A 43,637-nucleotide genomic window follows, 5' to 3' on the forward strand; every position below is an offset into this window, starting at 1 on the left:
CTCACCCTCGCCAGAAGCCGCATCACCGATGTGGATGTGGCGGTGGAAGCCACCGAATTTGCCCGCCGCCAAATCCTCGTGCAATCCGGCACCCAAATGCTGACCGAAGCCAATAGTCTGCCCCGAATGGCATTGCAATTGTTGAAAGGCTTAAGTCGCTAATGTAGCCTGGGCCACCGGCCCGGACTACATTCGGTGGACGTTTTCTTTTTTTATCGGTAGGCTTTTCCGCGTATGGGATTTTTTGGTAAATTATTTGGGGGGAACGCTGAAGCGCCGGAATCAGAGTCAACCGGTGGCACGGTGGAACCGGAGATTACGCCGGAGCAATTGCATATGGCTTGCGCGGCGTTGTTGTTGGAGGTAGCGGAGGCGGATTATAAGGATGATCCGGCGGAGACGCAGGCGGTTTTGCGCGCGCTGGAAAGTGAGCTGGGGCTGAAGCGCGCGACGGTGACGGCGCTGCTCGATCAGGCGAAGGCGGAGACGGAGGGGGCCACGGATTTATTTCCGTACACGCATCTCATCAATCAACGCTGCACGCGCGAACAAAAGTGCGCGATGCTGACGGCGATGTGGCGCGTGGCGTTTGCCGATGGGGATTTGGATAAATACGAGGAGCACCTCATCCGCCGCACCACGGAATTGCTGCGGCTGGACCACTCAGATTTCATCCGCGCCAAACAAGCGGGGCGACCGAAGGAGAGGTAGAGCGGTTTCTCCGGAACCGCCGGGGCGCGCTCGGAGAGCGCGCCCTACCCACACCGTGCCAACTCGCACCAACGTTTAATTCCTTTCAGCCAATTTATTTCAGGCCGAATTTTTGTGCGACGAAGTCCACGCCGTCTTTATAATTTTCCGGTATGGGGCCGTGTTTGTAATGCACCACGCATTCCACGCCGGCGGCGCGCATTTTTTCCTGCAGCTTAAGGCCGAAGAGGGCGTGGTGCACCCATGAGTTGGGGCGGGTGCGTTCGGTGACGGGATCTTTGGCCCGCGTGTGGCTGAGAAAAACCGGCGCGTCATCAGCGCTCACGTGATAGTAGGGCGAGCATCGCCTCGCCAAGGCGATCACGTGCGGATGGGTGAGTTCGTCGAGCGACTGGATTGCGAAACAATCTTTGGTGCTCGGATATTCCTTGAGGTTGTTCACGCCGAACCATCCGAACACCACCGTGGCGTCGAGGTTGGTGGGCGCATCGCTGGTGGCGGCACAGGTGAGGCGGGTGGACTGCCGGGCAATGGGATCGTCGCTGGTGGGGTTTGCCAAATCATCGTGCGTAGCCAGCCACAACGCCATCAGCCCGCCCGCGGAATGGCCTCCGGCGGCGACGCGTTGGGGATCAATTTTCCATTCGCTTGCCTTGCTGCGCAGAAATTGAATTGCCCGCGCGCCATCGTGCAGCGGTTGCGGCAACGGCCCGGATTGGGCGAGCCGATAATTACACGAAGCCACCGAAATGCCGCGTGCGTGAAAGGCGCGGATCACATCGGAACGCAGCCCCCACTTGTCGCCCACGCTGAAGCCGCCGCCATGAAAAAAAACATAGAGCGGACGCGGCCCCTCGCCGGGCGCTTGGAAAAAATCCAGCCGATGCCGCGCATCCGTGCCGTAAGCAACATCTGCAAACGTGGCCGAAGGCTCGATGGGCCGCCCCTGCCATTGTTTGCCGAGTATCCCAAGTACGCCCAACTTCTCCGGCCGCCACGGTTTGGGAGTGGAACGGCAACCCGCCGCAAGCACTGCTAATGCAATCGTCGGCAACAACAAACTCCGTTTACGAAAATTCACAGGGCAATTAAGTGCGCCCGTTTGCGGATTGGCAAGCTCAACGGGCAGCGGCCAGGTTCCGCGCATACGCTTCAAACTTCACGCGAATCTCATCGCGCACGCGGCGAAAGGTGGCACGAATTTCTTCCTCGGCACCTTCGGCCTTCGCGGGGTCATCAAAGGGCCAATGATGTTTTGCGGATTGGCCAGGGAAATTGGGGCAAGCCGCATCGGCATTGCCGCACACGGTGATGACGGTGTGCACTTCTTTTTCTAAAAACTGATCCAAATGTTTGGAGGCATGGCCGCTGATGTCGATGCCGATCTCGGCCATCACCTCGATGGCCATCGGGTGAACAAAACCGGCGGGGTGCGATCCCGCGCTGGCCACGGTGGCGGCATCGCCCACGGCGGCGCGCAGGATACCTTCAGCGAGATGGCTGCGGCAGCTGTTGCCGGTGCAAAGGATGAGGATGAGTTTGGTTGAGGGTTGAGGGTTGAGCGTTGAGAGTGGCATTGGCGCGCGAACGATATTCACTCAACCCTCATTACTCAACCCTCAACCCGCGCACGGACGCACCGATGCCGTGTGGGTGTATGGGGGTGGGTGTAGGTGTGGACAGGACCGGTTGAGTTTTTCGGCATCGGGCGGTCCCGCGGCCTCCCTGCGAAAGCTGGCTGGAGCCGCCCAGGTCGTCCCGTGTCGTGCGGGCACAGCCGCTTTCGTGATTTAGGTTATACGCGCGGCGGGTTGCGGATGCACGATTGAGTTATTTTAAACTGCTGGAGGGTTATCCGCAGCTTGACTGGGGTACGGTGAATGGCGGGGGTTTGGGGGATAACCATTTAGGGCCCGGCCCACAAACGCCCCCTACCAAAGAAACGACGCTTGCTCGGCGACTTGCTCGCCGTTTTGCCAGAGGGTGACGCGCCAGGATTCGGGTTGGCCGAATTTTTTGTAACTCACCAAATCGATGAGAATGGGAGTCCACGTGTCGCCGCCTTCGGGCGTGGCGGTTTGCTCAAGGGTGAGCGGGGCGACGCCGGCTTTGGTGCTGCGCAGTTCGAGGCGAACGAGCATTTCCGCGTTGCCGCGCCAGTTGACATTGTAACGCACACCGTGCACGGCCTTGGGATCTTTGCGGAGTTCCAGTTGGTAAAGATCGCGCTCGATAAGGGTAACGCCGACGGTATGGCGGCCGTGCTCATCTAGATAATGCGGCAGCACTTTGATGAGGCCGGGCCCGCGGCTCAGGGAGCCGCACCCGAGCAAAGTGATGGCGATGAGGCCAACAAAAAAAACTGCAATTCCTCGCATGGCGAAACCGTAACGACGCAGGGCTAAAACTCAATGCCACGTTGTTGAGTGGACAGAAAACTTATACCCAACCACACCCGTTTGAGCAGGATAACCAACCGTGGAAGGCCCAGTGCGCCCCCCCTGTTTTTTTTGAAAATTCGGCGATTTTCCGTTGCGTGTTCGCCATTTCGTGGTATGCTTAATAAAGAAGCTGCGTTGGAAAACTACAACTCGGAAACCTTATGCCCATGAATCAAGATTACCCACTTTATAACCGCGCCGACCACACGGCACGCACCGAAGATTTGTTTTTAAACCGCCGCCAATGGCTCACACGCACAAGCGGCGGCTTTGGCGCACTAGCGCTCTCGTGTATGATGGCTGAGCAGGGATTTGCCCAAGATAGCGGCAAAGGTGCGCTGGCTCCCAAACAACCGCCGAACAAGGCCAAAGCCAAGCGCGTGTTGCACGTCTTTTTGCAGGGCGCGGCGCCGCATATGGATTTGTGGGATCCGCGACCGGAGCTGAACAAGAGCGGCGGCATGCAACGCGGCAACCGCAAGCTACTCGCCTCCCCCTTCAAGTTTCCGAAGTTCGGCAAGAGCGGCCTGCAGATGAGCGAAATCTGGCCCAACATCGGCCGACACGCCGATGACATCGCCATCATCCGCTCGCTCTACACCGATGCCCCCGCGCACGGCCCGGCCACTTATATGATGAACACCGGCGAGATGCAGGAAATCCGCCCCGCCGTCGGCAGTTGGGCGCTGTACGGACTCGGCACAGAAAACCAAAACCTACCCGGCTTCATCACCATGAGCCCCGGCAACGCGCCCGACGCGCGCAACTTCACCAACGCCTTTTTACCCGGCGCGTTTCAGGGCACTTTCGTGAATTCCAATAACACGAAAATCGAAGACATCATCAAAAATATTAAGAGCGACTTTGCCAGCCGAAATGATCAGCGCAAGCAACTGGACCTGCTGTTAAAACTCAATGAGATTCACAAACAAAAGCGACAGGCCGAAGGCGCGTTGGAAGCCCGCATCAACACCTTCGAGCTAGCCTACCGCATGCAAACCGATGCCCGCGAAGCCTTTGACATCGCCGGCGAAAAACCCGAGACCCTCGCCAAGTACGGCAACAACGGCCAAGGCCGGCAGCTACTCATCGCGCGGCGTTTGCTCGAGCGCGGTGTGCGCTTCGTTCAGGTAAACCAAGGCGGCTGGGATCTCCACAACGGCATCGCCAATCGCGCCGCACGCAATGCCCAACAGCTCGACCCCGCCGTGGGCGCGTTGATGGATGACCTCAAGGAACGCGGTCTATTTGAGGATACCTTGGTTTATATCTCCAGTGAATTCGGCCGCAGCCCCACCGAAGATGGTGGCGGCGGACGCAGCCACAACGCGCGCGGCATGAGCACCGTACTCGCCGGCGGCGGCATCAAAGGCGGCATCGGCTACGGCTCCACCGATGAACTAGGAGGATCGGCCGTGGAAAACAAAGTCCACGTCAAAGATTTGCACGCCACGATTCTCAATCAACTTGGGTTCGACCACGAAAAGCTTAACTTCCGTAACGGCGGCCGGGATTTCCGGCTCACCCAGCCCACCCGCACGCTGCCGCAAGGGGGCCAAGTTGTGGAAGGCGTGATCGCGTAGCCTATTTTGACCATGCCCGTGCCAATTGCGGGACAGGAAACTAAACGCAATTGAATGCAAATAAATGCGATTGAAGAAAATTTGTGCTATGAAAAATAACCTCACCCGCACACTCAACCCAACCCAACCGGCCGCCTTCATCCCACTGATCGCGGTCGTTTTGATTTGCCTCACCTCCGCCGCATCCGCCCAGCAAATTTCGCCGGCAGATCAGGAATATTTTGAAGCCAAAATCCGGCCCATCCTCGTAGACAACTGCTACAATTGCCACGGCGACGGTGCCACCAAAGGCGGGCTCGACCTTGGAAGCAAAGGCGGCTCACGCGCCGGAGGCAATACTGGTTCGGCCGTCGTGCCGGGGGATCCGGGGAAAAGCATCCTCATCAAGCGCATTAAAAACCTCGCCGACCCGATGCCCCCTTCCAACAAAGACCCCCTCACCGACGCGCAGATTTCCGAACTCGAAAGCTGGATCCGCCGCGGCGCGCCCGATCCACGCACCGGCAAATCCGCCGGCGTCATCAAGACGCAGTCCGACCGGGAAAAAGCAAAAGCCCACTGGGCATTTCATAAAGTAAAAACCCCCACGCCGCCCCTGCCCGAATATGTGTTTAACGGCAAACTTAAAGGCTGGATCCAAAACCCCATCGACGCCTACATCCTCAAATCCCTCGAAGAACAAAATATGGTCCCCTCGCTCCCGGCGGAAAAATGGGCACTCCTACGCCGCGTGTATTTTGACCTCATCGGCCTTCCCCCAAGCTACGAAGACATTCAGCGCTTCACCAGCGGACAGGAAACCTACGAACAAGTCATCGACCGCCTGCTCGCCAGCCCGCAATATGGCGAACGTTGGGGCCGCTATTGGCTGGACGTCGCCCGCTATGCCGACACCACTGGCTCGGACAATCGCCGCGGCAACGTATCCCGCTACATTTACGCCTACACCTATCGCGATTGGGTCATCAACTCAATGAACGAAGACAAGCCATACGACAAATTTCTCATTGAACAAATCGCTGCCGACCAGCAAAAAACCAATCACGGCGACCTCGCCGCTATGGGCTTCCTCACGCTGGGCCGTCGCGACCGCAACAACGAGGAAATCATCGATGATCGCATCGACGTGCTCACCCGCGGCACCCTCGGCCTCGCCGTCTACTGCGCCCGCTGCCATGATCACAAATTTGACCCAGTACCCACTGCCGATTACTACTCACTCTACGGCGTATTCAATAGCTCCCGTGAGCCCGACGACAAGACAAAGCTCAAGGATTACGTGCTGGCAACCGGATCCACCAGCGGTGGCGATGGCACCTACGCAGGTCGCTCCGACGTTGCCGAATATCAATCCAAGCTGAAAACGCTCACCGCCGACCACAAACAATACCGTCTGCAAAAAGAATACGAAAACAACAACAACTCCCGCCAATTCATCGCTTCATATATGTATTGGACTCATATGTATACCAAAAACGATATCCGCGTGCGCGACAAACGCCGAGAATTCGAGAGCACACTCGACAAACTCATGCAAAAAGCCACCGGCGATAAAAAGGCTAAGAGCAAAATCAAGCTCAAGTCGGAAGTCGGCGAAACCTGGCAAAATTATATGCGGCGAAAAAAGGAGGACGACCGCGTGTTTGGCCCGTGGGTCACCTACGGAAACGTATCCACCAACGCCGCCGGACGCTTCATTTCCGCCGAGCTCACCAAAGCCCAAGCCAAGTTACGCCCATTGCTCGCCAAGCCCGATCCGAAAAATAAACGCGCCAAACGCATCAACCCCATCGTGGCAAAATATTTCCCACTCAACAATCCCCCCGCCAATATGGGCGAAGTTATGAAGCGATATGACGCTATGTTTAAACTCGCCGATCAGCAATGGCGGTTTGCCATCCAGCAATTCACTGCCCAACGCGCCCAAAGCAAACCCGGTGAACAGATGGACCCTCCAAAAAGTATGGCCGATGCCCAAAAACGATTCGGCGTGGAATACGACAAACAATTTGGCAAAGATTACGCAATCCAGATGGAGGAAATCCGACGCGTGATTTTCGAGCGAGGGCATCCCTGCAAATCCACCTTCGACGAACTTAAACGCAACGACCGCGGACTCGAAAACGAAGAACGCGATCGCTTCCTATCCAAAATTGAAACACTCAAAATTGACCACCCCGGCTCGCCTCCTTTGGCTATGGTGCTCGTGGATGGCGCCCCACGCAACGAGCGCATTATGATCAAAGGCAACCGCGGACAACGCGGCAAGGAAGTGCCCCGCCAATTTCTGGAAATCCTCTCCGGCGACGATCGCAAACCCTTCCCCAAAAACACCAGTGGCCGCCTCGAACTCGCCAAAGCCATAGCCAGCAAGGAAAATCCACTCACCGCACGCGTGATGGCGAACCGCATTTGGATGCTCCACTTCGGCAAAGGCATCGTCAGCTCCATCAGCGAATTCGGCGTGCGCGCCATGGATCCCTCTCACCCCGAGCTGCTCGATTACCTCGCCTGGTATTTCACCACCCATAACTGGTCCATGAAAACGCTGCACAAGCACATCCTCATGTCCAACACCTACCAGCAAACCAGTGATGACAACCCGCGCTACAGCATCAAGGATCCCAACAACATTTATTACTACAAAATGGACCGCCGCCGGCTGGACTTCGAAGCCTTCCGCGACGGCATGCTTTCCATATCCGGCAAGGCCGACCTCGCCATGGGCGGCAAACCGCTGCGCCTCACCGGCGGCTCCCCCAACTATCGCCGCACCGTCTACGCCCTCATCGACCGCCGCAACCTCGACGAAGTTTTCAAGACCTTCGATTTTGCCAACCCGGACAAAACCGCTGGCCAGCGATTCACTTCCACCGTCGCCCAACAGGCACTCTTCATGATGAACAGCCCGATGGTGGCGGACCTCGCGCATCAACTCGTTAACCGCAAGGAATTCACCTCCATCCAGGATGACCGCGCCCGCATCACTGCGCTCTACAACATGATCTATCAGCGCGCACCCGAACCCATCGAACTCAAACTCGGCGTGCGTTATTTGCAGCAACAAACCGGGGGCGTCACCACCGGGGCAATGAAAAGTACCCCCACTTGGTATAACGGCTACGGTCAAGCCGATCGCTACAATGAGAAAAACAAACTCTACTCCATCAAATTCTTCCAGTTCCCCTTCACCGACGGCAAAGTTTGGAAAGGCAACAGCCCGCAGTTCGGCCCACTCGAGCTCACCGCCACCGGCGGGCATCCCGGTTCACACCCCAATGTAGCCGTCATCCGCCGCTGGGTGGCCCCGACCGACACCATTGTGGATGTCCGAGCCAGGCTTGAACATAAACTCGACGACACCGCCGAAGCCGCCCGCAAAGATAAAATGAACGAAGTCTTGCGCAAGTTTTATGATGACAAAGTGTGGGATGGCATCACCGGCGTCATCGTTCATAGCCGAGTGGCCAACGGCGGTGCCCGCCTCGGCAAAGAATTGTGGCGCAGCGACGTGCGGCGCACCGCACGCGGCACAGATCTCTCCAACCTCACAGTGAAACGCGGCGACACGATCGACTTCATCGTATACAGCGGCAAGGTCATTGACCCCAAAGCGCTCGCCAGCACCAAACGCAATTATGGCTTGGAGAATCCCCAACAGGATCAGTTCACTTGGAACCCCACCGTGAGCATCAAAAAAGAAATCGCCGACGCCATAAACAATAAAGCCGGCTCACTCCAAATCACTTCCTGGCAAGCCTCCAGCGAATTTCTCGGATCCACCTATAAACCCAAGCCCCTCAACGCCTGGGAAAAATACGTCCAAGTCCTCCTCCTCTCCAACGAGATCGCCTTCGTGGATTAAGTTGGATAGCGACGCGCTGTGCGCGTCCACAGGCGGACGAAGCTACGAATTCACCCCGCCACCGGCGGCAGGGCTTTCTGTTTTTGTGCGCGGATTTCTTTTTGTTCCTCCAACACGCAAAGCAATTCTGCTTCCGGCAAATTAGGTTGGGCGGTCAATCGCGTCAGCTCGGCCAAACGCCGGTCGAGATACCGCGCACGCAGGCGGCTTACCAAATCCGCCAATTGGGTTGCGGGATTTGGGATGGGATCATCTGCGGCTAAGGCGCCGGTGAGCAGGCGCGCGTTGGCTTCGTCCAGCTCAGGCACCAATGCGCCGGCGTTCATTCCCAGCGCAGGCGCACGTTCAAGGATGTGCCGCACGCCCACGTGCTCCACCCATTCGGGGTTCAACTGCGCCGCCACCCATTCGCCATATACCGCACCTTCCGCTTCGTGAAAAGCCAGGCGCAACAGCCATTCCTCCTTTCGCGAGGGAGGTTCAGTGGAAATCACCGCCGGGGAAACTTCCTCCTCCCGAGGACGATTCACGCGCTCCTTCGGCAACCGCGCAAACTCCGCGTGCACCGCCTCGGCGGACGCGCCCACGGCCAACGCGGTTTGTTGCACCACGCGATCAAGCAGCACGGCGTCGTGCGTTTTTCGCACCGCCTCGCCCATCGCTCGGATGACCGCCTGCCGGCCACGATCGCTGCCGGTGTCATTTTCGGTGACCAGATATTGCAGGTAAAAATCAAAAAATCCCGGTGCCGCTTCCATTAATGCGCGGAACGCGTCCGCGCCCTTTTCGCGGATGAAACTATCCGGATCATGCGGCGCAGGGACAGTCATCACCCGAATCGCCAGCTCGCTATCGAGCAAGCCGTCGAGCGACCGCACGGCGGCGGTTTGGCCGGCGGTGTCGGAATCAAAACACAAAATCACTTCATTGGCATAACGCTTAAGCACGCGCGCGTGGTCCGCGGTGAGCGCGGTGCCTTGCGGCGCCACCACATTTTCAATGCCAGCCATATGGCACGCGATGGTGTCGAGCTGGCCTTCGCAGATGAGTACGCTCTCGGCGGCAATAATCGGGCGGCGCGCTTTGTCCAAACCATAAATCACTTTGCTTTTGTGAAAAATCGGGGTTTCGGGCGAGTTCACATATTTTGCGCCCTTCACATCCGCCTCCAATACGCGCCCGCTGAAACCAATCACACGGCTTTGTTCATCGCGAATAGGAAACATCAGCCGCGCACGGAAGCGACCGTATTGCCGGCCGTCCTTGCTCGCCACCAAACCGGCCTGCTCCATCACGCGCGGCTCGTGCTGTTGCGCTTTGGCCCAGTTCACCGTGTCCTCCCAATCGCCCGGCGCGAAGCCGAGCCGAAAGGCTTCCACCGCTTCGGCGCTCACGCCGCGCGCCTGTAAATAATCGCGTGCCGGTTGTCCGGCGGCGTCATTGAGCAACACATTGTGCCAGCGTTTGGCGAGTTGTTCGTGCACTTTTAAGAGCGCATCTTTTTCGCGCCGCTTCTCACCCGCCCGCGGGTCATCCTCCAGTTCCAGCGGAATGCCCGCCCGCTCGGCCAGCCGTTTTACTGCATCCACAAACCCAATGTGCTCATATTCCTGAATGAACTTAAACACGTCACCGCCCGCATGACAGCCGAAGCAATGATAAATTTGCCGCTGCGGATTGACGTTGAAGCTGGGACTGTTTTCTTTGTGAAAGGGGCAGAGCGCCACGTGATTGCCGCCCGCGCGCTTGAGGGGAAAATAGCCACCGATAATTTCGACGATATCGCTGGCGGCGCGCACCTGTTCGAGGGTGTTATCAGGAATCAACCGGGCCATAGCGCCAATCAGGGCATTAGGGATTGGCTGCCAGCCACTCACGAATCACCGGCGCCTGTGCGTGGGTCGGCTTCAGCACCAGCACGCGGCGATAATGTGTCCGGGCGAGATCGGCGCGCTGAAGTGTTTGCGAATACAGATTGGCCAGCTCGAGGTGCCCTGGCGTGTACGTTGGATACATCTTGAGCAGGTTTTCATATTCGCCCGCGGAATCCAAAGGATACTTCGCCCGATCCAATGCCCGGGCAAATCCGTAGCGGGCGTTCATCGAAAGCGGGTTCAGCGAGAGCGCAATTTCATAAACCGGCAACGCGGCCTTCACATCGCCGCTGCTCATAATTGCCAATGCAAGATTTTGATGCGCCTGTTGATAGCTCGGATCCAGCTTCAACGCCTCACGATAAGCGGCCCGGGCATCCTCCAACTGGTTCTGCCGATGAGCCTGATAAGCTTGATTAAATTTTTCGCGCGCCTGTTCGCGATCCCCTCCCGAGGGCCGTTTGGGTTTTTGATAAGTATACCGATCAATACCCGGCACATTGGGCAACTTCACCTCTGCCACGGTAGGGTTCGAGGCAACAGGTGGCGTGGGCGGCTGCGGCTTGGGAGGATCCACTTTGGCCACTTGCACCGGCTTGGGTGGCTTAGGCGGTTGAGGTGGATCTGGAATTACCGGCTGAGGTTTGGGGACGGGCGGTGCCACGACGGAAACGTTGGTCGCAGTCACAGTGACCGGCGGCGGAGCCACGCGGCGGGGCGGCACAGCATTGGTCGTCACCACATGGCCGAATTTACCACCATGTGGAAATACCGCCTGCACTACGAACGTCGCGTCATTCGTGTTCACCTGCACCGGAGGTTCATAGCCCGCCACGGTGTTGGTGGGCGAATTAGCCGCCACGGCCACAGGATTCAATTCGCGATCCAAGTCCGCCACAATGCGCTGCACCGCCTGCGGGCCTTTGGGATTCATCTCCAAATATTTTCGATATGCCGCCAGCGCCTGTACGCGTGGCTGCGAAACATTGGGCAGCGCGTGCCGATGCATCACAATGGCGAGATTCAACTGCGCGGCGGAATAGTTCGGCTGTTTTTGCAACGCGGCGCGGAAGCTGTCCAAGGCTTTCATCGGCTGCTCACGCGCGAGCTGCACCACGCCCAAACGATTCAGTGTGCGGGCAGAATCCGGCTGGAGCGCCAAGGCGCGGCCGAGTTCCAATTCCGCTTCATCCAGCCGCCCGTCTCGCCGGCACGCCTCGGCCAGCCAATAGTGGGCAGCGGGATTGGATTCCAGTTGCGCGTAGGTGCTGAGATGCTGCCGCGCGTAGGTTGGTTGGCCGGCATCCATGTACAAACGCCCCATGTTAAAATATAAGACATGCGATCCCTCGCGCTTGCCGAGCATCCGATCCTGCCCCATGAGCTTGATGGCGTGCTGATACGCTTTGCCCGCGTCGACGTGCTTGCCGCCGCGGTGCAGCGCGAGGCCGAGATGATTCCACGTCCGCCAATCCTCCGGCAAAAGTCGCGTGGCTTTTTCAAAAGCCGCGGCCGCTTGTTGCGGCCGGTTGCCGTCGAGGTGTTCGCGGCCTTCGAGCATCGCGCGCGCGCCGGGAGGCGTACAGCCGACACCGAACCATAAGCTGGCCAGCAGCAGCATGATCCCAGCCCATTTTTGTCTCGTTCCCATAGAAATTTTCGTTAGCCTTGCGGCTGAGCATGTTCGCAAATACACAGGATTTGGCAAAGGTGCGTTATTCACGGGCTGGTCGCATCTTGTTCACTTTAATGTTAGGGATCGGCATAACGCTTTCCGCGCACTCTGCAGAGACCAAAAAATCCCGTGTCATCCGCGTGCGCGACGCGGAGTCCACTCGTTTTCTCACCCCAAATCCCACCCGCGTACGGGCAATGCTGGATCGCGCCCTGCTAAAGTTAACTGCCCAACCCAACGCGCGCGCGGCTTGGCGCACGTTGGTGATCCCCGCCGATATCATCGGCCTCAAGGTGGATGCCCAACACGGACCGATGGCCGGCACGCGTCCGGCGGTGGTGGAGGCGGTGGCACGCAGCCTAATGGACGCCGACATTCCTGCGCGGCAAATTGTAATTTGGGATCGCTCGCTGGAAGAATTGAAAAAGGCCGGCTACGAGAGCCTAGCTAAATCTCTCGGCGTGCGCTTGGCCGGCGCACGCGATGCGGGCTACGAATCGCATCCCAATTTTGATGTCACCCTCACCCACCCGTTGCAGCCGGGCGACCGGCATTTTGGCAAACCCGAAAATGCACAACAGGAACGGCTTTCGCATTTATCCAAACTACTCACGCGCGAACTCACGTGCATCATCAATCTGCATCCGCTCATCGCCCATCCGGTCACCGGCTCGCGGGGTCATCTCGATGCGCTTGGACTTGATAGCGCGGATAACACCGCACGGTTTGGCAAGTCACCCCATCACCTTCGATTGGCCGTGCCTAATTTTTATTTGATGGCCGCGCACTCACTCACACTGCCACCCGCGCGCATCATTGCCGAACTAAAACCGAATGGCAGTAGCCGGGCCCTGTTGCTGCAACCCACTTCCGGTAAAGAATTTTTCTATTTCCACAAAACCAGTGACGAAGCCCTTCCTTTGACACGCGCTTTGGGCGATGCCCTCAAGGCGGCCACCGCCAAAGACAACACCGAAGCGCACGCCGTGTTGGTGCTGGACGAAGCCACCGCGTGGCGCCAACACCTCCTGCCCCACGGCGGCACCGTGCTGGGCGCGCATCAGCTGCGTTCCGATCGCGCATTGCCCGCACCTCGCGTGCGGCTGTGCATCACCGACGCGCTTTTGTGCCAGTTTCATTTGGCTGACACCCGCCGCACGGACTATGCCACCACGCTGAATGAATTGTGGCTGAGCGCCGATCCCGTGGCACTGGATTTGATGGCTGCCGAACGCATTGTGAAACTGCGGCGGTTTGTGAAACTCCCCACCCGCGCCGAGGCAAATGAAATGCGCCGCGCCGCCGGACGGATGGGGATGGGCGTGACGCGGCTTGAGGATGTGGAAATTATTGATCTCCCCGCGCGGCGGAAATGAAATCGCGAATGAGCGACAGCTCTTCCTCGCCTGCGATGGTGTGTTCCTTGGGAAATTCTTTGGCCTCGATTTGCATCCCTCCGTCCTGTCTCAAAATATTCAACTGGCCCTTCACTTTTTCCGCTGGGATGAGCGGGTCAAACGTACCCAGCGTGAAAAGAATTTTCTGCTCCTTCGCCACCGGCGAAAGTTCCGTGATCGCCTGTTCCGGTTCGTGAATGTAGCCACTCACCCCCACGAAACCGGCCAGCCGATGCGGATAACGCATCGCCACTTCCATCGTCATCAAACAACCCTGGCTGAATCCGAATTGAAAAGTTTGGTCGGTGGGAAAGCCCGCTTCGCGCTGGGCATCGAGCAATTCAAACAATGCCGCCCGACTGCGCTCCACCCCCGGCCCGGGGTTTTCATAAATGTCGTACCACGAAAATCCGCCGGAATAATCATCCGGCGCATTCACCAACAAATAATTCAGCCATGGCAACCCTATCGCATCCGGCAGCCAACGATAGCCCTCCAAGCTGTCGCCCAAGCCGTGCAACACCACCATCAACGATTTGGAATCCGCCTCGGCGGCTGGAATGAGTTCGTGCGTAAGCATCCCTATCCATGCCCCAGCCAGCCGCCCACGCAAAGCTCAAAACCACCCGCTTGACAGATGCATATAATCAAGGCATCTTCATATGCATGAGAACGACACTCAATATTGACGATGCCCTGTTGGAGCAAGCGCGTGACTACACGGGTGTGCAGGAGAAAACCGCGCTAGTAAGGCTGGGGCTTGAGGCGCTGGTGCAGCGGGAGGCCGCCCGGCGGTTGGCGGCCTTGGGCGGTTCCATGCCCAACCTGAAGGTGTCGCCGCGCCGGCGATCCGCGTAATGATCCTCGCGGACACATCGGTGTGGGTGCAGCATTTGCGGGTGGGTATTCCGGCATTCGAGGTGGCATTGGAGGAAGGAGAAATCTGCTGTCACGAGATTGTGCTGGGCGAATTGGGCGCGGGCAATCTTGCGCGGCGGCGGCAGTCCTTGGAACTGCTTGTGACGTTGCCCCGTGTAAGGGCGGTTTCCTTTAATGAATGTTGGAGGTTTCTCGAAAACCAAAAGCTATTTGGCATTGGGATTGGGTGGAACGACATCCAGTTGCTTGCCGCCGCGCGTGTAGCTCGGGAAACATTTTGGACATTCGACAAACGACTGGATGAGGCGGCGCGCAAAATGAAGGTGTCCCGCGTTTAGAGGCTTCTCATAAAACGGAGTGCGCGCCGGACTCGCAGGTTATTCATTCCAATTTCCACAATGCGGCCGGTGGAATAATTGGCGCACGCCTAATTACATCCTTGGGATGGTGATGCCTTTTTGGCCTTGGTATTTGCCGCCGCGGTCGGCGTAGCTGGTTTCGCAGATCTCTTCGGCTTCGAAAAAGAGCACTTGGGCGAGGCCTTCGTTGGCGTAAATTTTTGCGGGCAGTGGGGTGGTGTTGGAAATTTCCAGAGTCACGTGGCCTTCCCATTCGGGCTCGAAGGGGGTCACGTTGACGATGATGCCGCAACGGGCGTAGGTGCTTTTGCCGAGGCACACGGTGAGCACGTGGCGCGGGATGCGAAAGTATTCCACGCTGCGCGCGAGGGCAAAGGTGTTGGGCGGCACGATGCATTCATCGGCCTTAATGTTGACAAACGATTTATCATCAAAGCCTTTGGGATCGACGATGGTGCTGAAGACGTTGGTGAATACTTTAAATTCGTCGGACACGCGGAGGTCGTAGCCGTAGCTGGAAACACCGTAGCTGATCACGCGGCTGCCGTCTTCGGCGGCACGGACTTGATCGCCGGCAAAGGGCTCGATCATTCCTTTTTCCTGCGCCATTTGGCGGATCCATCGGTCGGAGTGTATTCCCATATTCTAAACGTGCTTGAATTGAAAAACGGCCCCCGTTGTTTCGGGGGCCGTTAAGTTAGGGGCGGCGGCGGTCCCGCAAGACCGCCGCCGCGGTGTTCTCCACCTACCAACTTAAAGAGGTCTTTTGATATTCGGTGACGCGGGTTTCAAAAAAGTTTTTCTCTTTCGCGAGGTCAATCGTTTCGGACATCCACGGGAAGGGATTGGCGTCGCCGTACTTGGCGGTGAGGCCGATGCGCTCGAGGCGGCGGTCGGCGATGTGCTGCACGTACTCGCGGAACATTCCGGCGTTGAGGCCAAGAATGCCGCGCGGCAGGCAGTCCTGTGCGTAGGCGATTTCCAACTCCACGGCTTCCTCGATGAGGCTGTCGATTTCCTTTTGGAATTCCGGCGTCCACGCCTCGGGGTTCTCGGCTTTGATGCCGTTGATGAGGTCGAGCCCGAAGTTCATGTGGATGGTTTCATCGCGCATGATGTATTGGAACTGCTCGCCAATGCCGGTCATGCGGTTGCCGCGATGGAAGGACAGGATCATCACAAATCCGGAGTAGAAAAAGATGCCTTCCATGATGACGTAAAACCCGATGAGGTTCCTGAGGAACGTTTGGATGCCTTCGGTGGTGTCAGTGTTGAAACCGTCCTCCATAATTTCGCGGGTGAGGCGCATCTCAAAGTTGTCCTTGTCGCTGATGGACGCCACTTCGTGATACATGTTGAACACCTCGCGCTCGTCGAGATTCAGCGATTCGCAAATGTAATGAAACGTGTGCGTGTGGATCGCTTCCTCAAAAGCCTGTCGCAGCAGATACTGGCGGCACTCGGGATTGGTGACGTGCTTGAAAATCGCGAGCACAATGTTGTTGCCCACGAGGCTCTCGGCCGTGCTGAAGAAACCAAGGTTGCGCATAATCACGCGGCGCTCGTCGGCGCTGAGCTTGTTGGATTTCCACAGCTCAATGTCCTTTTGCATCGGCACTTCGTCGGGCATCCAATGGTTTTTGCAGCCATTGAGGTAATGTTCCCAAGCCCATTCGTATTTGATGGGCATCAGCTGGTTCACGTCCACGGCCTGGCAGTTGATGAGCCGTTTGTCCTTGGCGTTGATGCGTTTGGTGAGGTCGTGTGCCTCGGCGGGTTGGTCACTTACATTACAACAAGACATAGATTTCCTTTGGTTGAGTTTTGGTTTTTGTAAATTACTGACAGGCCTCGCACTCGGGATCGAGGATGCTGCAGGTGGGGGCGACCACTGCGCTGGATTCCGATTTGCTTTTCATCCACTCCGGCTGCACGCCGTAGCTGTTGATGTTCACTGTCGATTTTTCAATTTGCGTCGCCCCGAGTGTGCGCAGGTAGTAAGTTGTTTTCAGGCCGGCTTCCCACGCGAAGAAATACATATCGCTCAATACCCGGCCGGTCTTGCCGCCCTCGGGTACTTGTCGGAGGTCGAAGTACAGGTTCAGCGATTGGCCCATATCGATCCACTTTTGGCGCCGCGCCGCGCAGGCGATCAGCCATTTGGAATCAATCTCGAATGAGGTGCGGAAAACATCCTTCATATCATCTGGGATGCGATCAATCTTCAGCACCGAGCCATCGTAATACTTGAGGTCCTCCACCATTTGCGCGTCCCACAAGCCACGCTCCTTCAGTTGTTCCACGAGGTAATCATTCACCACCGTAAACTCGCCGGAGAGGTTCGCCTTCGCGTACATATTTTTGTAAGTCGGCTCGATGGATTGGCTGACACCGATGATATTCGCGATGGTGGCCGTGGGGGCGATGGCCATCGTGTTGCTGTTGCGCACGCCGTGTTTCGCGATCGATTCGCGCACGGGCGTCCAGTCCATTTGCGCGCTGCGATCCACCGTGAGGCTGCCGCCGCGCTCTTGCGCGAGCAATTCAATCGTGTCGATGGGCAGCAACCCGCGGGACCATTTGGAGCCTTCATACGTTTCGTACGGGCCGCGCTCGGCCGCCAGTTCGCTGGACGTGAGGATGGCGTAGTAGGAAATCATTTCCATGCTGCGATCGGCAAAGGCCACTGCCGCCTCGCTGGAGTACGGAATGCGCAGCTTATAAAGCGCATCCTGAAACGCCATCACGCCCATGCCCACGGGGCGATGGCGCATATTCGCCGTGCGCGCCTCGGGTGTGGGGTAGTAGTTGATGTCGATCACGTTATCCAGCATCCGGATGGCCGTGCGCACGGTGCTGGCGATGAGTTCCTCATTGAGTTCGCCGTCCTTGATGTGCGCGGTGAGATTTACCGAGCCCAGATTGCACACGGCTGTTTCCTCGGCACTGGTGTTGAGCAAAATTTCCGTGCACAAATTTGAGCTGTGCACCACGCCCATATGATCCTGCGGCGAGCGCACATTGGAGGGATCCTTAAAGGTAATCCACGGATGCCCCGTTTCGAAAAGGCTCATCAGCATTTTGCGCCAAAGATTCTCGGCCTGCACGGTTTTGAAATGCTTGATCTCGCCGGCCGCAGCCATCGCTTCGTATTCTTCGTAGCGTTTCTCAAATGCCGCGCCGTACAGATCGTGCAAATCCGCCACGTCGCTCGGGCTGAAAAGCGTCCACTCGCCGCCCGCCTTCACGCGTTTCATAAACAAATCCGGGATCCAGTTGGCGGTGTTCATATCTGGAGTGCGCCGGCGTTCGTCGCCGGTATTCTTGCGCAGGTCCATGAAATCCTCGATGTCCAAGTGCCACGTCTCGAGGTACGCGCACATCGCGCCCTTGCGTTTGCCGCCTTGGTTCACGGCCACGGCGGTGTCGTTGGCGACTTTCAAAAACGGAATCACGCCCTGACTTTCGCCGTTGGTGCCTTTGATGTGCGAACCGGTGGCGCGGATATTCGTCCAGTCATTGCCCAAACCGCCGGCCCATTTAGACAAGCGCGCATCGTCGGCCACCAGTTTGAAAATGCTTTCGAGATCGTCATCCACCGTGCTGAGGTAGCAGGAGGAAAGTTGCGGGTGCAACGTACCCGCGTTGAACAACGTGGGCGTGGAGGACATAAAGCGGAAGGAACTCAACGCGTGATAAAACTCAATCGCGCGCTCCTCGCGGTTGGCTTCGTTCATCGCCAGCCCCATCGAGACGCGCATATAAAAATACTGCGGCGTTTCAATCCGCGTGCCGCCGATGTGAATGAGGTAACGATCGTAAATCGTCTGGATGCCCATATAAGCAAACTGCTGATCGCGCTCCAGCTTGAAGGCCTCCGCCAGCTTGGCGTGGTCGTACTGCAGCAAATCCGGCGACAACCGCCCGGCGTCCACGCCTTGGCGGAGGTAATCGGGGAAATGATCGCGGTGCAATTGCGGCAACTCCACCGGCGAATCAAACTTCGGCAGCACTTCCTCGTAAATTTGGTTCAGCAACAAACGCGCGGCCACGTAGGTGTACGCCGGCTCTTTTTCGATTCGCGACTTGGCGGACATCACCAGCGCTTTGTCGATCTCCACCGTGTGTACGCCGTCGTACAGGTTGCGCATCGTCTCATCGAAAAGATCGTTGGCTTGGCATTTGTCTTCCACCCCACGGCACGCGCCGAAGATGTCGCGCTTTAACCGGCTGGGATCGAGCACTTCCTGTTCGCCGTCGGGCAACGTCACGAACAATTGTTCCTGCGTCTGACCGTCCACCGTGCGGTCGCCCCGAATGGCGCGCGCCTTGCGGCGTTCCTCGCGATAAACAATGTAGCGCTTGGCCGCGCCGTGGAAGCCGCCGGACATCAGCTTTTCTTCCACCACATCCTGAATCCGCTCAATCTCCAGCGACTCGTCATTGGACAAATAAACTAGGCAACGCTCCACGACTTCGTGCGTGAGCAACTGCGCATCCGCCTGCATCGATTCCGGCGCGGGCTCGTCCTGTTCCAAACCGGCGTCCGCCTTCAACGCCGCTTCGAGGGCTAAATAAATTCTCGTTTCATCAAACTCAATGATACGTCCATCGCGCTTGCACACTTGGAGTTGTTTGCCTTCGAGGGGGTCCAAAGTAGCCATCCGCAATTGGCCGTCGAGCTGCTCATTAATCATACTTAGTTTATTCCTATCAATCGTTCAGCGGCCGCCACGCCGCGTTGCATCTTGGGTCGGCAAACTGAGTTTCACCGGCCCGGGGTAGGTTGGGTTAAACCGCCCCAACTGCCCTGGCAAGGCAGCCGCCCGCACACTCGCGCAGGACTTGTCGTTCAAGCCGATCCAGCCCCCAAATCCGCCCACCCCGCCGCAACGGCGCTTCGCAGGCTAAATTGGGTCGAAAAACCATCATTTTACCGAAATAATCAGCAGGTTATTCACAGAAGACTCACATACTGTTATGAAGTTATTTACTGGCATATCCACAAGCTGTTGTGTGACCTCGCGATCAACTGCGCGATATATTGGGGTATCCCCAAAATTAGTCAACACATAAAATGACAAATTGTGGATAACCGAAGCCCGTTTTTTAGACAAATGCTCAAATGCCTCGGTATAGGCTCATTTGGGGGCCAAAAGAAATAATTCACAGTTCACTATTCACACCTCTTTCGGGGTGTGCGAGGTGAGTTTGGTGAATACCTGCGCCCCAAGCCGGTGAGACCGTGCAATTCAGTGTGAAAAAGCCCGAAAATGAGCGCGATTTATTGGCAAATGTGCCAAGCAATTTCGCTACTCCCCGCGGAGCCAGTCGACAATGCGTTCCATTTGACGAAGTGTGAGTTTTTTGTCTTTGCCAAAGGCGGGCATACGGTCGTTCTTTTTGCCGTAAAACCGTTCATGCGCAGGATCATTTACGATACCGAGCATCCATTCGCGCGAGCCGTAGCCGGTCAAGTCCGGTGCCGAATAATCATCCGCATTCCAACCGCCCAACGCGTGGCAATCGGTGCAGCCGATTTCGTCAAACAACTCGCGACCCTTTTGAATGGCTTCGTGATCCGCCAAATCCATTTTCGATTGCGAAGCCAACGTCGCTTCGGCGGAGATGGCTTTGATGAGCAAATCCATATCCGCGCGCAAATCTTTGTCGTCATCGATGCCATCGAATTCGTCGTTCAGGAAATCCTGCATCTTACTTTTCTGGGCGTGCGCGGTGTGGCCGAAAAACTTGTCGGATCCAAACCGCTCGGGGTGCAGTAGTTCCGTCAAGTACTCGCGACTGCCAAACCCTTTGAGATCCGGCGCGCTCGGTTTTTCGACTGGATTGCCGAGGCCATTGTTGCCGCCATACGTGTGGCAGCTGGCGCAGTGTTGGGCAAACAGTTTCGGCCCCTGCAACAACGCCAGCGCGCCTTCGGGTGGAATGCCGTTCTCGGCCAGTTCTTTCACGATGGCTGCTTCGCGCGCGGCTTGTTCTTTGGAAGCAATGTAAGTGGGATTGTTGCGGTCGGAATTCACTGCCATGTAAGTGAGGATGCCGGCGAAGGCGAGGATGCCAAAAAGCAGGCCCACATTGAAACGGTGGCCGCGCTCGGATTTGCCGATGATGGGCATCAGGAAAATCAAGGTCATCGCTATGCCGGGCAGCACGACCGCGCCGAGCACTTCCCAATGGCCGGGAAAATATTTCAGGAACTGGAAGAGGAACAGGAAATACCAATCCGGCCGCGCTGGATATGCGGAGGAAGGATCGGCGGGGGCATCGAGGTGCGCGCCGTTGAAGGCAAAGTACAGCACAAGAATGGTGACGAGCACGGCAAGGCAGGCGACAGCATCTTTGAGGACTTGCTCGGGCCAGAAATATTCGTCGGCTTTTTTGATCGGTTTTTTGGGAGTCAAACCGTGTCGGCGGAACAAATAAATGTGGCCAACCGTCAGCCCAATGACACTCAGGGGCAAAATGCCCGCGTGCAGCGCGAAGAAGCGCGTGAGCGTGTGATGCCCGTAATCCGCGCCGCCGAGGACGAGTTGCTTGAGCGTTTCGCCAATGAGCGGCGTGCTGCCTAAAATATCCGTGGCGACTTTGGTGGCCCAATAGCCTTTTTGATCCCACGGCAAAAGATAGCCGGTGAGCGACAGCGCGAGCACGAGTTGCAGCAGAATAATCCCGAACCAAAAATTGATTTCGCGCGGCGCTTTGTATGCGCCGTCGATGACCACTTGCATCAAGTGCAGCACCAGCAGCACGGTCATCACCTGTGCCGTCCAGTGATGCAGCCCGCGCAGGAAGTGCCCGCCGGTCATGTGCTCCTGAATATAGTAGACGCTTTCCCACGAAGTTTGGCCGCTGGCGCTGTAGCCCATCCACAGGAAAATGCCGGTGATGAACTGAATCATCAGCGTGAACGTCAGCGTGCTGCCCCACACGTAACGCCAGCGCGAACCGCCCGGCACGGTTTCAAACAGCGCCTCGCGGATGTGATCTTTAATGCCGGTACGATTATCCAGCCAATCGTAAAGTTGCTTCAAGCGCTGCATCATGAAATGGCGATCTTATCCTTTGAGTTGGCCTTGAAGCGCTGGAATTTTACCCACACTTCGCTGGTGTTGCGCAGCTCCACGTCCAGCGTGTCCATCCCGCGCGGACTCACGCCATTTTTCAATTTGCCATCCAGTGCGAAATTACTGTCGTGACACGGGCAGAAAAAATCCGACTCCTCTTTGCGGTAATCCACAAAACAACCGAGGTGCGGGCAAACCGTGTTAAACGCGGTGACCTCATCTTTTTCATTTTTCAGCAAATAAACCGCGCCCACCGGCACATCTTTATAGCGCGTCCACTTGTCCGATTTATCGGCCACGATGGCGAACTTCATTGGCACGCCGGTTTCCAAACCGCCTAAATCTCCCAGCCGAATCATCGCCCCGCCCTCGGCCGCCTCTTTATCCATTAGCGGACTGAGCGCCACGCGTACGCCAGCCGCCATCGGCACTGCGCCGATGGCCGCACCGATCACGCAGGACGCGCCTTTAATAAACTGCCGACGATCCGGTTGCTCTTCTTCGGAATGTGAATCGTTTTCGCCTGTCATAATATCCTCGGGAAATGCTCAGTCAATGGACGCGAACCCTCCCGCAAAATTCAGTTCCCAATACACCAAGCCCGCGAGTTCTTCAAGCTTGGCGGTTTTGAAGTGCATTTTTCGCGCGTATCCCCTAACGTACCCGCGTGCTGGCACTCAGCCTTTTTCCCGGCGACTCGGCCTTGATGTTGTTCCTGCTCGTGGTGGGCGCATTCACCTTGCTCGGCCTGCAAACCGATGGCTTACGTATGGGGATGCTGTTTGTCGGCACGCTGTTGGCGCTGATCTTCGCGCCGATGCTCGCAGGCGTTTTAGGAAAATTCATTAATCTCCCCGAGCATCCGCTTTGGTGGGAATTGGGCGCGGGCAAAATCTGGGCCTTCTTTATTCTGATGACCGCCGTACTCGCCGCCACCCAACCGCTGCATCGCAAACTGCAACATCACATCAAACACAAACTCGAAACCAATCGCCTCGCCGAATGGGATCGCGTGAACTCCATCGCCGGCATTTCGCTCGGCGGCATTCTCGGCGTGCTCTATCTAATGCTATTGGCCGGCATCATCACACCGCTCGGCTACGCCGCCAACCAAGTACGCCCCAACGAATCCGCCGCGGCCGATGAGCCGATGGGCTATCGCCTGGCCGCGCGTTTGCATCGCGATTTTCGCACGCTTGGCCTCGACAAATCCGCGCGCCTTTTCGATCCCGCCAGCGACCGCTTTTATGATGCGGCCGATATCACCGGTTTGCTTTATCATAATTTGCGCGGAAAAAATTTGCGGCCCTTTCGCACGCGGCTCGTGGCCTATCCCGCCTTGGTGGAAGCCGTACACACGCAGCATCTCTTCCATCTTTTGCACCTCAGCAGCACCAACACGTTTCTATTGGCCGACCTGCAAAATCAGGCATCTCCCTCCCGCCTGTTGCAACACGCGCACGTGCGCGACGCCCTGACCAATGAGGACCTGCGCAAAAAACTCGCCCAAGTGGACACCCGCGATTTGTACGATTATCTTCGCACCGGCAAATCCACCTTGTATGACCCCGCCACATTGCGCGCCCAAAAACTCCCCGTGCTGCTCGGCGGCTGGGAGCTCGATGTGCCCGCCACACAACAGCAATTTGAATCGATTTATGGGGAGATGGATGACCGCGAAAAAGAAAAACTGCGCGCCTACCTTGATGCTCTCAGCCAATTTTTGTTGCTCAGTTTTTCAGAAAAGAATTTTTATTTGGACGGCCAGCATTTTGCGTACAAAGCCTTGGGCGCGAAACCGCCCCCGAACCGCACCGTCAACGGCCTCTTACCCCGCCCCGAATCGCCCGGTGCTTTTGCACAGCGCTCCGTGCGAATCCTGCTGGCCGGCCCGTGGCAGGCGAAGGGGGATATTTTCATCACACAATTCCACTGGCCTCACGCGCAGCCGCCCATCCAGTGTGCAGTGGAGATTCAGGAATTTTCAAACCGACTGCGCGTCACGCTGAAGGATTTCAATAACGAAGCGTACATCTTCCGCCGCACCGACAGCGCGGAATAATAAGCCCTCCTAACCATCCAACGCCACGAGCTGATGCGTCAGGCAATCAGTTAGCGCCAGCATCGGCTCACTGCCGGTGGGTAAATTTTCCACAGCCGCCTTGGCGTTGGCGATATAACCGGCCACCACTTCGCGGCATTCGGTGGGGATGCCGGCATTCATCAACCGTTCGCGGATGGCTTCCGCCTGCGCCTCGCCGTCCTTGAGCATCGCGAGCCAGGCTTTGCGCCCGGCGTCATCTGCGCGATCCAGTGCCAGCAACACCGGCAACGTCGCCTTGCCAGTGGCGAGATCCGTGCCCAACGTTTTGCCGGCGATGGCTTCGGCGCCGAAGACGTCCACGCAATCATCATAAATTTGATACGCCGTGCCGAGTTGATCGCCGTACTCGCGCAAGGCCGCTTCGGTGTCGGCGTCTGCCGCAGATAACCGCGCGCCCAACGCGCAGGCGAGCGCAAACAGCTCGGCGGTTTTCATCCCGACCAATTCAAAATACTCCGCCTGTTGCAATTGGAAATTGCCGCGTTGGAGGGTTTGGCGAATCTCGCCGGTGCACACCGCTTTGGCCGCGCGCGCCACGAGGCCGCACACCGATTGCGTGGGCATGTTGGCCGCCAATTGCAGCGCCTCGGCAAAAAGACAATCGCCCGCGAGCACCGAAACTTTGTTGCCCCAGTTGGCGGCGAGCGTGGGGCGGCTGCGCCGCACTTCCGCGCCGTCCACCACATCATCGTGCACCAGCGTAGCGAGGTGAATCATCTCAATAATCACCGCCGCCCGTGCGTGCTCGGCATTGAGCCCGCCCGCGGCACGCCCACTCAAAGCCACCAATAACGGCCGCAGTTGCTTGCCTCGACTGCCCAGCGCGTATTGCACAAAGGTGGCGATTTGCGGATCAAACACCTCCACCTCCGCCTGCAGTTGACCCGTCACCTCATCGAGAAATGGCTGCACCGGTTCGCACAAAGCCTGCCAATCCGGCGGCGGCGCGTTGGTTTTTTCGGCGATCATCTTTGGGAAAACATACCGCGAGAGGGCTCAAACGTCGAGGGAATGATCAGTCAATGGAGAAACCAAGATGCTGCCAACCATCAACCCTTAACTCCTCCCATCTTCAGCACTCTTTTAAATTCCGCCGCGCTCACTGGCGACACCGACAAACGGCTTTGCTTCAACAGCCCCATTCCGGCAAGCTTGGGTTCGGCTTTGATTTGGGCCAGCGTCACCGGTGTGGGGAGTGCTTGGTCCGGTTTCAAATCCACCACGCTCCAATCGCCTTTCGTGGCGGTGGGATCGGGGTACGCCTCGCGCGTTACCTTGGCTACACCCACCACCGCCTTTTCGCTCACGCTGTGGTAAAATAAAACCAGATCGCCCTTGCGCATTGCGCGCAGGTTGTTGCGGGCCTGGTAATTGCGCACGCCATCCCAAAGGGTTCCTTTGTCTTTCACAAACTGCGCCCACGGATATTTTTCCGGTTCTTGTTTTACAAGCCAATGATTCACGTGGGGAATAGTGAGGTGGGGGCAGGGAGGAGTCACGCAAACACTACTCACCACTCACTTCTCACCGATCACTATTCGCTACTCACAACCCTCTATTCCCTGTAAAACACCCGCGTGCCGGACATCGCCGCCAATCTCGCCCAAGTGCAGCAACGCATCGCCGCTGCGTGTGAGCGTTCACAGCGTTTGCCCGATGAGGTGCAGATCATCGCCGTGGGCAAAAAATTCACCGCCGAGGTCATCCGCGAGGCCGCCGATTGCGGGCTCACGGTTTTTGGCGAAAACCGCGTGCAAGAAGCCAAGGCCAAAATCCCCGATTGCCCCGGCCATATCCGCTGGCATTTCATTGGTAATTTGCAGAAGAACAAATGCCGCGACGCCGTGGAGCTTTTTGAAATGTTGCACGCCGTGGACAGCCTCCCCCTCGCCGCCGAGCTCAACAAACGCTGCGAACAAGCGGCCAAGACATTGCCTGTTTTGCTGGAAGTCAACGTCTCCGGCGAAGGCAGCAAACACGGTTTCACGCCCGAAACCGCCGTGGAAGCGGTGGAGGCATTCTTTGAATTCCCGCAACTGGAGCTGCACGGCTTGATGACCATGGCCCCCTTCACCCGCGAGCCCGAAAGCGCCCGCCCCTTCTTCCAAAAACTACGCGCCATAAAAACCAATTGTGAAAACAAACTCGGCGCCCCGTTGCCCGAGCTCTCCATGGGCATGAGCGGCGACTACGCAATCGCCATCGAGGAAGGCGCCACGATGGTGCGACTGGGCACGTGTTTATTCGGCCCACGCGCAGCGGCTAACAAAGATTAATACGGCAGCATTACCTTAGTTCTCGAATCGCCTAAAGGGCTGGTGCCACCGCGAGCGTTGATGTGGCCCCTGATGATTTTGCCCAAGGCACCCAAGTCAGCATCGGTGGATTGCTTGGCGGACCCATCGGCCATCACTAATTGACCTTGGGATTTGGTTAAGCCGCTCATTGCCCTCTTTTTGACGAGAGGAGATTCCCCCTCATCGGCGCCCAGCCAATTGGACTTCGCCAAATCGTCGGTGGCGAGATTGCGCGTCATCGCAATCACGGTGGCGGGCCTTTGAAAATCGCCGCCAAGGCACAGTCCGTAGCTGAGGCCATCATGAGGAATTGGATTCCCGCCCTTGGTGTTGTAGTTACGCCAATCTTCCTGCACTTTTTCATTGGCGGCAAACCTCCCCTTGTCGCAAGGAGAGATAAGAATCTTGGCGGTTTGAACTTCAGACTTCATCGCGGCCAATCCAAAAATGCTGCCAACGGTAAGGTTGTAGTTGCTTCCAAAATGATTGCGCTGTTGGGATGGAGCAAAATTCCACGGCGTGCGGCTCCCGTTATCCTGTGAAAAGCCCAGCATAGCTTTGCCGATCATGCCGAGATTATTCACGCACTTGATGCGGTTGGCCTTGGCGCGGGCTTTGCTCAGGCCGCCGCGGTCGCTGCCAAACATCTTTTGATACAGCGCCTCGCCCAGAGCTTTGCCGGAGATTTCCGATACCTTGAGTTCCCCTTCGCCCATGGCTCTGTTGAAACTGTCGGTAGTCCGGTACAAATCCTTGAGGGGACTGTCATCAAGGAAATCCTCACGATCTTCCTCCGGCAATTTCTCCGCCATATACTCAATGGCTTCCATCACCATTTGCGGAGTGAACTGGGTGGTACCGGATTTTTGGGGTGTGGTTTTCTTTTTGGTGGATGCCGGTGGGTTTCCGGACTTACCGCAGCTGATAAACATACAGGTGAATAAAAAGAAAACGAATAAGCCGGTGAGGTTGAGGAGGATGTATTTTTTCATAATTTGAATTTGTTTTTAAGATTGAGGTTAATTTATTTGGGCAGCCAAATCTTGGTGCTGGGGGGGTCGGGAGCAATGCCACCACGTGACTTGGCATGACGAAGGGAAGCTTCTTTGAGTCCTGCGTTATCCGCCTGTATCACTGAACCATCGGCGAGGGCCCAATTCCCTTGGCTGGCCTCCAGCCCCTTCATCACGTTGCCGAGGAAGGTAGCCCCTTTGAGCTCGGCACCGGAGACATTGCGCGTGAGGCTCACAATCGTGTCGGGCAATTGGTCATCGCTTCCGGGACACAATCCGTAGCTGATAGCCGCATGGGGAATGGGTTTGTTTTCGCGGGCGCTGTATCCCTTGTAGTCAGCAATGGCCTTGCGATCCGGATCGCAAGGGGAATGCAACATTTTAGGGGAACCCAAACTCCACCGTATTTCCTCCAGAGCAAAAATGGTGCCCAAATGTTCGGGGTTGCCTTTGCCGAAGAAGTGCTTTTTATCGGCGGGATCCAGATGCCAAGGGAATGCTGCATGTTCCCCGGCGAACGCAATCATCGACTTGGTAATCTGCCCCAGAGTGCTTGAACATTTGAGGCGGTTGGCCTTGGCGTGGAGTTTGCTCAGGCCGCCGCGGTCGCTGCCAAACATCTTTTGATACAGCGCCTCGCCTAGGGCTTTGCCTGAGATTTCCGATACCTTGAGTGCCCCTTCGCCCATGGCTTCGTTGATTTCGTCGGTGGCCTCGTACAAATCCTCGAGGGGACTGTCATCAAGAAAATCCTCGCGATCTTCCTCCGGCAATTTCTCTGCCATATACTCAATGGCTTCCATCACCATTTGCGGAGTGAACTGGGTGGTACCGGATTTTTGGGGTGTGGTTTTCTTTTTGGTGGATGCCGGTGGGTTTCCGGACTTACCGCAGCTGATAAACATACAGGTGAATAGAAAGAAAACGAATAGGCCGGTGAGGTTGAGGAGGATGTATTTTTTCATCGCCGTTAGTTCAGCACGGATTTTGATTTTCTGTCTACTATAAAGAATGACTTATTTTACAGTAGGGTGGAGGCCGTTTTTTGGGAGTGCATTGGAGGGGCAGGTGTGGTTGGGTGGGCGTTTGCAATGGGATTATTACCGGAAATGTTTGTGGGTGAGATTGAGGCGGCGGTGAAGTCGTTTGATCTGCATGTGGTGTGTCTGGATAAAACGCCGGAGGATTGCCAGGCGTCGCTGGAGAGTTTGCTGGTGAAGGCAATGCGGGCATACGAATCGCGCGGGGAGGGGATGCGCCACGGGATTGCGCTGGATAAACAGGTGACGATTTTTCTCAGCGAAGTGGACGGGGAAGAAAAGCCGATGTGCGGGATTTATTTCAATCTGCATTCGCCTTACAAGAAAGCGCAGGCGAAGACCGCGTCGGCGGATTAACCGGGATAGCTCAGCAGAAGTTTTGCCCTTCCCTTGCGTTTGATAGATTGCGGCAAAGAAAAAAGGCCCCGGAGTTTCCCCCGGGGCCTTCTCCACCTATCCGTTATTTGGGGCGAACTGAATCGCCCACACGGATGTCCCCCTTGTTGATATCGGCTACTAAATAAGTGTCGTCGGTTTGTGCGGTGGTGGTGATCTCGCCCACGGGTCGGCCCTGGCGGAGGACGAGGTATCGCATTTCGGCCGGGGGTAATTGGGAGCCGACAATTTCAACCACCACAAACGCAAGGCCCTGATCGACAAGCATCACGCGGCCGGAATCATTCCCAACCGGTACGTTGGCCGACGTATTAGGGTTGGCCTTGGAGCCGGGGTTATTTTTGATGCCCACTTTGGGCCCATCTCCGCCGAAGTTGGTGCCGGCCCCTCCGATGGGGTTGACCGATGGATCTTCCTTGCCCTTGAGATAGTTGCATCCAGTGAATGCAGACACGCCAAGCGCCAGCAGATAGTAAATTTGGATCCTCCTTGTCACCCTTAACTGCGGACAGATTATGGAATTCGGCGATTTCGTCAACTGAAGGTTGCTCACAAACCGGACTCTGTGTGTGGATAAGCGCGCGACTGGATAATCCGTTGTGCTCATTCGCACCCCTGTGTCATCCTCATTTTTGAATTGCTTTTTGCCCGCGATCAACTAGGTTGGCTGGATGGAGGCGCTAAACACAAAACGCATTATTCGATCAGGAATATTGATGGCAATTTTTGCAATTGGATTGACTGGGTGTTCTGGCATTCGTGTGAACCAAGGTATTTCTCCAGCCACAATTCTGTTGCCGGGATTGCTGGGCGAGCATAATCCCTCCGAAACGGAATTCGCGCCATTGGTGGCTGGGCATTCCCGATAAGCCCGGACTTCTGCCATAATTCTTGCCGCTTGCTCGCGCATCACGGCAATTTTTTCTTCGCTTGCATTTTCTAAATCACGCTTCTTACAGCGGTTTTTTCGAGGTCAAGTGATTTTTATTTTTTAGAGTACCTGTTTTTTTCGATTTCGTGTTGACGGGGATTCACCAACCTGCCATAGCTAACCTTTCCGTTTTTAGAGAGAGAATTTGACCGATGCCACGAGGTAAAAAAGGAACACGTAAGCCGGCGCCCAAAAGCGGCGCGGCAATGAAGTACGATGCACACGCCACCGCATTGGAGGATGCTTATGGCATGCTGGCAGATTTGCGCCGCGAGCTGGCCGACTCCCGCGAGGACGTGGATGAACGCGAGGACATCCTCGAATTGTTCGCCAAATGCAAAGACGAGCAACGAGCGTGGCTCTTGCTGGAGGATTATTTTTCCAAGCTGAAGCTCAGCCGCAAGGATTTTCCCGGCGACGAGTGGTGGGAAGCCGTCGCAAAGGCGAAGGGCAAAAAGCGACTGGAGGCATTGTCGGTGGTATTTCTACGCGCGGGCCGGCAAATGCCTGCGGAGCTCAATCAGCACGCGAATCTCAAACGCTTTAAGGAAATCGAAAAGGCGGAACGCGAACACGCTGTGTTCAAGGAGCTGGAACATTGGATGTTCCCGCCCGCACCGAATCATCTCGATGCCCCACGCGCATCCATCCGCGCCGTGGCCGTACCGGAACCGGAGGATTTGGATTCGAGCCTGCAAACCTTGCGGGTGGAATTCGTGGTGCGCCGTCCACGCACCGGCGACCGCAAGAAATCCATCACCAATCTCGTGGACCTCACCGTGCGCGCCGCGCACGAGCAGGAGCTCTTTCCCTCCGAGGATTGGGAATTCATCGAATGGGTCACCGAACATTACAGCGAAGATCTCAAAGGACACGACAGCCTCAACCTCACCGGCCAGCCACTGCTGCAATGGTTGGCACATTGGGGCGGCCAAACCCGCCTGCAACCGGGTGTGGATGCCCCGCCCTACGAATTTCACGGCCAACTCGCCGAATTGATCCCCTCGCTCAAAAACGGCACGGCCATCCTTGCCTTCACGCACACGCTCCTGCTGCCCGATGGCCGCGAGGTGCCGCTGAGTGAAGCCAAGTTTTTCGCCGGCCGCCCCACCATGGTGCTGGTGGACAACACATTTTATTTCCTGCGTAACAGCCCGCCCGCCTCGCTTCTCAGCAAATGGGTGAGCAATCCACGCGCACCGATCAACAAACTCAGCACACGGTTCATCACCGAGCTGCGCCGCACCCACGTGCGCGAGGGCATCAACTGGAATGACTTATGCGAATCGCACACAGCCAAGCCGCTGTTCGTATTAGAAATGCATGGCGACCGCCTCGAACTGCGCCTGCAAGCCAAGAGCGATCTCGACGGCAGCCTTTGGGAATGGACCGGCCACGAATGGCACATCAAAGCCAAAGGCGAACGCCGCGCGGATAAGCCGCAGGTTTTGGAGGATGACCGCCTCGAACCTTCCATCGATTGGCTGCGCAAACTTGACTGGTTCACGCCCGAGCCCGGGCTTTGGGTCGGCGACGCGAATGAGAATTTTCTCAACGTGCTCGCCAGCGTGTGGCACGAACGCCCGCAGGACGCAGAGTTTCTCGGCAACGATTCCTTCCAGCGCCTATTCCTGAAACCCAAGCGCCTGAAGCCCACGCTCATCGTCAAAGGCAGCGGCATCGATTGGCTTTCGGTTTCCACCGAGTGGGAAGAGGAAGGCATGAAGCTCACCAAAAAAGATTTGGAAAGCCTCGCCCAAGCCACCAGCCGGTTTGTGAAACTACCCAGCAAAGGCTGGGTGGAGCTGGACGTGGACGCCACCCAACGCGCGCAGGAAACCATGGCCGACCTCGGCCTCGACGGACTCGAAACCGGCACCCAAAAAATTGCGATGGAACAAGCCGCGCATCTCGGCGAAGACGGCCTCTCGCTATTCGGCGATGGCAAGCAAGCCCAGAAACTACGCGACCGCATCGAGCAATTCGAAGGCATCCCCACCACCGACCTGCCCGAAGGCATCGATGCCGAACTGCGCCCGTACCAGCAAGCGGGCTTCGAATTTCTCTGCCATCTGCAATCCATGCGCCTCGGCGGCATCCTCGCAGACGATATGGGCCTCGGTAAAACGCTGCAAACTCTTGCCTATCTTAAGTGGCTCAAGCAGCGGAAAAAACGCGGCAAATCCCATCCCTCACTCGTCGTGTGCCCCGCCTCGGTGATGCACAACTGGCGGCGCGAGGTGGATAAATTCACCCCGGATATGTCCGTGCTCGTCCTCGAAAGCGGCGCCGCCCGCCATGCCATGCGCAAGCACATTCCCGATTACGATATCGTCGTCACCAACTATTCGCTGCTCCGGCGCGACCTTGAGGATTTGCAGAAGTATAAATTCAACGCCATCATTCTTGATGAAGCGCAGTTCATCAAAAACCCCGGCGCGCAAGTCACCCAATCGGTAAAGCAACTCTCCTGCAAAATCCGCCTCGCCCTCACCGGCACGCCGTTGGAAAATCGCCTGCTCGATTTATGGAGCATTGTGGACTTCGTCCAGCCCGGCTATCTCGGCGACGAAAAACATTTCCACTCGATGTACGACCCCGCCGGTGGAGACAGCGAAGAAGCCATTGCCAACCGCCGCATCGCCCGCAAACGCCTCTCCTCCCGCCTGCGCCCCATCCTGATGCGGCGCGTCAAAACTGAGGTCGCCAAAGATTTGCCCGAACGCATCGAGCAACGGCACGACTGCGAACTTGGCAAAGACCAACGCAAACTATACCTCGCCGAACTGCGCCGCAGCCGCGACACGGTGATGGAAACCATCCAAACCAAAGGCGTCGCCAAAAGCCGTATGCAAGTGCTCGCCGCACTCACGCGACTGCGCCAGATTTGCTGCCACCCCTCACTCGTCGGCAACGATTCCGCCTCCGGCAAAACCGAAGCGCTCTTCGACCTACTCGAACCATTGGTCGCCCAAGGCGAAAAAGTTTTGGTCTTCAGCCAATTTGTGCAGATGCTCAAAATTTTGGAAAAAGACTGCGGCACCCGCGAGATCCCCACGCACATGCTCACCGGCGAAACCAAAAACCGGCAGGACGTCGTCAACGCTTTTCAGGAATCCGAAGGCGCGGGCATCTTCCTGCTCAGCCTCCGCGCCGCCGGCACCGGCCTCAACCTCACCACCGCGAGCTACGTGGTGCTCTACGATCCGTGGTGGAACCCCGCCGTCGAGGCGCAAGCCATTGACCGCACCCACCGCATCGGCCAAACTAAAACCGTCAACGCCTACAAACTCATCGCGCCCGGCACCGTGGAAGAAAAAATCTGGAACCTCCAGCAAAGCAAACGCCAAACCATCTCCGACGTGCTCGGTGAAAAAGGTTTCGCCAAGAGCCTCACCAAAAATGATCTGGAATTCCTCTTCAGTGAGTAGAGCAGAGGGAGTGGGGAGTGGGGAAAAGTGAGTCGTACCCGCAGCCTTGGGTCTTGGTCATTGGAACTCGGGCAGTAAAAAAGTGGAAAGTGGTTGTCCCGCAGGGATTTGAACCCCGACTAGATGTACCAAAAACATCTGTGCTACCATTACACCACGGGACAGTGGGCCACACACCCTAGCCGCACATCGCACCGCCGAAAAGAAAAAACCGATGACCCCCGCCGAGCACTTCCGCGACACCCTCGCCCGCGCCCCCATCACCGCCCTCGCGCCAATGCAGGATGTCACAGACCTCTCCTTCTGGCGGCTAATGGCCAAGTACGGTGGCCCCGATCTGTACGTCACCGAGTATTTCCGCGTGCGCGAAGGGTCGTGCCTCGATAAACACATCCTCAAATCCATCACTGAAAACCCGACCGGCAAACCCGCGCTTGCCCAGCTCATCGGCAACCACATCCCCTCACTCATCCGCACCGCGCGCGAATTGCAACAACACCCCGTCGCCGGCATCGACCTCAACCTCGGCTGCCCCGCGCCCGTCGTTTACAAAAAATGCGCCGGCGGTGGACTCCTCCGCGACCCCGCCCAAGTCGACGCCATCCTCGGCGCACTGCGCGAGGCCATCGAAATTCCATTCACCGTTAAAACCCGCATCGGTTTTGACGACCCCGCCGTGTTCGAAGAACTCCTCCCCATCTTCGCCAAACACCGCATCGACCTCCTCACCGTCCATGGCCGCACCGTGCTCGAAGGCTACCGTAGCGGCGTCCATTACGATTACATCGCCCGCGCCGTTGAACCCCTCCCCTGCCCCGTACTCGCCAACGGCAACATCTATTCCCCCGCCAAAGCCGCCGCCGTCCTCGCCGACACCCGCGCCGCCGGCCTCATGATCGGCCGCGCCGCCATCCGCAACCCGTGGCTCTTCCACCAAATCCGCCAGGCACAAAAAGACGAAACTCCATTTGTCCCCACCGGCCAGGACGTGCTCAGCTATTTGCGTGACCTCTATGAAACCGTGCGCCCCCCAAAGCTGAACGAGAAATCGCACGTGGCGAAAATGAAAAAATATTTCAACTACATCGGCATCGGCATCGAACCCACCGGCGACTTCCTCCACCGCATCCGCCGCACCACCACCGAGGCCGACCTCTTCAAAATCTGCACCGACCACCTAGAACACGACGAGCCAATGCCGCTCGAACCCTTCGACCTCAAACTAAAACCAAAGGATGTTTTGGCAGGAGAACACAGGTGAAAAATCCCAATAACCAAGAACCAATTCCCAAGGAATACTCAATAACCAAACCCCAAGAGGATGCCAAATTGGGTCATTGAGATTTGGGCATTCCTTGGAATTTGGTCATTGGGCCTTGGTCATTAGAAAAAAATTTCACTCCACCACCGGCGACCTCCACCGAAACTCCGGCATCCGCAGCCCCGCCAGCGACGGATACGCCGCTCCGCCAAACGCGCCGGCCGCCACTTTGTCGAAGATCAAACCGCAATCCCACCAAAACCCCTCCGCGCGCACGCCGCATTCGCGCAGCAGTTTGCCGTGATCCAGCCAAACCAATAAACACGCCGCGCGAAACATCAGCCGCCACGCGCCGCACACCAACACCCGCGCCCAAAACGGCCAACGCTCATACGCGTGCCGCAAGTAATCCGTCTGAAACGCCAAGTGCCCCTCTTCGTCGTGACAAATCTGCGCCGCCACTTCGCGCACCACTGTGTCGTCCACCCCATCGCGCAGCGCGCGGAAGTAACGCTTGGCAATCATCTCCGCCACCAGCAGCACCAACACCTCCAGTTTCAACCCCAGCAAACGCCGAAACCGTTCAAAACACCAATCCGTCCAATGCCAACGCAACCGCGGCGCACGCATCAAATCCAGCACCCGTCCCATCAAACACGCGTGTTCCTGTTCCTCTTTGATAAATAAATCCAGAGCGTGCCGGTACTCCACCGCTTCGCCCGAAGCATTGCGCCGGAGAAAAAATCCATCGCCCGATTCGCCCAATTGAAATCGCTGCATTGACCGCACCAACACCGCCCGCATCGCCGGCGTCACCTGCACACCTTTCTCCCATGGAATCTCCCGCCGCTTCGACGCATTCAAATGAAAATACTCCAGCCAATCCAACATCACGCCACCTCCCATTCCCGTGTTGATGAATTATGCGAAAGCTCCCGCACGCGGGCCTCCACCGCATCGATGATCTCATCCGGCGTCGACGTCCCCGCCGTGATTCCCAACACACCCGAAACCGGTAACCACTCCGGCCGCACATCGTCCGGCCCCTGCACGTGATGGACTGCTTTGCAAAATTCACCGCACGTGCGCGCCAATTCCGCCGTGTTATTGCTATTCACGCCGCCGATCACCAAAACCACATCCGATTCGCGCGCCAATTCCATCGCCGATTCCTGACGTTGTTTCGTCGGCCGACACACTGTATCCACAAACCGAATCTCCGCCTGCGGAAAACGCGCCTGTAAATAATTCACCAATTCCCGCACGCGCGCGATAGGCTGCGTCGTCTGCGCCACCACACCAAAACGCGCGCGCGATTCCACCCCATCCACATCTTCTTTGCTCAAAACCACATCGCACGCCACCAAATCCTCCGTCAAACCCCTCACCTCCACGTGCCCACGCCGACCGATCACGATGGGATGAAACCCTGTCACCACTAATTCCCGCACTTTTTCGTGCGCGAAATGCACCAGCGGACACGTCGCATCGCTCACCCGTAAACCCGCCAACCTAGCACGGGCACGAGCGCGGTCCGAGGCGCCGTGGGCGGTAATCATTGCCGCCGAAGTCCCAACACGCTCAGGTTCATTTTCAAACCGCACGCCCCGTTCTTCTAAATCATCTAGCACCGTGACGTTATGCACTAACTCGCCCAGCACCGTGAGTGGTTGTAACGCCGCCTCGCGCCGCGCCAGAGTAATGGCATCCCGTACGCCAAAGCACATTCCCAAATGCTCCGCGCGACGGACGACGAAGGGTTCCGCCTGAACGGGTTTAAGCCCGTTGGCTTTGTAAGGCAAAGTTTGTGTTGTCATTTGATTTTTTCCTCCTTGATTTTGAAGCTTTGGCGGGATTGGATTTTTCCTCTGATTGCTTAGCAGATTTTACAATGCCCTCCAGTAATCCGACATATTCGCAAAACGCCTCGCGGCCGACCGTGGTGAGCCTGCAAGTGGTAAGCGGGCGTTTGTCCTGAAAACTTTTGGCGACCGCCACATAGCCCGCCTTTTGCAAAGTGCGGATGTGGGTGGTCACATTTCCATCCGTCATTGCCAGTGCATCGCGCAGTTCCGTGAACGAAAGCTCTGCCGAAGCGGCAAGCATAGACATTATCGCCATGCGGCTTTTCTCGTGGATTACTTTATCCAAAAGTTGGAAAGTTTCTGGGTTCACTATTCGTCTACTTCTTCCATGGGTTCCGGCGTCAGTTTCAAATACAATCCATAAGCCAAATGATTTGCTCCGAATGCCCAACCCATCACCCAATGGGCGTGCGCTTCATCCAGCCATACCACCTCGCCTAAAGTGTGAAAACATAGGCAAATAGAGCCCAAAACGACAAAAATCCACCCGGCTAATTTCAACCCGCGTCGCATAAAAAACCCGGATGCGTGTAGAGCGCCGCCGTACAAAACCATCCACAAAGCAATCAGCCGAACACTGTCGCGGCCATTCGTGTTCAATATTTCCAGCACGCCCAAGCCCAACCCGGCGAGCAACAGCGGCGCCATCACCTGTGCCACGCGGCGCGTGGGAGGCGACCAAAATTCCTCATCCGCCTGTAATGCCTGCCGTCGCACCAACAATAATGCCGCCAAAACTGTCACTGCCCCAACGCCAAGCCAATAGCCGGCAAACAAATTTTTTCCTGTCCATCCCATCGCCTCGGCCAAGCCAGCGGCGGCGATCCCCAACACGCCGACGGCAATGGCGATTGGCGCGAGGGCGCGGCGGTATACGCTGGCCCTTTCCATCAGGGTGCGAATGGTGTTTAGATTCTCCTCGGCCCACTGTGCGCTCATCGATTCACTTTGTACTACAAAGTGAATTGCGCAAGCAAGACTTATCCGCAGAGAGTTTTGGTGGGGCCCCGAGACACCGGCCCGGGCTACAAATGAAACGCGTATTACACCTGGTCGGCGGCGACTTTTTGGAGGATTTCTTCGAGGGTGGTTTTGCGGTCGACGACCATTTGCAGACCGCCGTCCCAAAGGGTGGTCATTCCGGCGTTGACGGCGATTTCTTGAATTTCAGAAGTGGGTTTCTTTTTCATGACCGCCTCGCGGACGTCTGCGTCGCAGGTGAGCAGTTCGGTAATGGAGGAACGTCCGCCGAAGCCGGTATTGCCGCAGGCGGTGCAGCCGGTACCGCGATAAAAACTGTCGTGCTCAAGGATTTGATTGACGTATTCGCTGCCCTCGTGTTGGCGGAGTTGCTCGATGGCAAAAGCTTCGGGTTGATAGGGGGCGGAACAGTGAAGGCAGTTTTGGCGGAGCAATCTCACGCCGAGCACGCCAATGATGGTGGAGGCGAGCAGAAAAGGCTCGATATTCATATTGATGAGGCGCGCAAAGGTTCCGGAGGTGGTACCGGAGTGAATGGTGCTGATCACGAGGTGACCGGTCATACCGGCGTTGATGGCGATATCGGCGGTGTCCTCATCCCGAATCTCACCCACCATAATAATTTCGGGGTCCTGCCGCATCAGCGATCGCAGCGCCAAGGGGTACGTGTAGCCCATGCCAACGTTTAGGGAGGATTGATTAACCCAATCGAGGTTTTGCTCCACTGGATCTTCCACGGAGGACACCGCAACAGCGTTGCCTGCTTTTTCTAGAATATGACCGATGGCAGCATAAATGGCGGTGGTCTTGCCCGAGCCGGTGGGCCCGGTGAGCAAAATGAGGCCGGTGGGTTTGGAAACGATTTCTTTGAAACGCTCCAGCGTATCATCATCGAACCCGAGTGACTCGATGTTGAACATCTTGGCGTCAGGATTAAAAATACGACAAACAATTTTCTCACCATACACCGTTGGGAAAATGGAAACGCGCAGCTGCACCCCGTGGAATTCCTCCGGCGCAGCTTTGCCATCCTGCGGAAGATCCTTTACGTGGCTTTTCATATTTGCCATCACCTTGAACCGGCCACAGATGTTTTCGTGAAAATCGCGGGGGATGCCCACCACCCATTGCAGCACACCATTTGCGCGTACACGCACCCCGGTCATATCCTCCCAAGGCTCGATGTGGATATCACTCGCGCCGCGATCGAGACCGTCCTGAATGATGAGATTAACCAGATGCGGCACATCCACTAACTCATTGGCAGCGACTTGGGCTTCTACGTATTGCTCGGTATGGCTCATAAACGACGCCCACGATACGGAACGCCTTGCGCCTCTGTCACTCCCAAACTGGCGGGATTGAATTTACGGTGGAAATGAGATGGGTGTGGATCCCGCAAGCGCTAGCGCAACTTCAGCGCCGTCAGCTTATTTTTTCCATCGCGCAATCCGTCTTTCACATAAAGCACGCCGGCGGAATAGACGGGGAAGGTCCATGAGGGCTGGCTGGCGTTTTCGATGCGGCTGAGTTGGGTGAATTTTTTGGGGGTGGCGCGCAGCAACGTCACCGTACCGCGCGAGCCGTGGACGAGGAGGGTATCGCCCATTGAAATCACCGAGGCGTAATCGGTGAAGCCGCGTTCGCTCCATTCGGTTTTGCCGGTTTTGTGGTTGATGCAAACGAACTCTGAGTTGCGTCCGCGCGATGCGCCGAGGCCGTACAAAAAACCATCCTTCAATACGGGCGTGGTGATGTTAGTACGGGCTTCCCGATTGCGCCAAATTTCCTCAGCAGTTTGGCCGCTACCACTATTACGGATGCGGATTTGAAAAGTGCCCAAGGTATGGCTGGCCATGGTGACGGTGTCGCCGTGTAGAATGGGTGTGACGATGTTGCGGGCCGCGCCGGTTTTTACGGGGACGCTCCAAAGTTTTTTGCCGTCCTTGGCGCGATAACCGATCATGTTGGCGGCGGTGACCATGACGATTTGCTCCACACCGGCAAGCGTGCCGCGCATAAGGCCGGAGTAGGCTGCATAATCGGTGCCGCTTTTCCAAACGAGGTTACCCGTTTTTTTCTCAAGGCAAACGAGGCTGGCACCGGTGTGGCTCCCGGCGGGGGCATAAATATAATTGGCATCGGTGACCGGTTGGCCGTTGTTGCCGTGACGGCTGGCGGCGGTACCCTCACTGCCAGGTGCATTGCCGCCAAACCATTTGGCGCCAAAATCTGTTGCGTAGTTTTTAGCCCATAGCAAATCGCCATTCTTCATCGAAATGCAGGCGAGGGCGCCCGCAGCGCTTTGGCAAAAAAGGAGATCCCCGTCAATGAGCGGCGCGGTGCGCGGGCCGGGGCCGTACACGTTGGTATATTGCCAGGAATCGGCATACGCAGTTTCCCAAATTTGTTTGCCGTCGGCGATACGGATGGCGCGGGCGGTTTCCTGCTTACCCTTCGAAGAAGTTTCATGCAGCACGATAAGCACGCCCTTGGCGAGCGCGAGGCCGCCCTGGCCTTTGCCAATGGGGATTTGCCAAAGCGTGGCGGGCTTGGCAGGGAGTTTGGCGAGGGCGGGTTCGCCGTGGAGAATGCCATCGCGATTCACTCCGCGCCACTGCGGCCATTCACTGGCGGAATGGGAGACGGCGAAAGTGAGGGAAAGAAAAGCGAACAGAGTTTTCATCGGCCCGAGTTTGAGTCATAGGTGATGGACGGGCAACCTTTTTTCGGGACTACGTTTCTAGGGAGTTTCTGGCTCCGGTTTGGGGTCGGGCCAATTCCCGTCCACGATGTGGAGCACGGCTTGCTCGGCGAGTTTACCAGCAATAATGGGAACGGCTTGGCGTTGGCCGGCGGTGAGGTCGTCACCGACGCGCACGGTGGAAGAGCTGGTGAGGGTCTCTTTGAAAATCTCCTCGCCGGTGGTGCGGTTGATGACGGTAACCTCGGCGGAAAGATCCATCGTATAATCCTGCACGGTGAGCACGTCGCCGGGTTTGTAACTCACGCCGTTGCGACGGAAGTCAATGAGCTTGCCGCTGATAATGAAGTCCCCTTCAGATTGGGTTTCGAGTGTGTAGGTGCCGTCCTTTTGAAACTCACGTTTCATTGCACGATTCACCGCGGTGGCAAGGCGCGGTTCAAAGGTTTCATTTTTGAAGAATTGAATTTGCACCGAATGTGCGCCGGCGGTGAGCCCGTTGGTGGAGCCGATGTGGTACCCCGCGCAGCCCATGCTAATCCCGGCGGCAACCGCCAGCATACCTGAAAGGATTCTGTTAATTTTCATAGTTATTCTTTGTTCGCTTCAGCCTCACGCCGGTCGAGCTCGGCTTCGGCGGCCTTGAGGAGGGTATTCGCACGAGCTTTCAAGGCATCGACTGTTTGGTAAACTGCATCGTCCTCATCCACCGCTTTCCGCAGCACGGCCTCTTGTAGTCGCAGGTTAAGCTCGATTCGGCGGGACGACCGTTCCACGGAGTTTAACTCGCGATCACTAAGGTTCACCAATTGCGTGGGATCTACGTTTTCAATTTCTGCCGCCTTGCCCAGTGCCTCATTCACGCTTTTTTTAGACACTCGAAATAACGATGTGATCGCCTGCTGGTTGATCCCTTGTGCTTCCTCGTAAATCGGGGTTCCTTTCGCCGCCAACCCCTCAACATTTTCCGCGCGCGCGGAGGTTTCACCAAAATATTTAAAGGCGGCGATCCACTTTCCGCGACGTTCATAAAACTCCGCAATCGCCAGCGCGCCTCGAACCCGCTCAAGATGCAGACCATTGATGCGCGTGACCGCTTCTTCGCGTCGCGGTTTCAACTCGGGGTTGCCCGTGTTCAAGGTGAGGAAATCGCTGAACGCATTGATGGCGCGCTCGGCCATGCTTTGATCGTAAACGCCCTCATTCGCCTGCACTTCATAAATGGACGCCACGCGAAAACTGGCCTCCGCCACAACGCGATCGATCTCTTTTTGATTAGGCCGGGGCGCATCGCCCGGGCGTTTTTGATAGCGGTCGGCCAATAATTGATACGCTGCGGTGGCTTTTTTATACGCTTTTTCATCAGCGAAAAACCCCCAGAACCCCGTCAAAGCCTGTTCGTGTGCCTGCCCCACCCCGTATTGTGCCGAGGCTGCAAGTTCACCATACGGCGCATTCGTCACCACCTGCTGATAAAGCTTCGCCGTGCGGTTCATCGACGAAAAAAGCGGCAGATACATTCGTTCCTGATAAGGTATTTTCCAGCGAAACCATTTGCCCCCCAGATATTTACCCGCGATATCGAACATCCGTTGTGCCACCTCCGCGCGTTTGGCGGCATCGTAGTTGGGGTGCGCATCCAACAACGCCTGATATTCCTGAAACGCATTTTCCTGAAACCCGCGCTTCTCATAAACCTCCGCTACAATGCGACGCGCTTCCGGGGCAAGATCTGCGCCAGGTTGATGAACATGCAGCCAGCGCGCGGCAAACAACGCCTTGGTATTATCCCCCGCGACGAATGCCTCTTGAGCCAACGCGAACAACTCCTCGGCCGTCATCGTAAACAACTCAGCCTTCACGCCGGGCGGCAAATATTTCCAGCCTACACCATCAAAATACTTGAACCCGTGCCCCGGTGACGCCGTGTTGCGCATCCGTTCAAGCGGGTTGCGGCTCGGCGGGTTCACCGCACGTCCCCCCGATTTTTCATCTTTGGCCGAGATGCAGCCCGAAAACATCGAGCCCAACGCGCTCAGTGCAAATAGCAAAAGGAATCCCCTCGTCATGTAGCCACGCTAACGGCCCGCCCGCGGAACGTCAAGCCGGAGCCTTTCACGGGTTGTTCACGGACGCATTGACTTGGCAACCTCCATGATGGGACAGTCCGCGCCTATGATTCGGCTCGTGCTATTTGATATCGACGGCACCCTCATCCTCACCGGCGGTGCCGGTATGAAGGCCTTTGCGCAGGCATTTGCCGATGAATTTGATTTACCCCACGCCACCGAATCCATGGAATTCGCCGGGCGCACCGATCGAGGCCTCGCCTACGAAGTCTTTCGAGCCAACAACATCGCCACCACCGAAACCAATTACCAGCGCTTCACTCAAGCCTACACCCAACGGCTCGCCAAACATTTGCCCGCCGACAAAACCCAACCCCTCCCCGGCGTTGTGGAATTGCTCGATGCAATCGAGGCCATGTCCATCCCGCCCGTGCTGGGCCTGCTCACCGGCAACCTCCCATTAGGCGCAGAACTCAAACTCACCCACTACCACCTTTGGCATCGCTTTCAATTTGGGGCCTTTGGCGACACCACCGAAAACCGAAATGACATCGCCCAAGCTGCACTTGAAAATGCTCGTGAACAATTCCCCAATCTCAACCCGTCGGAAATCCTCATCATCGGAGACACCCCCGCCGACATTGAATGCGCCCAATCCATCGACGCCAGCGTACTCGCCGTTGCCACCGGCAATTTCACTGAAGCCCAACTCGCCAAACACCACCCCACCCACCTCGCCCCCAACCTTAAAGACGTCACTCTTGACATGTTAAACGCATAAAAAACGAGGCGGCCCCTTTCGAGACCGCCCCCGTTTTATCACTCCACCCGTTCCTTAGCCCCCGCCAAGCGGCGGGGTTAAATTAGTTGTTCGCATTAATCAGAGGCGTGGTAGCATTTTGATCTGCTGCGCCCAGTATTAGGATAGCCCGGTTACTTCCACCCAACCAAGTTGCGTTAATATCGTTAATCGCAGCCTTGGTGAAACTCATCTGTGTTCCCGCAGCATTGATAGTCACGCCCGCTGGCAGGGCATTTGGGTTAATACCGAAACCGTGCCCTAAATACCGGTTTTCGTTTGATGCCACAACTGAGCTATTTCCGGAAGCCATCCAATCTGTGAGTTGGTTCAAGGCATTCTCGCCGAAATACAGCCTCTTAACACCACGGAAATTTGTTCCGTTCACGATTAAAATACCGCGACTAGCATTATAATCAGATCCATTAAAATCTGCCGATCCGGCAAATGTATTTGCGGCTGTGTTTGCACTTAGCGGCAAAAAGTCCGGTGTTGCGGAAATTGTAAACGCACTGCTCAGTGGTGTAGTAAGAATTCCAAATGGAGTGATCACACGAATCCGTCTCGTTCCGTTATTGTCACTCAACAATGTGGAGGAATCTAACAAGTGCCCTTTCCCTGTGAATGCGGCGGCATTTGAATCTAACTGGAATGAACTCGAAGTAACACTCGATACCCCTGTTTGATCTGTTGCATCAGTTACTCCGGGAATAGGATTCCCGTTCACATCAACAATTTGCACCACAGAAAGCAGACCCAATCCACTACCATTGAAAGTGATATTATCATTATCTCTACGGTAGGCTGGAATTTCATCATTTTGCCCGGCAACCATGGCCATGCTTAGGCCACTGAAACTACTGTAGGTTGGAGGCAC

Annotated in this window: 39 protein-coding genes and 1 tRNA gene; 13 read left to right on the plus strand and 27 right to left on the minus strand. The window is 56.7% G+C overall.

What is annotated here, in order from left to right; translation table 11 throughout:
* Both H8E27_05765 and H8E27_05770 read left to right on the plus strand, forming a co-directional pair.
* The coding region (locus tag H8E27_05765; GenBank protein ID MBC8325114.1) for a flagellin at positions 1 to 162 on the plus strand (162 nt) is incomplete at its 5' end.
* A 72-nt stretch (positions 163 to 234) separates the two neighbouring features.
* Positions 235 to 711, plus strand: a complete 477-nt coding sequence (locus H8E27_05770; GenBank protein MBC8325115.1) for a TerB family tellurite resistance protein — start codon at positions 235 to 237, stop codon at positions 709 to 711.
* A gap of 94 nt (positions 712 to 805) precedes the next feature.
* On the opposite strand, the gene H8E27_05775 is transcribed toward H8E27_05770, so the two are convergent.
* From H8E27_05775 to H8E27_05785, 3 genes are all read right to left on the minus strand, one after another.
* On the minus strand, positions 806 to 1,792 hold the full coding sequence (locus tag H8E27_05775) for an alpha/beta hydrolase (protein ID MBC8325116.1): 987 nt from the start codon (positions 1,790 to 1,792) through the stop codon (positions 806 to 808).
* A gap of 37 nt (positions 1,793 to 1,829) precedes the next feature.
* Positions 1,830 to 2,288 (minus strand): arsenate reductase ArsC, encoded by a 459-nt coding sequence (locus H8E27_05780; protein MBC8325117.1) that lies wholly within the window; start codon positions 2,286 to 2,288, stop codon positions 1,830 to 1,832.
* 354 nt (positions 2,289 to 2,642) lie between these two features.
* Entirely contained in the window at positions 2,643 to 3,089 is a 447-nt protein-coding gene (locus H8E27_05785) for a hypothetical protein (GenBank protein MBC8325118.1), read from the minus strand.
* A gap of 230 nt (positions 3,090 to 3,319) precedes the next feature.
* Between H8E27_05785 and H8E27_05790 the strand changes: the two genes are divergently transcribed.
* A complete protein-coding gene (locus tag H8E27_05790) occupies positions 3,320 to 4,735 on the plus strand; it encodes a DUF1501 domain-containing protein (protein MBC8325119.1) in 1,416 nt (471 codons plus the stop codon).
* Positions 4,736 to 4,823: 88 nt separating this feature from the next.
* A complete protein-coding gene (locus tag H8E27_05795; protein MBC8325120.1) occupies positions 4,824 to 8,600 on the plus strand; it encodes a PSD1 domain-containing protein in 3,777 nt (1,258 codons plus the stop codon).
* A 50-nt stretch (positions 8,601 to 8,650) separates the two neighbouring features.
* Here the strand turns inward: H8E27_05795 and dnaG are convergent, their stop codons facing one another.
* Both dnaG and H8E27_05805 read right to left on the minus strand, forming a co-directional pair.
* Positions 8,651 to 10,435, minus strand: coding sequence for a DNA primase (dnaG, locus tag H8E27_05800; GenBank protein ID MBC8325121.1), 1,785 nt, complete (start codon positions 10,433 to 10,435; stop codon positions 8,651 to 8,653).
* Positions 10,436 to 10,451: 16 nt separating this feature from the next.
* Positions 10,452 to 12,125: a tetratricopeptide repeat protein gene (locus H8E27_05805; GenBank protein ID MBC8325122.1), complete on the minus strand. Its 1,674-nt coding sequence runs from the start codon at positions 12,123 to 12,125 to the stop codon at positions 10,452 to 10,454.
* Between the two features lie 98 nt (positions 12,126 to 12,223).
* On the opposite strand from H8E27_05805, the gene H8E27_05810 reads away from it, so the two are divergent.
* The gene (locus tag H8E27_05810; protein ID MBC8325123.1) at positions 12,224 to 13,525 is read left to right on the plus strand and encodes a hypothetical protein; all 1,302 of its coding nucleotides are present in this window, start codon (positions 12,224 to 12,226) and stop codon (positions 13,523 to 13,525) included.
* Here H8E27_05810 and H8E27_05815 read toward each other — a convergent pair.
* Positions 13,497 to 14,126: a serine esterase gene (locus tag H8E27_05815; protein MBC8325124.1), complete on the minus strand. Its 630-nt coding sequence runs from the start codon at positions 14,124 to 14,126 to the stop codon at positions 13,497 to 13,499. The two genes, H8E27_05810 and H8E27_05815, sit on opposite strands and share 29 nt — an antisense overlap.
* Before the next feature lie 86 nt (positions 14,127 to 14,212).
* Here H8E27_05815 and H8E27_05820 point away from each other — a divergent pair, with 86 nt between their 5' ends.
* Both H8E27_05820 and H8E27_05825 read left to right on the plus strand, forming a co-directional pair.
* Positions 14,213 to 14,404: a type II toxin-antitoxin system VapB family antitoxin gene (locus H8E27_05820; protein ID MBC8325125.1), complete on the plus strand. Its 192-nt coding sequence runs from the start codon at positions 14,213 to 14,215 to the stop codon at positions 14,402 to 14,404.
* Positions 14,404 to 14,763, plus strand: a complete 360-nt coding sequence (locus H8E27_05825; GenBank protein ID MBC8325126.1) for a type II toxin-antitoxin system VapC family toxin — start codon at positions 14,404 to 14,406, stop codon at positions 14,761 to 14,763. Before H8E27_05820 ends, H8E27_05825 begins: the two co-directional genes overlap by 1 nt.
* A gap of 93 nt (positions 14,764 to 14,856) precedes the next feature.
* On the opposite strand, the gene H8E27_05830 is transcribed toward H8E27_05825, so the two are convergent.
* The 5 genes from H8E27_05830 to H8E27_05850 all read right to left on the minus strand — a co-directional run bounded on the left by H8E27_05830 (position 14,857) and on the right by H8E27_05850 (position 22,399).
* On the minus strand, positions 14,857 to 15,426 hold the full coding sequence (locus H8E27_05830; GenBank protein MBC8325127.1) for a dCTP deaminase: 570 nt from the start codon (positions 15,424 to 15,426) through the stop codon (positions 14,857 to 14,859).
* Between the two features lie 103 nt (positions 15,427 to 15,529).
* A complete protein-coding gene (locus tag H8E27_05835; GenBank protein MBC8325128.1) occupies positions 15,530 to 16,588 on the minus strand; it encodes a ribonucleotide-diphosphate reductase subunit beta in 1,059 nt (352 codons plus the stop codon).
* Positions 16,589 to 16,622: 34 nt separating this feature from the next.
* A complete protein-coding gene (locus tag H8E27_05840; GenBank protein MBC8325129.1) occupies positions 16,623 to 19,448 on the minus strand; it encodes a ribonucleoside-diphosphate reductase subunit alpha in 2,826 nt (941 codons plus the stop codon).
* Positions 19,449 to 20,096: 648 nt separating this feature from the next.
* Positions 20,097 to 21,836 carry a cytochrome b N-terminal domain-containing protein gene (locus H8E27_05845; GenBank protein ID MBC8325130.1) on the minus strand — a complete coding sequence of 580 codons (1,740 nt, stop codon included), beginning with the start codon at positions 21,834 to 21,836 and terminating at the stop codon, positions 20,097 to 20,099.
* Positions 21,837 to 21,844: 8 nt separating this feature from the next.
* Positions 21,845 to 22,399 (minus strand): Rieske 2Fe-2S domain-containing protein, encoded by a 555-nt coding sequence (locus tag H8E27_05850; GenBank protein MBC8325131.1) that lies wholly within the window; start codon positions 22,397 to 22,399, stop codon positions 21,845 to 21,847.
* 137 nt (positions 22,400 to 22,536) lie between these two features.
* Here H8E27_05850 and H8E27_05855 point away from each other — a divergent pair, with 137 nt between their 5' ends.
* Positions 22,537 to 23,931 (plus strand): CvpA family protein, encoded by a 1,395-nt coding sequence (locus H8E27_05855; protein MBC8325132.1) that lies wholly within the window; start codon positions 22,537 to 22,539, stop codon positions 23,929 to 23,931.
* Positions 23,932 to 23,940: 9 nt separating this feature from the next.
* On the opposite strand, the gene H8E27_05860 is transcribed toward H8E27_05855, so the two are convergent.
* Both H8E27_05860 and H8E27_05865 read right to left on the minus strand, forming a co-directional pair.
* Positions 23,941 to 24,942, minus strand: coding sequence for a polyprenyl synthetase family protein (locus H8E27_05860; protein ID MBC8325133.1), 1,002 nt, complete (start codon positions 24,940 to 24,942; stop codon positions 23,941 to 23,943).
* Positions 24,943 to 25,022: 80 nt separating this feature from the next.
* Positions 25,023 to 25,436: an EVE domain-containing protein gene (locus H8E27_05865; GenBank protein MBC8325134.1), complete on the minus strand. Its 414-nt coding sequence runs from the start codon at positions 25,434 to 25,436 to the stop codon at positions 25,023 to 25,025.
* 123 nt (positions 25,437 to 25,559) lie between these two features.
* Between H8E27_05865 and H8E27_05870 the strand changes: the two genes are divergently transcribed.
* The gene (locus H8E27_05870; protein MBC8325135.1) at positions 25,560 to 26,249 is read left to right on the plus strand and encodes a YggS family pyridoxal phosphate-dependent enzyme; all 690 of its coding nucleotides are present in this window, start codon (positions 25,560 to 25,562) and stop codon (positions 26,247 to 26,249) included.
* On the opposite strand, the gene H8E27_05875 is transcribed toward H8E27_05870, so the two are convergent.
* On the minus strand, positions 26,246 to 27,262 hold the full coding sequence (locus H8E27_05875; protein MBC8325136.1) for a hypothetical protein: 1,017 nt from the start codon (positions 27,260 to 27,262) through the stop codon (positions 26,246 to 26,248). The two genes, H8E27_05870 and H8E27_05875, sit on opposite strands and share 4 nt — an antisense overlap.
* A 32-nt stretch (positions 27,263 to 27,294) precedes the next feature.
* The gene (locus tag H8E27_05880; GenBank protein ID MBC8325137.1) at positions 27,295 to 28,248 is read right to left on the minus strand and encodes a hypothetical protein; all 954 of its coding nucleotides are present in this window, start codon (positions 28,246 to 28,248) and stop codon (positions 27,295 to 27,297) included.
* Positions 28,249 to 28,374: 126 nt separating this feature from the next.
* Between H8E27_05880 and H8E27_05885 the strand changes: the two genes are divergently transcribed.
* A complete protein-coding gene (locus tag H8E27_05885; protein ID MBC8325138.1) occupies positions 28,375 to 28,680 on the plus strand; it encodes a hypothetical protein in 306 nt (101 codons plus the stop codon).
* A gap of 103 nt (positions 28,681 to 28,783) precedes the next feature.
* On the opposite strand, the gene H8E27_05890 is transcribed toward H8E27_05885, so the two are convergent.
* On the minus strand, positions 28,784 to 29,215 hold the full coding sequence (locus H8E27_05890) for a hypothetical protein (protein ID MBC8325139.1): 432 nt from the start codon (positions 29,213 to 29,215) through the stop codon (positions 28,784 to 28,786).
* A gap of 162 nt (positions 29,216 to 29,377) precedes the next feature.
* Positions 29,378 to 29,629, minus strand: a complete 252-nt coding sequence (locus tag H8E27_05895; GenBank protein MBC8325140.1) for a hypothetical protein — start codon at positions 29,627 to 29,629, stop codon at positions 29,378 to 29,380.
* A gap of 173 nt (positions 29,630 to 29,802) precedes the next feature.
* Between H8E27_05895 and H8E27_05900 the strand changes: the two genes are divergently transcribed.
* Positions 29,803 to 33,081: a DEAD/DEAH box helicase gene (locus tag H8E27_05900; GenBank protein ID MBC8325141.1), complete on the plus strand. Its 3,279-nt coding sequence runs from the start codon at positions 29,803 to 29,805 to the stop codon at positions 33,079 to 33,081.
* A gap of 90 nt (positions 33,082 to 33,171) precedes the next feature.
* Here H8E27_05900 and H8E27_05905 read toward each other — a convergent pair.
* Positions 33,172 to 33,245: transfer RNA gene (locus H8E27_05905), tRNA-Gln, on the minus strand.
* 113 nt (positions 33,246 to 33,358) lie between these two features.
* Here H8E27_05905 and H8E27_05910 point away from each other — a divergent pair.
* A complete protein-coding gene (locus H8E27_05910; GenBank protein MBC8325142.1) occupies positions 33,359 to 34,342 on the plus strand; it encodes a tRNA-dihydrouridine synthase family protein in 984 nt (327 codons plus the stop codon).
* Positions 34,343 to 34,477: 135 nt separating this feature from the next.
* Here H8E27_05910 and H8E27_05915 read toward each other — a convergent pair whose 3' ends face one another.
* From H8E27_05915 to H8E27_05950, 8 genes are all read right to left on the minus strand, one after another.
* A complete protein-coding gene (locus H8E27_05915) occupies positions 34,478 to 35,248 on the minus strand; it encodes a ferritin-like domain-containing protein (GenBank protein ID MBC8325143.1) in 771 nt (256 codons plus the stop codon).
* The gene (gene ispH, locus H8E27_05920; protein MBC8325144.1) at positions 35,233 to 36,159 is read right to left on the minus strand and encodes a 4-hydroxy-3-methylbut-2-enyl diphosphate reductase; all 927 of its coding nucleotides are present in this window, start codon (positions 36,157 to 36,159) and stop codon (positions 35,233 to 35,235) included. Before ispH ends, H8E27_05915 begins: the two co-directional genes overlap by 16 nt.
* Positions 36,119 to 36,517, minus strand: coding sequence for a transcriptional regulator (locus H8E27_05925; protein ID MBC8325145.1), 399 nt, complete (start codon positions 36,515 to 36,517; stop codon positions 36,119 to 36,121). The genes ispH and H8E27_05925 overlap by 41 nt, the downstream gene beginning before the upstream one ends.
* On the minus strand, positions 36,517 to 37,146 hold the full coding sequence (locus H8E27_05930; protein MBC8325146.1) for a hypothetical protein: 630 nt from the start codon (positions 37,144 to 37,146) through the stop codon (positions 36,517 to 36,519). Before H8E27_05930 ends, H8E27_05925 begins: the two co-directional genes overlap by 1 nt.
* Positions 37,147 to 37,250: 104 nt before the next feature.
* On the minus strand, positions 37,251 to 38,492 hold the full coding sequence (locus tag H8E27_05935) for a type II/IV secretion system protein (GenBank protein MBC8325147.1): 1,242 nt from the start codon (positions 38,490 to 38,492) through the stop codon (positions 37,251 to 37,253).
* A gap of 101 nt (positions 38,493 to 38,593) precedes the next feature.
* A complete protein-coding gene (locus H8E27_05940; protein MBC8325148.1) occupies positions 38,594 to 39,874 on the minus strand; it encodes a PQQ-binding-like beta-propeller repeat protein in 1,281 nt (426 codons plus the stop codon).
* A gap of 57 nt (positions 39,875 to 39,931) precedes the next feature.
* Positions 39,932 to 40,480, minus strand: coding sequence for a hypothetical protein (locus H8E27_05945; protein MBC8325149.1), 549 nt, complete (start codon positions 40,478 to 40,480; stop codon positions 39,932 to 39,934).
* 2 nt (positions 40,481 to 40,482) lie between these two features.
* Positions 40,483 to 41,862, minus strand: coding sequence for a hypothetical protein (locus H8E27_05950; protein ID MBC8325150.1), 1,380 nt, complete (start codon positions 41,860 to 41,862; stop codon positions 40,483 to 40,485).
* A 184-nt stretch (positions 41,863 to 42,046) separates the two neighbouring features.
* Between H8E27_05950 and H8E27_05955 the strand changes: the two genes are divergently transcribed.
* Positions 42,047 to 42,742 (plus strand): HAD family hydrolase, encoded by a 696-nt coding sequence (locus H8E27_05955; GenBank protein MBC8325151.1) that lies wholly within the window; start codon positions 42,047 to 42,049, stop codon positions 42,740 to 42,742.
* An 82-nt stretch (positions 42,743 to 42,824) separates the two neighbouring features.
* Here the strand turns inward: H8E27_05955 and H8E27_05960 are convergent, their stop codons facing one another.
* Positions 42,825 to 43,601: a hypothetical protein gene (locus tag H8E27_05960; GenBank protein MBC8325152.1), complete on the minus strand. Its 777-nt coding sequence runs from the start codon at positions 43,599 to 43,601 to the stop codon at positions 42,825 to 42,827.
* Positions 43,602 to 43,637 lie beyond the last annotated feature (36 nt).

Source organism: Limisphaerales bacterium (assembly GCA_014382585.1).
In the GTDB taxonomy this organism is placed as follows: Bacteria; Verrucomicrobiota; Verrucomicrobiia; order Limisphaerales; family UBA1100; genus JACNJL01.

Excerpts from the sequence above, each read along its gene's own strand:
- H8E27_05770 (MBC8325115.1), top strand. The coding sequence starts at position 235 with ATGGGATTTTTTGGTAAATTATTTGGGGGGAACGCTGAAGCGCCGGAA.
- H8E27_05780 (MBC8325117.1), bottom strand. The coding sequence starts at position 2,288 with ATGCCACTCTCAACGCTCAACCCTCAACCCTCAACCAAACTCATCCTC.
- H8E27_05785 (MBC8325118.1), bottom strand. The coding sequence starts at position 3,089 with ATGCGAGGAATTGCAGTTTTTTTTGTTGGCCTCATCGCCATCACTTTG.
- H8E27_05790 (MBC8325119.1), top strand. The coding sequence starts at position 3,320 with ATGAATCAAGATTACCCACTTTATAACCGCGCCGACCACACGGCACGC.
- H8E27_05795 (MBC8325120.1), top strand. The coding sequence starts at position 4,824 with ATGAAAAATAACCTCACCCGCACACTCAACCCAACCCAACCGGCCGCC.
- dnaG (MBC8325121.1), bottom strand. The coding sequence starts at position 10,435 with ATGGCCCGGTTGATTCCTGATAACACCCTCGAACAGGTGCGCGCCGCC.
- H8E27_05805 (MBC8325122.1), bottom strand. The coding sequence starts at position 12,125 with ATGGGAACGAGACAAAAATGGGCTGGGATCATGCTGCTGCTGGCCAGC.
- H8E27_05810 (MBC8325123.1), top strand. The coding sequence starts at position 12,224 with ATGTTAGGGATCGGCATAACGCTTTCCGCGCACTCTGCAGAGACCAAA.
- H8E27_05815 (MBC8325124.1), bottom strand. The coding sequence starts at position 14,126 with ATGCTTACGCACGAACTCATTCCAGCCGCCGAGGCGGATTCCAAATCG.
- H8E27_05820 (MBC8325125.1), top strand. The coding sequence starts at position 14,213 with ATGAGAACGACACTCAATATTGACGATGCCCTGTTGGAGCAAGCGCGT.
- H8E27_05825 (MBC8325126.1), top strand. The coding sequence starts at position 14,404 with ATGATCCTCGCGGACACATCGGTGTGGGTGCAGCATTTGCGGGTGGGT.
- H8E27_05830 (MBC8325127.1), bottom strand. The coding sequence starts at position 15,426 with ATGGGAATACACTCCGACCGATGGATCCGCCAAATGGCGCAGGAAAAA.
- H8E27_05835 (MBC8325128.1), bottom strand. The coding sequence starts at position 16,588 with ATGTCTTGTTGTAATGTAAGTGACCAACCCGCCGAGGCACACGACCTC.
- H8E27_05840 (MBC8325129.1), bottom strand. The coding sequence starts at position 19,448 with ATGGCTACTTTGGACCCCCTCGAAGGCAAACAACTCCAAGTGTGCAAG.
- H8E27_05850 (MBC8325131.1), bottom strand. The coding sequence starts at position 22,399 with ATGACAGGCGAAAACGATTCACATTCCGAAGAAGAGCAACCGGATCGT.
- H8E27_05860 (MBC8325133.1), bottom strand. The coding sequence starts at position 24,942 with ATGATCGCCGAAAAAACCAACGCGCCGCCGCCGGATTGGCAGGCTTTG.
- H8E27_05875 (MBC8325136.1), bottom strand. The coding sequence starts at position 27,262 with ATGAAAAAATACATCCTCCTCAACCTCACCGGCTTATTCGTTTTCTTT.
- H8E27_05880 (MBC8325137.1), bottom strand. The coding sequence starts at position 28,248 with ATGAAAAAATACATCCTCCTCAACCTCACCGGCCTATTCGTTTTCTTT.
- H8E27_05885 (MBC8325138.1), top strand. The coding sequence starts at position 28,375 with ATGGGATTATTACCGGAAATGTTTGTGGGTGAGATTGAGGCGGCGGTG.
- H8E27_05895 (MBC8325140.1), bottom strand. The coding sequence starts at position 29,629 with ATGCGCGAGCAAGCGGCAAGAATTATGGCAGAAGTCCGGGCTTATCGG.
- H8E27_05900 (MBC8325141.1), top strand. The coding sequence starts at position 29,803 with ATGCCACGAGGTAAAAAAGGAACACGTAAGCCGGCGCCCAAAAGCGGC.
- H8E27_05910 (MBC8325142.1), top strand. The coding sequence starts at position 33,359 with ATGCAGGATGTCACAGACCTCTCCTTCTGGCGGCTAATGGCCAAGTAC.
- H8E27_05915 (MBC8325143.1), bottom strand. The coding sequence starts at position 35,248 with ATGGGAGGTGGCGTGATGTTGGATTGGCTGGAGTATTTTCATTTGAAT.
- ispH (MBC8325144.1), bottom strand. The coding sequence starts at position 36,159 with ATGACAACACAAACTTTGCCTTACAAAGCCAACGGGCTTAAACCCGTT.
- H8E27_05930 (MBC8325146.1), bottom strand. The coding sequence starts at position 37,146 with ATGAGCGCACAGTGGGCCGAGGAGAATCTAAACACCATTCGCACCCTG.
- H8E27_05935 (MBC8325147.1), bottom strand. The coding sequence starts at position 38,492 with ATGAGCCATACCGAGCAATACGTAGAAGCCCAAGTCGCTGCCAATGAG.
- H8E27_05940 (MBC8325148.1), bottom strand. The coding sequence starts at position 39,874 with ATGAAAACTCTGTTCGCTTTTCTTTCCCTCACTTTCGCCGTCTCCCAT.
- H8E27_05945 (MBC8325149.1), bottom strand. The coding sequence starts at position 40,480 with ATGAAAATTAACAGAATCCTTTCAGGTATGCTGGCGGTTGCCGCCGGG.
- H8E27_05955 (MBC8325151.1), top strand. The coding sequence starts at position 42,047 with ATGATGGGACAGTCCGCGCCTATGATTCGGCTCGTGCTATTTGATATC.
- H8E27_05960 (MBC8325152.1), bottom strand. The coding sequence starts at position 43,601 with ATGGCCATGGTTGCCGGGCAAAATGATGAAATTCCAGCCTACCGTAGA.